37 protein-coding genes (1 of these 37 running past the window's edge) are annotated in these 47,641 nt (G+C 68.8%); 32 read left to right on the forward strand and 5 right to left on the reverse strand.

The features are described from left to right. The 12 genes from dxs to AAF430_20015 all read left to right on the forward strand — a co-directional run. Nucleotides 1-1,180, forward strand: the 3' portion of a protein-coding gene (dxs, locus tag AAF430_19960) for a 1-deoxy-D-xylulose-5-phosphate synthase (GenBank protein MEM7412516.1). It extends 713 nt beyond the left edge of the window; the window shows 1,180 of its 1,893 coding nt (coding positions 714-1,893); its start codon lies beyond the left edge, outside the window; the stop codon is at nucleotides 1,178-1,180. A gap of 35 nt (nucleotides 1,181-1,215) precedes the next feature. After that, entirely contained in the window at nucleotides 1,216-1,986 is a 771-nt protein-coding gene (locus tag AAF430_19965) for a TlyA family RNA methyltransferase (GenBank protein ID MEM7412517.1), read from the forward strand. A gap of 53 nt (nucleotides 1,987-2,039) precedes the next feature. Beyond that, nucleotides 2,040-2,372, forward strand: a complete 333-nt coding sequence (locus tag AAF430_19970) for an iron-sulfur cluster assembly accessory protein (protein ID MEM7412518.1) — start codon at nucleotides 2,040-2,042, stop codon at nucleotides 2,370-2,372. Between the two features lie 63 nt (nucleotides 2,373-2,435). Continuing rightward, the gene (locus AAF430_19975) at nucleotides 2,436-3,617 is read left to right on the forward strand and encodes a cysteine desulfurase family protein (protein ID MEM7412519.1); all 1,182 of its coding nucleotides are present in this window, start codon (nucleotides 2,436-2,438) and stop codon (nucleotides 3,615-3,617) included. Nucleotides 3,618-3,835: 218 nt separating this feature from the next. Then, nucleotides 3,836-4,450 carry an adenylyl-sulfate kinase gene (gene cysC, locus AAF430_19980; GenBank protein ID MEM7412520.1) on the forward strand — a complete coding sequence of 205 codons (615 nt, stop codon included), beginning with the start codon at nucleotides 3,836-3,838 and terminating at the stop codon, nucleotides 4,448-4,450. A gap of 71 nt (nucleotides 4,451-4,521) precedes the next feature. Next, nucleotides 4,522-6,285, forward strand: coding sequence for a tetratricopeptide repeat protein (locus AAF430_19985; protein ID MEM7412521.1), 1,764 nt, complete (start codon nucleotides 4,522-4,524; stop codon nucleotides 6,283-6,285). 44 nt (nucleotides 6,286-6,329) lie between these two features. Next, entirely contained in the window at nucleotides 6,330-7,103 is a 774-nt protein-coding gene (locus tag AAF430_19990) for a hypothetical protein (protein MEM7412522.1), read from the forward strand. Continuing rightward, the gene (locus tag AAF430_19995) at nucleotides 7,100-9,139 is read left to right on the forward strand and encodes an ABC transporter substrate-binding protein (protein ID MEM7412523.1); all 2,040 of its coding nucleotides are present in this window, start codon (nucleotides 7,100-7,102) and stop codon (nucleotides 9,137-9,139) included. The genes AAF430_19990 and AAF430_19995 overlap by 4 nt, the downstream gene beginning before the upstream one ends. Before the next feature lies 1 nt (nucleotide 9,140). Beyond that, a complete protein-coding gene (locus tag AAF430_20000) occupies nucleotides 9,141-10,082 on the forward strand; it encodes an ABC transporter permease (protein ID MEM7412524.1) in 942 nt (313 codons plus the stop codon). Between the two features lie 12 nt (nucleotides 10,083-10,094). Then, nucleotides 10,095-11,117, forward strand: a complete 1,023-nt coding sequence (locus tag AAF430_20005) for an ABC transporter permease (GenBank protein ID MEM7412525.1) — start codon at nucleotides 10,095-10,097, stop codon at nucleotides 11,115-11,117. Further along, a complete protein-coding gene (locus AAF430_20010) occupies nucleotides 11,114-12,094 on the forward strand; it encodes an ABC transporter ATP-binding protein (GenBank protein MEM7412526.1) in 981 nt (326 codons plus the stop codon). Before AAF430_20005 ends, AAF430_20010 begins: the two co-directional genes overlap by 4 nt. Next, the gene (locus AAF430_20015) at nucleotides 12,091-13,068 is read left to right on the forward strand and encodes an ABC transporter ATP-binding protein (protein MEM7412527.1); all 978 of its coding nucleotides are present in this window, start codon (nucleotides 12,091-12,093) and stop codon (nucleotides 13,066-13,068) included. Before AAF430_20010 ends, AAF430_20015 begins: the two co-directional genes overlap by 4 nt. 1 nt (nucleotide 13,069) lies before the next feature. Here AAF430_20015 and AAF430_20020 read toward each other — a convergent pair whose 3' ends face one another. Next, nucleotides 13,070-14,170, reverse strand: a complete 1,101-nt coding sequence (locus AAF430_20020) for a hypothetical protein (protein ID MEM7412528.1) — start codon at nucleotides 14,168-14,170, stop codon at nucleotides 13,070-13,072. Between the two features lie 282 nt (nucleotides 14,171-14,452). Here AAF430_20020 and tssA point away from each other — a divergent pair, with 282 nt between their 5' ends. The 13 genes from tssA to tssH are packed head-to-tail and all read left to right on the forward strand — an operon-like array spanning nucleotide 14,453 to nucleotide 33,714. Beyond that, nucleotides 14,453-16,051 (forward strand): type VI secretion system protein TssA, encoded by a 1,599-nt coding sequence (gene tssA / locus AAF430_20025; GenBank protein ID MEM7412529.1) that lies wholly within the window; start codon nucleotides 14,453-14,455, stop codon nucleotides 16,049-16,051. A 31-nt stretch (nucleotides 16,052-16,082) separates the two neighbouring features. Then, nucleotides 16,083-16,640: a type VI secretion system contractile sheath small subunit gene (gene tssB, locus AAF430_20030; protein MEM7412530.1), complete on the forward strand. Its 558-nt coding sequence runs from the start codon at nucleotides 16,083-16,085 to the stop codon at nucleotides 16,638-16,640. A gap of 45 nt (nucleotides 16,641-16,685) precedes the next feature. Further along, entirely contained in the window at nucleotides 16,686-18,173 is a 1,488-nt protein-coding gene (tssC, locus tag AAF430_20035; protein ID MEM7412531.1) for a type VI secretion system contractile sheath large subunit, read from the forward strand. Between the two features lie 19 nt (nucleotides 18,174-18,192). Further along, nucleotides 18,193-18,606 carry a type VI secretion system baseplate subunit TssE gene (tssE, locus tag AAF430_20040; protein ID MEM7412532.1) on the forward strand — a complete coding sequence of 138 codons (414 nt, stop codon included), beginning with the start codon at nucleotides 18,193-18,195 and terminating at the stop codon, nucleotides 18,604-18,606. A gap of 21 nt (nucleotides 18,607-18,627) precedes the next feature. Beyond that, nucleotides 18,628-20,385: a type VI secretion system baseplate subunit TssF gene (gene tssF, locus AAF430_20045; protein MEM7412533.1), complete on the forward strand. Its 1,758-nt coding sequence runs from the start codon at nucleotides 18,628-18,630 to the stop codon at nucleotides 20,383-20,385. A 13-nt stretch (nucleotides 20,386-20,398) separates the two neighbouring features. Further along, nucleotides 20,399-22,654 (forward strand): type VI secretion system tip protein TssI/VgrG, encoded by a 2,256-nt coding sequence (gene tssI, locus AAF430_20050; GenBank protein MEM7412534.1) that lies wholly within the window; start codon nucleotides 20,399-20,401, stop codon nucleotides 22,652-22,654. After that, a complete protein-coding gene (locus AAF430_20055; protein MEM7412535.1) occupies nucleotides 22,654-24,969 on the forward strand; it encodes a DUF2169 domain-containing protein in 2,316 nt (771 codons plus the stop codon). The genes tssI and AAF430_20055 overlap by 1 nt, the downstream gene beginning before the upstream one ends. Before the next feature lie 3 nt (nucleotides 24,970-24,972). Continuing rightward, nucleotides 24,973-26,886, forward strand: coding sequence for a pentapeptide repeat-containing protein (locus AAF430_20060; protein ID MEM7412536.1), 1,914 nt, complete (start codon nucleotides 24,973-24,975; stop codon nucleotides 26,884-26,886). Nucleotides 26,887-26,897: 11 nt separating this feature from the next. Then, entirely contained in the window at nucleotides 26,898-27,749 is an 852-nt protein-coding gene (locus tag AAF430_20065; protein MEM7412537.1) for a DUF3540 domain-containing protein, read from the forward strand. Nucleotides 27,750-27,769: 20 nt separating this feature from the next. Then, nucleotides 27,770-28,183 carry a PAAR-like domain-containing protein gene (locus AAF430_20070; GenBank protein MEM7412538.1) on the forward strand — a complete coding sequence of 138 codons (414 nt, stop codon included), beginning with the start codon at nucleotides 27,770-27,772 and terminating at the stop codon, nucleotides 28,181-28,183. 13 nt (nucleotides 28,184-28,196) lie between these two features. Further along, nucleotides 28,197-29,972, forward strand: a complete 1,776-nt coding sequence (gene tssF, locus AAF430_20075; GenBank protein ID MEM7412539.1) for a type VI secretion system baseplate subunit TssF — start codon at nucleotides 28,197-28,199, stop codon at nucleotides 29,970-29,972. Beyond that, nucleotides 29,936-30,979, forward strand: coding sequence for a type VI secretion system baseplate subunit TssG (tssG, locus tag AAF430_20080; protein ID MEM7412540.1), 1,044 nt, complete (start codon nucleotides 29,936-29,938; stop codon nucleotides 30,977-30,979). The genes tssF (AAF430_20075) and tssG overlap by 37 nt, the downstream gene beginning before the upstream one ends. Nucleotides 30,980-31,032: 53 nt before the next feature. Next, nucleotides 31,033-33,714, forward strand: coding sequence for a type VI secretion system ATPase TssH (tssH, locus tag AAF430_20085; GenBank protein ID MEM7412541.1), 2,682 nt, complete (start codon nucleotides 31,033-31,035; stop codon nucleotides 33,712-33,714). 35 nt (nucleotides 33,715-33,749) lie between these two features. On the opposite strand, the gene AAF430_20090 is transcribed toward tssH, so the two are convergent. Next, entirely contained in the window at nucleotides 33,750-34,346 is a 597-nt protein-coding gene (locus tag AAF430_20090) for a hypothetical protein (protein MEM7412542.1), read from the reverse strand. A gap of 261 nt (nucleotides 34,347-34,607) precedes the next feature. Here AAF430_20090 and tssD point away from each other — a divergent pair, with 261 nt between their 5' ends. Next, entirely contained in the window at nucleotides 34,608-35,105 is a 498-nt protein-coding gene (gene tssD, locus AAF430_20095) for a type VI secretion system tube protein TssD (GenBank protein MEM7412543.1), read from the forward strand. A gap of 81 nt (nucleotides 35,106-35,186) precedes the next feature. Here the strand turns inward: tssD and AAF430_20100 are convergent, their stop codons facing one another. From AAF430_20100 to AAF430_20110, 3 genes are all read right to left on the reverse strand, one after another. Further along, nucleotides 35,187-36,908, reverse strand: a complete 1,722-nt coding sequence (locus AAF430_20100; GenBank protein MEM7412544.1) for a type VI secretion system contractile sheath large subunit — start codon at nucleotides 36,906-36,908, stop codon at nucleotides 35,187-35,189. 80 nt (nucleotides 36,909-36,988) lie between these two features. After that, nucleotides 36,989-37,684, reverse strand: a complete 696-nt coding sequence (locus AAF430_20105) for a hypothetical protein (protein ID MEM7412545.1) — start codon at nucleotides 37,682-37,684, stop codon at nucleotides 36,989-36,991. After that, the gene (locus AAF430_20110; GenBank protein MEM7412546.1) at nucleotides 37,681-39,060 is read right to left on the reverse strand and encodes a protein kinase; all 1,380 of its coding nucleotides are present in this window, start codon (nucleotides 39,058-39,060) and stop codon (nucleotides 37,681-37,683) included. The genes AAF430_20105 and AAF430_20110 overlap by 4 nt, the downstream gene beginning before the upstream one ends. A gap of 413 nt (nucleotides 39,061-39,473) precedes the next feature. Between AAF430_20110 and AAF430_20115 the strand changes: the two genes are divergently transcribed. The 6 genes from AAF430_20115 to AAF430_20140 are packed head-to-tail and all read left to right on the forward strand — an operon-like array spanning nucleotide 39,474 to nucleotide 47,319. After that, nucleotides 39,474-39,974 (forward strand): type VI secretion lipoprotein TssJ, encoded by a 501-nt coding sequence (locus AAF430_20115; protein ID MEM7412547.1) that lies wholly within the window; start codon nucleotides 39,474-39,476, stop codon nucleotides 39,972-39,974. Between the two features lie 8 nt (nucleotides 39,975-39,982). Then, a complete protein-coding gene (tssK, locus tag AAF430_20120) occupies nucleotides 39,983-41,329 on the forward strand; it encodes a type VI secretion system baseplate subunit TssK (protein ID MEM7412548.1) in 1,347 nt (448 codons plus the stop codon). Nucleotides 41,330-41,332: 3 nt separating this feature from the next. Further along, on the forward strand, nucleotides 41,333-41,995 hold the full coding sequence (locus AAF430_20125; GenBank protein ID MEM7412549.1) for a DotU family type IV/VI secretion system protein: 663 nt from the start codon (nucleotides 41,333-41,335) through the stop codon (nucleotides 41,993-41,995). Nucleotide 41,996: 1 nt separating this feature from the next. Then, nucleotides 41,997-45,200 carry a type VI secretion protein IcmF/TssM N-terminal domain-containing protein gene (locus tag AAF430_20130; protein MEM7412550.1) on the forward strand — a complete coding sequence of 1,068 codons (3,204 nt, stop codon included), beginning with the start codon at nucleotides 41,997-41,999 and terminating at the stop codon, nucleotides 45,198-45,200. 22 nt (nucleotides 45,201-45,222) lie between these two features. Then, on the forward strand, nucleotides 45,223-45,960 hold the full coding sequence (locus AAF430_20135; GenBank protein ID MEM7412551.1) for a hypothetical protein: 738 nt from the start codon (nucleotides 45,223-45,225) through the stop codon (nucleotides 45,958-45,960). A gap of 42 nt (nucleotides 45,961-46,002) precedes the next feature. Then, nucleotides 46,003-47,319 carry a transglycosylase SLT domain-containing protein gene (locus AAF430_20140; protein MEM7412552.1) on the forward strand — a complete coding sequence of 439 codons (1,317 nt, stop codon included), beginning with the start codon at nucleotides 46,003-46,005 and terminating at the stop codon, nucleotides 47,317-47,319. Nucleotides 47,320-47,641: the final 322 nt, after the last annotated feature.

Raw genomic sequence — 47,641 nt, forward strand, 5'->3', positions numbered from 1 at the left:
GCTCTTCGAGGCCCTCGGGTTCCGCTACGTGGGGCCTGTTCAGGGCCATCGGATGGAAGTGCTGATCGAGACCTTCGAGAACGTGAAGCAGATGCTCGCGGCCGGAGATGGTCCGGTGCTGGTCCACGCGGCGACCACGAAGGGGCACGGCTACGAGCCCGCCGAACAGGATCCCTTCCGCTACCACGGCGTGGGGAAGTTCGAGGTTTCGACCGGCGCGTTCCCTCCGGGCAAGCCCGGGCCGCCGAAATACCAGGACGTCTTCGCGGACACCTTGATCCGCCTCGCCGAGGAAGACGAGCGCATCGTCGGCATCACTGCCGCAATGGCCGACGGCACCGGACTCGATCGCTTCCAGAAGGTCTTCCCCGAGCGCTTCTTCGACGTCGGCATCGCCGAGCAGCACGCCGTCACCTTCGCGGCCGGTCTGGCGAGCGAGGGGATGAAGCCGGTCCCGGCGATCTACTCGACGTTCCTGCAGCGGGCCTACGACCAGGTCGTGCACGACGTCTGTCTCCAGAACCTGGACGTCACCTTCGCCCTCGATCGAGCCGGCATCGTCGGAGCCGATGGCGCCACCCATCAGGGGCTCTTCGACTTCGCCTACCTGCGCACGCTGCCCAACATCGTCGTCATGGCACCGAAGGACGAGAACGAGCTGCAGCGCATGGTGCGCACGGCGGTCGAACACCCCGGCCCGGCGGCCGTGCGTTTCCCGCGCGGGTCGGGCCAGGGCGTTCCCCTGGACCCGGATCCGAAGTCGCTGCCGATCGGCGAAGCGGAGTTGCTGCGCGATGGCGATGACGTCGCGCTCCTGGCGATCGGCTCGATGGTGGCGCCGGCCATCGCTGCTGCCGAGTCGCTGGCCGAAGAGGGCATCTCCGCGGCAGTCCTGAACGCACGCTTCGTGAAGCCTCTGGATGCGACGCGGATCCAGGCGCTCGCGCGGCGCTGCGGCGCGCTGGTCGCCGCAGAGGAGCACAGCGGGATGGGCGGTTTCGCGAGCGCCGTGCTGGAGGCCCTTGCCGACGGCGGCGTCCAGGTGCCCTTGCGCCGTGTGGCGGTCCCCGATCAGCTGATCGAGCACGGCGATCCCGGTCGGCTGAAAGGCCAGCTCGGACTCGACGCGAAGGGCATCGCCGACGCGGCCCGCGCGGCCCTCGCGGATCGCGCGTCCTGAGCACCCGCGCGGGAGCGCGCGGACGCCGAGGTGACTTGCGCCTCGACGAGCGGCTCTGCGAAGAGGGCCTCGCGGAATCCCGCAATCAGGCCCAGGCCTTGATTCGCGCCGGCCAGGTGTTGGTCGACGATGTGCCTTCCGACAAGCCGGGGACGCGCGTTCCGGCGGCCGCCGCGGTGCGGCTGCGCAAGGGCGCGCGTCGTATTTTTGTGTCACGCGGCGGGGAGAAGCTGGCGGGCGCCCTCGACGCGCTCGGCGTCGACCCGAGCGGGCGCGCCTGCCTCGACGTCGGCGCCTCGACCGGTGGCTTCACCGATTGCCTGTTGCAACGCGGCGCTCGCTCGGTCGTGGCGGTCGACGTCGGCTATGGCCAGCTGCATCCGCGTCTGCGAGAGGATGCGCGCGTTCACGTGCGCGAGAAGACCAACGCGCGAAGCCTGACGCCCGAGCTGCTTCCCGAACCCGTGTCGCTGGTGGTGGTGGACGTGTCCTTCATCTCGGCCCGGCTGCTGGTCCCCGCGCTCGCTGCCTGTGCACCCGAGGCGGCCTGGCTCCTGATGGTCAAACCCCAGTTCGAGGTAGGGAAGGAGCGGGTCGGTGCGGGCGGGGTGGTCCGTGACGACGCGCTGCGCGCCGAGGCCGCTGATGCCGTGGTGGCAGCCGCGGCCGAGGCCGGGTGGCGGGAGCAGGGCCGCGCCGACAGCGTCCTGGCGGGCCCCAAGGGGAACCGCGAGATCTTCGTCCACTTCGACCCCCCGGGTGTCGATGAGGGGAAGACGGGTAGGGAGGACGGCTCGGCGGCTTGACGGCCGGGGTCTCGACCCTATGTTCTCGTGGAATTCGGACTCAGGAGTACAGTATGCCGTTGATCGAGGTCACCGAGCCCGCCGCCGAGCGGATTCGCGAGCTGCTCGACAAAGAGGGCAAGGCCGAGAGCCACGGCCTGCGCATGAAGGTGGTCGGCGGGGGCTGCTCTGGGCTCCGCTACGAGCTGGCCTTCGACGACGACATCCGCGACATCGATACGACCATCGAAGTCTGCGGCGTCCGCCTGATCCTCGACGAGAAGAGCGCGCTCTACCTGGCCGGGACCACCCTCGACTTCGTCGACACGCTGCAGGAGTCCGGCTTCAAGATGGAGAACCCGAACGCGTCGTCGACCTGCGGCTGCGGGGAATCCTTCAGCGCCTGACGCCGCGCACCTCTAGGGACCCGGTGCCCCGGAAGCGTGGAGCCGCCGCGGACCGAGGACCCGATGAAGCGTCCGATCTATCTCGATCATCACGCGACGACCCCGGTCGACCCGCGCGTGGTCGAGGCCATGGCGCCGTACTGGACCGAGGATTTCGGGAATCCGTCCAGCAGTACCCATGCCTATGGCTGGCGCGCCGAGGCGGCCGTCGAAGTAGCCCGCGAGACCCTGGCCGAGGCCATTGGGGCTGCCGATCCGAGCGAGATCGTCTTCACCAGCGGCACCACGGAGAGCGACAACCTCGCGCTCGCCGGGCGCGTGCGGCGCGTGGCGAACGCACACCTCGTCACCACGGCGATCGAGCATCCCGCCGTCCTCGACACGGCGCGGGCATTGGCGAGCGAGGGAGCCCACCTCGTCGAGTTGCCCGTCGACGGCGCGGGACGGGTCGATCCGTCGCGCGTTGCCGACGCCCTGACCCCCGAGACCCAGCTGGTTTCGGTCGGGGCCGCCAACAGCGAGATCGGGACGATCCAGCCCCTCGCCGAGATCGCGGCCGTCTGTCGCGACGCGGGCGTTCCGTTTCACAGCGACGCGGCCCAGGCGGTCGGCAAGGTGCCCCTCGACGTCGGGGCCGCCGGGATCGACCTGCTGAGCTTCTGCGCGCACAAGGTGTATGGGCCGAAGGGAATCGGTGCTCTCTACCTTCGCGGGGCGGGCCGCAACCCGCGCCTGGCCCCGCAGCTCCATGGGGGAGGCCACGAGCGGGGCCTCCGGTCGGGGACCCTCCCCGTTCCTCTGATCGTGGGCTTCGCCGAGGCGGTCCGGATCGCGGTCGCCGAACTCGCGACCGAGGTCGAGCGCCTCGCTGGGCTGCGCGAGCGTCTCTGGGCGTTGCTGCGCGAGAAGCTCCCTGGAGTCCAGCGGAACGGCAGCGATGCCCACCGGCTGCCCGGCAATCTCCACGTCTCCTTCCCCGGCGTCGATGCGGGGATGCTGCTCGGTGCCCTCCACGACGTCGCGCTCTCGGCCGGGTCGGCCTGCGCGTCGGCGCGAGGGGAGCCCAGCCACGTCCTGCAGGCGATCGGGCTCTCCGCGGAGGCGCTGCGCGGAGCACTTCGCTTCGGGATCGGCCGTGGAAATACGGCCGACGACATCGATCGCGCCGCGGAGCGGGTCATCGAAGAGGCCGAGCGGGCCCGGGTACCGGGTGGCGGCGCGCGCCAGGTCGCCCGAGGCGGCTGAGCGGTCGCTTGGCGCTACTCTCCTCGTCCGGATCGGACGGCGGCGCCGAAGCGCGGCCCCTCATCGGGCACGCCCCTTTCCGACGGGTCCCGCAGCCTTCCAACCCGAGACACCCAGGACCGCGAGACATCCCGGATCGCGAGACACCCCGGACCGATTCTCATCCCAGCTTGGGCCCGTTCCATCCTGATTCACCGCTTCGAGAGGGAGACCCCCGCGTGACTGAGCAGAAAGCCACCAACATCACCTGGCACCAGACCCAAGTGGCGCGATCCGACCGTGAGCAGTCGCTCGGGCAGCGCGGGTGCACCATCTGGCTCACTGGGCTTTCCGGGTCCGGCAAGTCCACCGTGGCCGTGGCGGCCGAGAAGGCGCTCGCCGATCGCGGGCGCCACGCCTACGTCCTGGACGGCGACAACATCCGCCACGGACTGAACAAGAACCTCGGATTCTCTCCCGAGGACCGCACCGAGAACATCCGCCGGATCGGCGAGGTGTCGAAGCTCTTCACCGATGCCGGGATGATCGTGATGTCGTCGTTCATCTCGCCCTACCGCGCCGATCGCGACCAGGTCCGCGGGATCATGGAGCCGGGCGACTTCGTCGAGGTCCACGTCGATGCCACGGTCGAGACCTGCGAGGGCCGCGACGTGAAGGGCCTCTACAAGAAGGCGCGGGCCGGCGAGATCCCCGAGTTCACCGGAATTTCGGCGCCCTACGAGGCTCCCGAGAAGCCCGAGCTGGTGCTCGACACGAACGTCCAGTCCGTCGAGGAGAGCGTCTCCGCGCTGATCTCCTATCTCGAGGAGAAGGGGTACCTGAGCCGTCCCTAGCACGACTCACCACGCAGGCCTCCTCTCGGGGGCCCGGGTGGACGATGGAGACGACGAGGACTTTTCGATTGGTGATCGCGAATCCCCACACCCCGATGCTCCGCGCCGCGCTGGCGGTCGGCGGCCTGCTGGCCGCCCTGGGCACGGGGTGCGCATCATTCGCACCGGCCGTCGAGGGCCCGGGGCGCGAGGTACGCCCCGGTGCACCGCCGGAATACGACGTGCTGGTGTTCCACCACCACCTGTCGGAAGGGCGGATGCCCGAGGCGTTGGCCGCCCTCGAGCGCGCCGTGGCCAAGGACGACGAGTCCGCCTACCTGCACCGCCTGCTCGGCGAGCTCCTCGCCCGCAACAACGAACTCGACCGCGCCGTCGAGCACGCCCAGCAGGCGTACGAGCTCGCGCCCGAGGACCCGGACGTCACCGGCTTCCTCGCCCAGCTCTACCGGATCCAGAAGAACCGTTCCGGTGCCGAGGCCCTGCTCCTCGACGAGGAAGGTGCGCCGATCAACGCGGATGCCGCGTTCTCGCTGTACCAGCTCTACCTCGAACAGGAAGACTTCGAGGCCGCACTGGCGATCGGTCAGTGGATGGCCGACGACGACCCCGGTGAGCTCCGCGGTTGGCTCGCAGTGGCGAACGCGCATCAGCGCATGGGTCGTCCGAAGGAGGCCGAGGCGGCGCTCCGGCGTTCCTTGGACGTCGCGCCGAGCAACCTGCGCGTGTACGGATTGTTGGCCCGCTCGATGCGCGAGCGCGGCGACCCGGAAGGGGCGATCGCCGTCTACCGGGAGATGCTCGCCCAGGAGCCCGACGACCACGGCACGCTCGTGGCACTTGCGGAAGCCCAGATGGGCGACGACGACCTCGAAGGCGCGATCGAGACCTTCGAGCGCATCGAGGCGAGCTACCCCAACGACCTGCAGTCGGTGACCCGACTCGGGTTCCTCTACTACGAGGCACGCCGCACCGAGGACGCGATCGAGCGCTTCGGTCGCGTCCTCGAGCGCTCGCCCCGTCAGCACGAGGTCGCCTTCTTCTACGGGGTTGCCCAGCGGCAGGTCGGCAACGAGAAGGCGGCCGAGCCCGCACTGGCCGGCATTCCGGCACACCACGAGTACTACGCCCAGGCCCGCACCCAGCTCGCGGCGATCCACGAACGTCACGGTCGCTACGGGGAAGCCCTGGTCGAGATCGAGCGGGCGCTCGAGGCCGAGCCGAGCCGCCAACTCGAGCTCTACAGCGCCACGCTGCGCTCGAAGACCGGCGACTTCGAAGGCGCGGTCGCCTATCTCGAGAACCTGCTGCGCGACTCGCCCGACGACGACGAGCTGCTCTACAACCTCGGCGTCGTCTACGAGGAAGGTGACCGCACCGAGGAAGCGATCGAGTTCATGGAGCGCGCGCTCCAGATCAACCCCGAGAACGCAGACGCGCTGAACTTCATCGGCTACGTGTGGGCCGAGCGCGGCGAAAACCTCGAGCAGGCCGAGGAGTACATCGTGCGGGCCCTCGAAGTGAGTCCGGACAACGGGTTCATCGTCGACAGTCTGGGTTGGGTCTACTACATGCGCGCGCGTCCGTTGATCGAGTCGGGCAAAGTCGTGGCGGGACGGAGATGGTTGAAGCGCGCGCTTTCGGAACTCGAGCGCGCGAACGAACTCACTGGCGGTGACCCGGTGATTTCCGAGCATCTAGGCGATGCCTATCTCCTCCTGGACCAGCGCCGCCGCGCCCTCGACAAGTTCGAGGAGGCCGCGCTGATGGGCCCGCGCCCCGACGAGCAACCGCACCTGCACGAGAAGCTGGAAACCCTGCGACGCGAGTTCGAATAGGCGTGCGCGCACGGGCGCTCGGGGGGGCTCTGTTGGTCTTGGCGATGGGATGCGCGTCCCTCACGCCACGTGTCCCCCTGTCGCCGGATGACCCGCGGCCTGCATCGCTTCTCGAGAGCTGGAAGTCGCGGGCCGCCGAGCGCGACGCCCTGCAGGCGCTCGCGCGCTTCGCGGTCGACGCGCCCGGGTCGGGCATCGGCGGCGAAGATCTCGCCCTCCGCATCAAGCAGCGCGTCTGGTTGGCGCGTCCCGCCAGTCTCCGGGTCGAAGTGCTCGGCTTCCTCGGAACGACCCTGGCCGTGTTGACGACCGACGGTGAGGAGTACGCGCTGCTCCAGGCCGAAGATCGGCGCTTCGATTCCGGCCCCGTCTACGACGGACTCCTGTGGGACGCGGCTCGCCTCGACCTCACGCCCGAAGAGGCCGTCGAGGTGATGCTCGGCGCGCCCCAGCCCGACGCCGATCTCGTGCGCGGCCGTGCGTTCGCCGAGGACGATCGGGTTGCGATCGAATTGCTCGACGCGGACGGTGCCGTGCGCCGGGTGGTCGTGTTCGGGGCCGACGGCCTGCTCGTGCGACTAGAAGAGCGCGGTCGCGATGGCGCGCGCCCGTGGCGCGCTCACTTCGACGACTACATCGAGGTCGCGGGCGTGCCGTTCGCACGCGATGTCTCTCTCGAGAGTGCCTCCGACGCTCGGGTCGTGGTGCGTCTCAGCGACGTGCAGCTCAACCCGCGCCTCGAACCCGAACTCTTCCAGCTGGCGCCGCCGTCCGAATCCGACGCGCGCGCCGTCCCACCAGAAGGGAACCGGGGATGAGCCGAGGGCGCTTCGGGGGGAGGGCGCTCGGCTGGGGATGCCTGTTCGGCGTCACGCTGGCGTTCGTGGCGTGCACGAACAACCCGTACCCGGACTCGGACGACGGCGTGAAGGTCCGCTATATCGCGTTGCGCGGGCCGCCCAAGACGCTGGATCCCGCCATCAGCTACAACGCGGCGGATCACCAGATTCTCGCCAACGTCTACGAGTCGCTCCTCGAGTATCACTTTCTGAAGCGGCCCTATGAGCTGATCCCTGGCCTGGCCGAGAACGTGCCGCAGGCCCGGACCCTGGACGACGGTCGGGTCTCGTATCGCTTCCGGTTGCGGCGCGGCATGCGCTTCCAGGACGATGTGTGTTTCGAGCGCAACGGCGCCGGGAAGCGCCATCGTGAGATCCTCGCGTCGGACGTGGCCTTCCAGATCATGCGGATCGCGGATCCCGAAGTGATCAGCCCGGTGAAGGCGACCTTCGCGAAGATCGACGGCTTCGACGAGTTCTCGAAGCGACTCGAGGCGCTGCGCGAATCGGACCCGGAGTTCGCCGGGCGCCGGATCGACGAACAGTACGAGGCGGCGGGCGGGGTGGACGGCCTCGTCCTCCGGGGCCCCTATGTCCTCGACGTCGTCCTGACCAAGCCCTACCCGCAGATGATCTTCTGGTTCGCCATGCACTTCACGGCGCCTGTGCCGTGGGAAGCGGTGGACTACTACGACGGCGAGGAGGGGCGCCCGTTCTTCAAGGAGCATCCGGTCTCCACCGGCCCGTTCCAGCTCACGCGCTACGACAAGCACAACCGCGTGGTGCTCGAGCGAAACCCCAACTGGTACGGAGCGCAACATCCTGAATGGCGCGCGCCCGGGACGATCTACCCCTTCGATGGCGAGCCCGGGGACGAAGAGCGGGGGTTGCTCGCGAAGGCCTACCAGGGGCAGCCGCTGCCCTTCCTGGACCGGATCGAGTTCCGGATGGAGAAGGAGGACATCCCGGCCTTCAACAAGTTTCTGCAGGGCTACTACGATGCGTCGGGCATCATCCAGGAGAGCTTCGACCAGGCCGTGCAGGAAGGCGATCTTTCGCCCGCGATGGAAGCGCGGGGCATGCAGCTCGCGAAGAGCGTCCAGCCCGACATCTTCTACCTCGGCTTCAATATGTCCGACCCGGTGGTGGGCGCCGCGGCGGGGGACGCGGGAAGGAAGCTCCGCCAGGCGATGAGCCTCGTGATCGATACCCGCGAGTTCACGCGCGTGTTCGTGAACGGACGCGGCGTGCCAGCGCAGTCGCCGATCCCGCCGGGGATCTTCGGGTACGACCCGGACTACGTGAACCCGTATCGCCAGGTCGACGTCGAGCGGGCGAAGGAACTCCTCGCCGAGGCGGGCTATCCGGGAGGCATCGACTCCGAGACCGACAGGCCCTTGCGCTTGACCTTCGACGTCGGCGACGCGTCGACGCGCGGACGCCTGCGCTTCCAGTTCTTCGTCGAGGCGTGGCGTCGCCTCGGTATCGACGTCGAACTCGCGGCCACCAACTACAACCGATTCCAGGAAAAGGTGCGCGACGGCGCCTATCAGATCTTCTCCTGGGGTTGGATCGCCGACTATCCCGACTCCGAGAACTTCTTGTTCCTCTTGTGGGGACCGAACTCGAGCACGGCGAACCCGGGTGCGCCGAACTCGGCCAACTTCGCCCACCCGCGCTTCGACCGCCTCTTCGTCGAAATGCGCGACATGCCCAACGGCCCCGAGCGCATGGCGAAGATCCGCGAGATGCGCGCGATCCTCGAGCGGGAGCGGCCTTGGATCGAGCTCTACCATCGCGAGGCCTATGCCCTGTTCCACGGGTGGCTCTCGAACGTGAAGCCGGCGGGGATCAGTCTGCCCGCATCGAAGTACATGGACCTCGACCCGCGCTCGCGCGCCGAGCTGCGGCGCGGCTGGAACGCCCCGATTCGCTGGCCGGCCTGGGCGCTCGGGATCGGTGTCGTTGCGGTCGCCGTCCCGGGAATCATCACCTTCTTCCGGGAGCGGCAGTAGCGTGCTGGCCTACGCGATTCGCCGTCTGACCTACGGCTTTGGCGTCGTGCTCGGCGTCCTCGGCCTGCTCTTCGTGCTCTTCTTCCTCTACGCCGAGCCGATCGACATGGCCCAGCGCGCGCTGGGCGAGAAGGCGCCGCCCGAGGTGCTCCAGCAGTGGATCGCCGACCACGGCTACGATCGTCCGTGGACCGAGCAGTTCCGGGACCACTACGTCCGGATGCTCACCTTCGACTTCGGGCGCAGCGATCTCGACGACGTCTCGATCGCCCGCCGCCTGCGCGAAGGGGCCGGGCCCAGCCTCTCGTTCACGGTGCCCCAGTTCTTCCTGGGCCTGGTGCTCGGCATCGGGCTCTCGCTCTTCGTGGCCTACTTCCGCGAGACCTACATCGATCGCGCCGGCGTCGTCCTGGCCGTCCTCGCGATGAGCGTCTCGATCCTGCTCTACATCATCGGGGGCCAATACCTGATCGGGAAGGTGCTGAACTGGTTCCCGATCTCAGGGTTCGATCCCGACCCCAGCGTGCTGCCCCGCTTCATCGCGATGCCGATCCTGATCGGGGTCCTGTCCGCCGTCGCGAGCGACGTGCGCTTCTACCGCACCGTGTTCGTCGAAGAGACCAGCCGCGACTACGTCCGCACCGCGCGCGCGAAGGGCTGCGGGGACGGACGGATCATGTCTCGCCACGTGCTGCGGAACGCCCTGATTCCGATCCTGACCCGGGTCGTCGTCGCGATTCCGTTCCTGTTCACCGGGTCTCTCTTGCTCGAGTCGTTCTTCGGCATTCCCGGGCTCGGGGCCGTGATGGTCGAAGCGATTCACGGCAACGATTTCTCGACCCTGCGGGTGATGGTCTACATCCTCTCCCTGCTCTTCATCGTCTTCCAGATCGTCACCGACTTCACCTACACGCTCGCGGATCCGCGAGTGCGCCTCGAATAGGGGAGGGCGGGCGTGGAGACCCACATCGTCTCGAACGGCGTCGTCGTGGCGCTCCTGGTCGGCGCGGGCTTTGCCGGCTCCGCGGTGCGGCGCAGCGGCCTCTGGAGTGAAGCCGCGCTCGAGCTGTGGCGGCGTCGCCCGCTGGCGGTGCTCGTCGTGGGCTTCTTCGTCGTCGTCGGTCTCGCCGACGCCGTGTCCTGGCGGGACGCCGACAGTGCGGCGTCCGGCGTGGCGGCCCACACGCCGCGCAGCCTGGTCGACCGCGTGTTCCCGGCGGATTTCGACGAACGCAGCTACTCGGCTCCCCTGGCCGACGCGGAGTTCTACGGCGCTGCGCCACTCACGCACCCGGGCGCGCACCTGCTGGGAACCGACATCCTCGGTCGCGACGTCCTGCATCTCACCCTGAAGGGCGCGCGGGTGGCGCTCCTGATCGGCGGGTTGACCAGCCTGATCGTGATCCCGCTGGCGCTCTTCTTCGGGATGTCGGCGGGCTACTTCGGTGGGCGCATCGATGACGTGGTGTTCTTCATCGTGTCGACGTTGGCGTCGATCCCGAGTCTGCTGCTCTTGATCGCCCTGATCCTCGCTCTGGGGCGCGGGCCGGTGCAGGTGTGCATCGCGATGGGCGTCACCAGCTGGGTCGGATTCTCGCGTGTCGTGCGCGGCGAGACGCTCAAGCTCCGCGAGCTCGACTACATCCAGGCCGCCCGCGCACTCGGCGCATCCGAGTGGCGCATCCTCTGGCGCCACATCCTGCCGAACCTGATGCACCTGGTCGTCATCACCTTCGTGCTGCTCTTCTCGGGCACCGTGCTCTCCGAGGCGATCCTCGCCTGGCTCGGGATCGGAATCGACGGTAGCTGGGGCCAGATGATCGATCAGGCCCGTGACGAGCTGGCCCGGGATCCGATCATCGTGTGGAACCTGGGCGCGGCCTCGGCCGCGCTCTTCAGCCTGATCCTGGCGGTGAACCTCCTCGGAGACGCGGTGCGCGACATCCTCGATCCGCGCACCCTGCGAGAGGACCAATGAGCGCGCTGCTCGAAGTGGAAGGGCTCGTCACCAGCTTCCCGGCGGGTTCGGAGCGTGCCCACGTGGTCGACGGCGTGAGCTTCGAAGTCGGGGCGGGCGAAGTGCTCTCGCTGGTGGGCGAGTCGGGATGTGGGAAATCCATGACGGCGCTCTCGATTCTGCGCCTGGTCCCGCGCCCGGGTCGGGTCGACGCCGGCCGGATCGCCCTCGGCGGACGCGACCTCCGGACCCTCTCGGTGCCCGAGATGCGCGCGGTGCGCGGCGCAGATGCGGCCATGATCTTTCAGGAGCCGATGACCAGCCTGAACCCGGTGCAGGCCGTCGGCTCCCAGGTGGTCGAGGCGATCCAGCTGCACGAGGCCGTCAGTCACGATCAGGCGCGCGCGCGCACCGTCGAACTCTTCGAGCGGGTGGGGATCCCCGATGCCGATGCCCGATTCGACGCCTACCCCCACCAGCTCTCGGGAGGACTGAAGCAGCGGGTGATGATCGCGATGGCGCTCTCCATGCGGCCGAAGCTGTTGATCGCCGACGAGCCGACCACCGCGCTAGACGTCACGATCCAGGCCCAGATCCTCGAGCTGATGCGGGAAGTCCGCGACCGCTTCGGCACGGCCATCCTGCTGATCACCCATGACCTCGGCGTGGTGAACGAGCTCGCCGACCGCATCGCGGTGATGTACGCCGGACGCGTCGTCGAAGAGGGCGAACGCGAGGCGCTGCTGACCACGCCGCGCCATCCCTATACCCAGGGGCTGCTGGCTTCGATCCCCTCGCGGGCCGAACCCGGCGCGCCCCTCGCCGAAATTCCCGGCGTGGTTCCGTCGGCGGGCGAATGGCCGGCGGGCTGCCGCTTCGCGACACGCTGCGACCGGGTCCTCGAGCCGTGCCACACCGAGGTTCCCGGGGCGACCCGGATCTCCGATACCCAGCACGCGTTCTGCCACGTCGTGGCACAGGAGGAGTCGGCTCGGTGAGTCGCGACGCCCTCTTGCGCGTGGAGAACCTGCGCACCTGGTTCCCGATTCGACAGGGGCTCTTCCGGCGCACGGTCGGGCATGTCCGGGCGGTGGATGGCGTCGATCTCGAGATTCGCCGAGGGGAGACGCTCGCGCTGGTCGGCGAGTCAGGCTGCGGGAAGACGACGGTCGGGCGCACCCTGCTGCGCCTCGAAGAGCCGACGGACGGCAGCATCCACTTCGACGGTGTCGATCTCTCGCGGCTGTCGAAGGCCGCGCTGCGACCCTATCGACGCGCCATCCAGATCGTCTTCCAGGACCCGCTCGCGTCCCTCGACCCGCGCATGCGCATCCGCGATGCGATCGCCGAGGGCATGGAGACCTTCGGGATCGGGGCCGACGACGCCGAACGCACCGAACGGGTCGCGGCGCTGCTCGAACGTGTCCAGCTCGACGCACGCCAGATGTCGCGATACCCGCACGAGTTCTCCGGCGGGCAGCGCCAGCGGATCTGCATCGCGCGCGCGCTGGCGGTGGAGCCCCAGTTGATCGTCTGCGACGAGGCGACGTCGGCCCTCGACGTCTCGATCCAGGCCCAGATCCTCAACCTGCTGCGTCGGCTGCAGGAAGAACTCGGCCTCACTTATCTCTTCATCACCCACGATCTCGGGGTGGTGCGCTACCTCGCCGACCGGGTGGCGGTGATGTACCTCGGGCAGATCGTCGAGGAAGGTGAGACCGAGCGGCTCTTCGCCGAGCCCCAGCATCCCTACACCCGCGCGCTGCTGGACGCCGTACCCTCGGTCGACCCGGCCCGCCGCGGTGCCAGTGCGCGGCTCACCGGGGACGTGCCGTCTCCTTCCGCCCCGCCGCCGGGCTGCCGTTTCCACACTCGCTGCCCCGAAGTGTTCGAGCGCTGCCGGAGCGAGATCCCCGCGAGCATCTCGACGGCCGACGGCTCCAGTCGCTGCTTCCTGAGCGAGAGTTCCTGACCTAGTCGGTCCCCGTCGCGAGCGTCTGCGCGAGACGCGCGAGTCGGCCGCTCCAAGCCCGCGACAGCCAGGCCGAGCGTGCCCGCCTGATGCCTTTTTCGAGGCCGGCTCGGGCGGCGGCGTCATCGTCGAGGTGCGCGAACGCACGGGCTCGGTGGTAGTGGATCGCCGCGTGTGGGTCGGCGCGGCGCGCGTTCGAGCCGGTGCGCAAACGCTCGAGGGCGGCATCGCGGTCACCCGCGGCTGCGAACGCGGTCGCGGCGAGCTCGCGAACCGGGAGCCAACCCGACTCGTCGAGCCGCGCGTGTTGGGTGCGTTTCTCGGTCTCGCGCGCCGCTTCGATCGCGAGGCCGAGGTCGTCCAGGTCCAGCGCGCTCGCGCAGACGACGCCCCAAGCCGCGGCCGTCGCGCCGTTCGGATCCGCGTTCGAGCCCGAGCAGGAGGGGGTTGCCAGGGCGCGCTGGGCGATGGCCAGGCTCGTCTCGGCGTCCCCCTCCAACCAGTGGAAGTGGGCCCGATCGACCCCCAGCCGAACGACGTCTTCGGGAGGCCCTTCCGGGGCGGGTGCGTCCGCGAGGAGGTGCGCCGCGTGCATCGGCCCTTCCCGCGCCGCTCGTTGCCAGGCGCGGGTCCGAAGGTGCCAGGCAGACGTGCCGCTGGGCTCGCGCTCGCCCGGGTCGGCGTTCTCCCAGAGGTCGGCGAAGGATCCCAGTCCGCGCGCCGTGGCCTCGAGGTGTTCACGGTCGGCCTTGTGCGCGAGCTCTGCCGCGCGTCTGGCGTGGACGCTCGCCGAGCCGAAGAAGGATCGGACGAGCTGATAGCGCGCGAACTCGAGCTCGAGATCCAGGACCCGGGCCCCCCGTCGCAGCTCCCGGCAGAGAGACGTGCCCTCTTCGTAGACCCGCTCGGCGCGGCCGAGCGGGAGCTCGCCTTGCCCTGCGCAACGGAGCGCCTCGACGTGGGCATCCAGATGGAGCTCGGTGAGTTCGGGGTCGCGGGGGCGCGGGTGGAGGAGGGCACGCAGCGAGGCCCAGGCGGCGAGGGCCTGGTCCGGCTCAGCGGCTTGGCGTGCTGCCGCGGCGAGTTCCCGCGCGCGTCGCACGCGGCTCTCGGGCGTCGGCGGCTTGGCGTCCAAAGGCTTCGTCCCGGACGGTTCCCCCGAGGGGGTGCAACTCCCGAGCAACTGCTCTGCAGCGAGAGGACTCAGGAAAATCGCTTCGATTCAAGGGAGGTAGAGGGTATCATCGAATCCCGGACGGACTGGAGTCGCCTCGGATCCACCCCCAAAGGGCGATCGCCCCGCGAGGTCGGACCCTATCGATGTCGCAAATCGGGTCCCGCTGTCGACTCATCGGGGACGGGCGGATTCGGATTCGCCCTGTCGTTGACGACGAGGGATGACGGATTGGCCGAGGCGACGCCGCCCATCGCAGACCCGAGTGCTCGTGGAGCCCTCGGCCAGACGCCGATTCCCGGGGGGAATCCGGCTGGCGAGGCCCCGAACGCGTGGGATGAGTTCGAGGAGCTGCGCGGCGAGGCCACCAAGGACCCGGTCCAGGGGCCGCCGGCCTGGGACACCGTCGCGCGAATCGGTGAGACGCTCCTCCGCGAGAAGACCAAGGACTTCGTCGTGGCCTCCTACGCGGGCGTCGCGTTCGCGCAGGTCGACGGGGTCGCCGGTGTCCACGATGGCCTCTGCATTCTCGAGGGCCTGCTGAAGAATTTCTGGGACGCGGCCTCGCCGCCGGTCCCGAAGCGGCTTCGCGCGCGCGCCAATGCCATCTCTTGGTATGCCGAGAAGGTCGCCGCCCAGCTCGAGCGCACCGACTTCAAGCCGGAAGACGCCGAGCGAGTCGACGCGAGCCTCGAAGTGGCGATGTCGCTCAGCGATCTGCTGGGCGAGAGGTTCCCGGCCGATTCCGAGGTCGGGATCGGCCCCATCCTTTCGTCGCTGCGCGATGCCAACCAGCGTCTGGCCGCCGACGCGGCGGCCGCTGCGCCTCCGCCCCAAGCTGCGCCCGCGACGTCGTCCGCTCCGGCACCGAAACCGGCGCCCGCCTCCGCGTCGATCGGAGACGGAGAGATCTCCAACCGCAACGATGCGGTGCGGCTGATCCGCAAGGTGGCGGGCTTCTTCCGCGAACAGAACGCGATGAGCGGCGAGGCGATGGCCCTGGTCCGGTTGACCTCCTGGTCCCAGGTGAAGCAGGCCCCGCCGGCGAACGGTGGCAAGACGGTGCTTCCCGCGCCCAACCGCGCCGAGGTGGAGAACGCCGCCGGGTCGGGCCCGGAAACGCTGGTTCGCGCCGCCGAGAGCGCCTTCGCGTCGTCGCCCCTGTGGCTCGACCTTCAGCGGCACGTCGTCACCTCGCTCGATCAGCTCGGCGCGGAGCATCGCGGTGCCCGGGATCTGGTGGTCTCCTTGCTTCGCGATCTGTTGAGCCGCGCGCCGAGCCTGCCGTCCCTGCAGTTCGCCGACGGGTCCGATCTCGCCGACGGCGCGACGCGTCAGTGGCTGGCCGACGAAGTCCTGACGGGCGCGGATGCGGCCGCAGCCGCTCCGGCCCCGGCCGGCGCCACCTCGATCGATCCGGCCGAACTCGCGGCACTGCGCCGCGAGGTGCCGGGCCTGATCAAGAAGGGGCAGATCGCCGAGGCCCAGACCCGGGTCGAGGCTCTCTACGCCGAGGACCGCTCGCCCCAGGGCCGCTTCCGCGAACGGCTGGAGCTGGCGACGCTCTGCTTCGACGCGGGGAAGCCGCGCATCGCGCTCGGCATCCTCGACGGCCTCGAGTCCGAGACCCGCACCCACGAGCTGGATCGCTGGGATCCCGGTCTCGCGGCCCAGGTGTTGGCGGCGCTCTACCGCGCCCACCTGAAGGTGCTCGGGAAGAATGCGACGCCGGAGCAAGCCGAGCGTCGTGAAGACGTGTTCGGGCGGTTGTGTCGGCTGGATCCGGCCCTCGCCGCCAACCTCGATTGAAGCGCGGACCCGCTCCGCAAGGGAGAACGACATGGCCAAGGAATCATCGGTTGCGCCCAAAGAGCGCATCAACATCGTCTACAAGCCCGCCACGAACATGGACGAGGACGTCGAGCTGCCCCTCAAGGTGGTGGTGATGGGCGACTTCACGGGCCGGGAAGAGGACACCGCGCTCGAGGACCGGAAGCGGATCAGCATCGACAAGGACAACTTCAACGACGTCCTCGCCGAGCAGAAGATCAACGTCCAGCTGGGCGTTCCGGATCGCCTCAACCCCACCGCCGAAGAGGGCGACGAGGTCGCGGTGAATCTGAACATCCAGAACATGAAGGACTTCCAGCCCGACGCGATCGTGGAGAACGTCCCTGAGCTGAAGAGCCTGCTGGAGATTCGCGAGGCCCTGGTCGCCCTCAAGGGGCCGCTCGGCAACGTGAAGGCCTTCAGCAAGAAGCTCAAGGAGGCGCTGGCCGACGACACGGCGCGTGAGAAGCTGATGAAGGAGCTCAACCTGGGTGGCGGCGACGGCGGAGCCCCCGCCGAGGCCCCGGCCGCCGAAGCTCCCGCGGGCGACGAGCCCAGCGAGAGCTGACCTCCTAGAGTCCACACCCCATTCCGAGACGAGGGATCACCCATCATGTCCGACGAACAGACCCAGGCCGCAGAGGCCCCCGCCGCCGAGGCGACCGAAACCGCCTCGCTGCTCGATGAGATCACCGCGCAGACGAAGCGCAAGCCCGACGACGCCGACTACGGGCAGGTCAAGCGAGGCGTGGAGGTACTCCTCGGCGAGCTGCTGTCTCCGAAGCGGGAAGGCGAGCGCATCGACAAGGCCCTCGTCGACGCCATGATCGCCGAGCTCGACGAAAAGATGAGCCGACAGCTCGACGAGATCCTCCACCACTCGGATTTCCAGAAGCTCGAGAGCGCCTGGACCGGCCTGAAGCTGCTCGTGGATCGCACGAACTTCCGCGAGAACAACAAGGTCGAGATCTTCCAGGCGACGAAGCAGGAGCTGATCGACGACTTCGAGGACAGCCCGGAGATCCCGAAGTCGGGTCTCTACAAGAAGGTCTACTCGGAGGAATACGGTCAGTTCGGTGGCGAGCCGGTCGGTGCCATCATCGGCAACTACGACTTCGGGCCGGGCGCCCAGGACGTGAAGCTGATGCAGAACATCGCCGCCTGCTCGACGATGTCCCACGCCCCCTTCATCGCCTCGGCCGGCCCCCAGTTCTTCGGGTTGGACGAGTTCTCGGGCCTTCCGAACATGAAGGACCTGAGCTCGGTGTTCGAAGGGCCGCAGTACATGAAGTGGCGCTCGTTCCGCGAGTCCGAAGACTCACGCTACGTCGGGCTCACCTGCCCCCGCTACCTCGGCCGGCTTCCGTACGGCGAGGAGAACGTGCCGGTGAAGTCCTTCAACTACGAAGAGAACGTGCGCGGTAGTCACGACGACTACCTCTGGTGCAACGCCTCGTTCGCCTTCGCGACCCGGCTCACCGACGCCTTCGCGAAGTGGCGCTGGTGCGCCAACATCATCGGCCCCAAGGCCGGCGGCGCGGTCGAGGATCTGCCGATCCACCTGTTCGACGAGATGGGCGAGACGACCACGAAGATTCCGACGGAGATCATGGTCACCGATCGCCGAGAGTTCGAGCTCGCCGAAGAAGGGTTCATCCCGCTCACGTACCGGAAGGGCAGCGACAACGCCTGCTTCTTCTCTGCGAACTCCTGCCAGAAGCCGAAGTACTTCGGCCAGAGCAAGGAAGCGAAGGAGAACGAGACCAACTACAAGCTCGGCACCCAGCTTCCCTACATGTTCATGGTCTCCCGGCTGGCTCACTACCTGAAGGTGCTCCAGCGCGAGAACATCGGGACCTGGCAGACGCGCACGAAGCTCCAGGACGAGCTTCAGACGTGGCTCTCGCAGTACGTCAACGACACCGAGAACCCGCAGCCGGGCGTGGTCGGTCGTCGCCCGCTGAAGAAGGCGAAGATCGACGTCGAGGACATCGAGGGCGATCCGGGCTGGTACAAGGTCGACATGAAGATCGTGCCCCACATCAAGTACCAGGGCGCCAACTTCACCCTCGGCCTGGTCGGCAAGATGGAGAGCGAGTAGCCGGCAGGCGCGCGCTCCGATGAGTTCCGTTCAAGGGCTGTTCGAGCGTCTGCGGGATCCGAACGCTGCGGGGCAGCGTTCGGTCCAGCAGCGCGCCGACCGCGTCTACTCGTCGGTGCTTCACCACCTCGCGCGTCTGCTGAATACGCGCGAGGGCGAGAGCGCTTGCGTGCCGGGCTACGGCCTTCCGGCACTCACGGACATCGATACCTCGGCACGGGCCGATGATCTCCGTCGCGCGATCGAACGAGCAATCGCCGCGTTCGAGCCGCGCCTGAACGGTGCCCGCGTGAAGCTGCTCCCGCCGGATCCGGCCGAGCCGCTGAAGCTCCGCTTCGAGGTGAGCGGACGGATCGTTACCGAGGACGAGCGACTCAGTGTTCGCTTCAGCACCGTGGCCGACTCGGCCCTGGGCTGGAAGATCTCGTCGTGACCCCGCGCGCCCCCCGCCCCCATGTTCCGTGAACGCTTCCAGGAGGAGATCGAGTATCTGAGGGAACTCGGACGGGCGATGGCCCGCGAGTATCCCGTGCTCGAGCCCTTCCTCGACGGCGCCGAAGGTGACGCGGCCATCGAGCGGATCCTGGAGGGAGCCGCCTTCCTCTCGGCCCAGCTGCGCGAGAAGCTCGACGACGACATTCCCGAGCTGACACACCCGATGCTGGAGGCGCTGGCCCCGCAGCTGATGCGCCCCGGGCCGGCGATGTCGCTGCTCGAGTTCCTGCCGCAGGGGCAGCTCGTCTCCGAGCCGCTCCGCGTGCCGGCCGGCACCGAGGTCGACTCCCGTGAGGTCGAAGGGGTTTCCTGTCGGTTCCAGACCGCCTGGGACGTGACCCTGCTCCCGATCGGCCTGGAAGACGCCCGCATCGAAGGGGAGGTGGATGGGCCCTGCGAGCTGGTGCTCGACTTCATGCTCGCCACCGGCGTCAAGCCCGAGGATCTCGATCTCGATCGGATCCGCCTGTTCCTGACGGGAGACCCCGAGGTCCGGAGCACCCTCTACCACTTCCTCGCCGAGGCCGTGGGGGACGTGACGATCCGACCCGAGGGCGAGGGCCCGGCGGCTGCACGCCGGTTGCCGCCGGATGCGGTTCGCCCCGCGGGTTTCCGGGAGGACGAGCGGCTGTGGCCCGAGGCGGGCGGGCTGCCCCCGGCGTTCCGGCTGCTCCACGAGTTCTTCACGTTCTCCGAGAAGTTCTGGTTCGTCGACGTGGAGGGCGTCGGCAACCTGGGCCTGCTGGGCGACGGTCGGAAGTTCGCGTTGCGCATCGCCTTCGATCGCCCTCGGCCCCCCGCGCTCCGCGCGAGTCCGAGCGATTTTCGGCTGAATTGCACCCCCATCGTGAACCTCTTCACACGGAAGTCCGAGGCGATCCCCCTAGTCTCCGGGCGTAGCGAGTTCCGGGTGGTCCCGGTCGATGCGGAGGCAGGTCGCGTGGAGGTGTACGGGGTGAACAAGGTCGAGGGTTGGACCCAGGGCGCCGTGGAGCGCCAGGAGTTCCCCGCCTTCGACACGCTCGCGCTTCCGGGCAGCCGGACGGAAGGGGCGGCCTTCTTCCGGGTGCGGAGCGGAGCCTCGGTGGCCGACCGACGCGTCGACACCTGGATCTCCCTGGTCGACGAGCACCAGCTGCCGGCCAACCTCGAAGTCGACAGCGGCATCGCCGAGCTCCTGTGCACCAACGGCGATCTGCCGGCCCAGCTCGGAGAGGGAGAGATCGACCGCGCCACCGTGACATCGCCGCCGGTGGCGCGCTTCCGGAACATCGGCCGGGTCACGCCCGGTGCGATGCCGCCGATCGACGCCGAGCTCCCCTGGCGGCTCCTCGCCCAGTTCTCGCTGAACCGACACGCCCTGGCGAATGCCTCGGCGCTCCGCTGGGTGATCGCGAGCTTCGACCTGCGCGGTCTTCGCGATCGCCAGGCCAGGCGCGCCACCGAGCGTTGGCTCGACGGGATTCTCGACGTGCGCGCCGTCCCCGAAGACGTCTTCTCCCAGGGCATCGCGTCCCGGGGGGTCTGCATCGAGGTCGAGCTGGACGCGGCGTGTTTCGACGGCCCCGGCGAGATCTCACTCTTCGTTCGGCTGCTCGCCGAACTCGCTCCGATGTTCGCCACCGAGAACGCGGCCACGCGTCTGGTGGCGGTGATCCAGCCTTCGGGAGAACGCTGGGAGTCCCCCACGCGTTTCGGCCGGCAACCGGTCATCTAGTCGAGGAAGCATCATGTCCGAACAAGGCAGCCGCATTCAGTTCCGTTTCGAATCCGACGGGTTCGACCCCGAGATCTTCCAGGTTCTCGACTTCGAGGGTGTGGAGGAGATCTCCTCGATCTACGAGTTCACGATCAACATCGGCTGCACCGACATGGACATCGACATGGCCACCCTCAGTCGCGAGGGGGCCCGCCTGATTCTCACCGACGGTGAGGAAGACCAGGTGATCCATGGCGTGCTCTCCGAATGCCACCAGACCGGTACCGGGGATCACGTGGCGTTCTTCCGCGTCGTGCTCGTGCCCAGGCTCTGGTTGCTCTCGCTCCAGATCCAGAATCAGGTGCACCAGGACCAGAAGGTCGGCGAGACGCTGAAGGAAGAGCTCGAGCAGTCGGGCCTGGTCGAGGACGAGGATTTCGCGATCCGGCTGACTCGCTCCGACTATCCGGTGCGCGAGTACATCGTCCAGTACGAGGAGTCGGATCTCGACTTCCTCTGCCGACAGATGGAGCACTACGGCATCTTCTTCTACTTCGAGCAGGGCGAGGAGAAGGAGAAGCTGATCATCGCCGATGCAAACTCGGCGTTCCCGACCATCGCGGGCGAGTCGAACATTGCCTTCCAGCCCTTGACGGGTATGTCCGAGGACGAAGAGGTCGTTCGTGCCCTGGTGAGCACGCAGAACCGGATGCCCGAGAAGGTGATCCTGAGCGACTACAACTACCGGACGCCGAGCGTGCCGCTCCGCGTCGAGCACCCGGTGTCATCGACGGGTCGCGGCATCGTGTCGAACTACGGCGACCACTTCAAGACGCCCGAAGAGGGCACCATGCTCGCCGAGATCCGCTCCCAGGAGATCCTCGCGACCGAGCTGGTGATCCAGGGAGAGGCGACGGTCTCCCGGTTCCGGGCGGGCCACACCTACGTGCTCGAAGAGCACCCGCGCGCCGACATGAACGGGCAGTCCTTCCTGCTGACGCGGGTCCAGCACGACGGCACCCAGCCTCTCACGGGCGAGACCGACGTCGAGGAGGATGCGGGTCGCTACGCCGGAACGTTCACGATGATCCCGGCCGAGACCGTCTACCGGCCGCCCCGCAAGACCCCGAAGCCGAAGCTCTACGGCGTGCTCAACGCGAAGGTCGACGCGGCCGGCTCCGGGCAGTACGCGGAGATCGACGATGACGGCCGCTACAAGGTGAAGCTGCCCTTCGACCTCACCGACAGCGGCGACGGGCAGGCCTCCCGCTTCATCCGCAAGGCCGAGCCCTACGCCGGCCCGGGCTACGGCCAGCACTTCCCGCTTCACAAGGACTGTGAGGTGCTGCTCACGTGTGTCGAGGGTGATCCCGATCGACCCGTGATCTGCGGCGCGGTGCCGAACCCGGAGCAGGCGAGCCCGGTTTCCCAGTCCAACCAGCAGGTCTCTCAGATCCGCACCGCGAGCGGGATCATGATGGAGATGGACGACTCGTCCGGGTCCGAGCGGATCAAGATGACCTGTCCCCACTCGGAGACCTACTTCCACCTCGGTGCTCCGAACCAGGGTGAGCCGGGCGCCTACCTCCAGTCGGCCGGCTTGCTGAACATGATCTTCGGCAACGACATCAACACGCACACGGACACGAACCGGAGCGACAACACCCAGGGCGACTCCTCGAGCACCGTCCACGGGACGCACAACGGTATCGTCCATGGGGTCGCCGACCTGGTCTACAACAGCTCGTTGACCCGGACCGTCGTCGGCGAGTTCCAGGAGCTCAAGCACGCCGACAGCACCACGAAGACGATCGGTCAGTCGAACTCGGTCAAGGTCGGACAGACCAACAGCTTGTGGGTCGGCAACAAGAACGGCGTCAGCGTCTCGGCGAACCACACCGAGACCGCAGGCACCAACGTCACGCTCAAACAGTCCCTCGATCTCTCCCACACGATGGGAGCGAAGGCGTCGAAGGATGACGCCACCGACGTCATGAAGGACGCGAATCTGATCCAGGAGGTGGACACCACCTGGGACGTCACCGTGGGCTCGGCCGCCTTCCTGAAGGCCGGCGGCCCCTACTACGTCGAGGCGTCCCGGCTGTTCTTCTCCACCGACGGCGACGCGATCGTCAAGGCCGACGGGAAGCTCACCCTTCAGGTCGGCGGGTCGAAGGTCGAGATCACGGGCAGCAAGATCACGCTGAAGGCGGCGGACGTGCTGATCGATGGCCAGCTCACGGTGACCAAGCCGGCGAAGCTCGATCGGAACGCGACCAGCACCTGATGACGGACGAGGTTTCGACGCTTCCGTTGCTGGACGGCCAGGGGCTGCGTTGCGGCTGGATCCCTGGCCGTTTCCACTTCCCCCGGCATTCGCTGACCCTGATCGCGAAGGGCACCTACGACCTCCAGCCCGACGGTCCCGCCACGCCGGTGGAGGAGCCCGACGATCTCGAAGGGGACGTCGTCGACGCCGAGACGGGTTCACCCCGCTACGACTCGGACCTCGCCTACTGGAAGCCCCGAGCAGACCTCCTGCTCGTGGGCGCCTGTCATCCTCCGGGCGGACAGGCGGCACGAAGCGACGTGAGTTTCCGCGTCGGCGCGTTCCAGAAGCGCCTGCGCGTGACGGGCGATCGCCGCTGGTGGATCCCCTTCGGCCCGTTCTCCCCGAAGTCGCGCCCGGAAACCTTCGAGCGCCTGGACCTCGGTTGGGCGAACGCGGCCGGCGGCGGTCGGTCCAAGCGCAATCCGACCGGGAAGGGGCGAGCGCGCACCCGCGACGACGCCGGACGGCTGCGCCGCGATGCGCCGAACCTCCAGGCCGAGCGCGGAGCCTTGCTCTCGCCCTGGTGGCAGGGACGTCCGGCCGGGTTCGGCCCGCTCGGGCGCACCTGGAAGCCACGGAGCCAGCGCCTCGGGACCTATCGGCGCAAGTGGCGAAAGCAGCGCTTCCCGTGGTTCCCCGAGAACTTCGACTACGCCCACTTCAACGCGGCGCCCGTCGATCAGCGGGTGGCCTACCTACGTGGCGACGAGGAGGTCGAGCTTCGGAATCTCCACCCGGACCACGAGGTGTTGCGCACCGCGCTCCCGGGCGTCCGCGTGCGCTGCTTCCTGAATCTCCGCAACGAAGCCGAAGAGACGTTTTTGCAAGAGGTCCCGTTGGTCCTCGACACGCTCTGGATCGACTCGGAACAAGCGAAGCTGGTGTTGGTGTGGCGGGGCCTGGCGGATATCGCAACGCCCGAGCACACCGAGGTCGAGAGCGCGTTCTTCTGCGACGAACGGCTCGAGGCGCCCTCCGAAGACGCCGAGATCGAGGAGCGCTATCGCCTCGCCCGCGCGGCCCAGGTCGGCGACACCGCTCTCGAAGTCGAGGAAGAAGACGCCGACCTCGCCGCGCTCGAAGCGGTGAAGGCGGCCGGGCTCGAGCAGCTCGCGGTGCTGAAGGGGGAGCTGTCCGATGCGCTCGAAGCGGCCGGGCTGCCGCGCGACTACATGGACCAGCCGCCGATCCCGCGCGAAGAGCGCCTCGCCGCTCTGATCGAGCGGGTGAAGCAGCAGGTCGGGCCCGAGCATCTCGAGGACGTCGTCTTCCCGACGGTGCAACAGCTCGAGGCCCAGGAGGCGGCCGCGCTGGCGTACGCGGGCATCGAGTTTCCCGAGATTCGAACTCCCACCGAGTGGACGGCCGAACAGGTGACGGCGAAGGTGGAAGCGGGGGAGACGCTGGAGGGCGAAGCGCTCCAGGAGCTCGATCTCGCCGGGGCGCATCTCGCCGAAGGTCGCTTCGATCAGGCCGATCTGCAGGGCGCGCGCCTCGCAGGAGCCGACCTGCAGCAGGCGTCCTTCGAGGGCGCGAGGCTGGTGGGCGCCGATCTCGCCGGCGCCCGCCTGGCCGGCGCGAACCTGCGCGGTGCAGATCTGACCGGCGCGCGTCTCGGGGAGGCCGACCTCCGAGGGGCCTGCCTCGAAGAGACCATTCTGGACGGGGCCGACCTCCAACAAGCGACGCTGTCCGAAGTGGCGGGGGAGGCCGCGTCCTTCGTCGGAGCCCGGCTCTCCCAGGCCCAACTCGAAGGGGCCGCGTTCCCGGCGAGCGACTTCTCGGACGCCGAGCTCGGTGGAGCGAACTTCGCGGCCTCGAATCTGAGCGAAGCGCTCCTGGAGGGGGCCCAGGGCGAGGCGGCCGTCTTCGACGAAGCCAACCTCACCAAGCTCCACGCGGGAGCGCGCTGCGTGTTTCCAGGGGCCTCCTTCGTGCGTGTCTCCGCCGCGGAGTCGAGCTTCGAAGGCGCCGTGCTCCACGGTGCGCGCTTTCCGGGCGCGACGCTCGAGCACGCCGACTTCTCGGGTGCCGACCTCCTCGAGGCCGAGCTCGTGCGCTGCCAGATGCCCGGCGCCCGCTTCGACCGCGCGCAGCTCGTGCGTGCCCAGCTGAACGAGAGCAATCTGTTCCGGGGAAGCTTCGAGCGCGCGAACCTGCACGCGGCCGATCTGCGCGGAGCCAACCTCTACGAAGTCGAGACCCTCGACGCGGACCTGGAGGACGCGCAGCTACAAGGCGCGAACCTCCGGATGACCAAACTGGCCTGACCCATGTCCGGACCCGATGCCCCCACCCCCGACGAGACGCCGGAGCTGCAGCGGCTCGCGACGCCCGATGCGGTGCGGCAGCGCGCCGATGCGGGGGTCGGGTTTCGCTACTGCACCGTCGACGGTGTCGATCTCTCGGGAATCGATCTCGCGGGTGCGAACCTGGAAGGCGCGGTCTTCGCGGGCGGTAGTCTGGCAGGGGCGCGGCTCTCGGGCGCGCAGCTCCGGGACTCGCGTTGGCTCGGGGTGACCGCGCCCGAGGTGGATGTCTCGGGGGCGGACCTGCGGGGTGCAGTGCTGGCGAGCGAGCGCGTGCCCGTCACCGACGCTTCCGAGGCCGAGGTGTCCCTCGAAGAGGCTTTGCCCGGCTCCGCGGCGATCGAGCTGCTGCGCGAGCAGGGCATCGTCGGGTTCCGCCGGCGGGCGCTCGACCTGGGTCAGGCGAACTTCGCGGGCGCGATCCTGCAGGACGCCATGCTCGATCAGGCCCTGCTGCATCGTGCCTCGTTCCGCGGGGCACGGGCCGAGAGTTCGATCTGGTCGTCTTGCGACGCCTCCCAGGCCGATTTCGCGGAGGCGGCCCTGGACCGGGCGACCTTCGACGCCGGCTCGGTCCGGGGGGCGCGCTTCGACGGTGGCTCGCTTGCCCAGACGCGTTTCCTGAAGACGGCCTTCGGCGCGGCCCAGTTCGGGGAGACCACCTGGGTGGGCACCCTGTTCCAGGAGATCGACTTTCGCGAGCTACCGCCGACGGTGTTGCGCCTGGAGAAGAGCCGGTTCGTCCAGTGCGACTTCGGCGGCGTGGATCTCACCGGCTCGGTGTTCGGGCGCAGCTTCTTCTCGGATTGTCGGTTGGTCGAAGCAACCCTGTGCGATGCCTCGCTCGAGGACGCCGAGCTCGCCGCGTGTGATCTGTCCGGCGCCGATCTGCGTCGCGTCCAGGCCGAGCGGTTGAACCTGGGTCGCGCCACCGTCGAGGGAGCGCGATTCGACGAGGCGAAGCTCGCGGGAGCGGCCTTCACCGAAGCGAAGGCAAGCGGGGTCGCGCTCGCGGGCACCGACCTGCGCGGCAGCGATTGGGATGGCGCTCGGGCCGAGAACGCCGACCTCTCGCGCTCCGACCTCGAAGATGCCTCGCTTCGCGGAGCCCATCTGCGCGGAGCGAGCCTTGCCGGGACCGAGCTCGCCGGAGCGAGCCTCGACGGCGCCGACCTGCGCGATGTGGACGCCCGTGAGGCACGTCTTTCGGGTGGGTCGATTCTCGAGGCCCAGATCGAGGGCATCCGCCTCGAAGGGGCGGTGCTCGAGGACACCGATCTCGACGGGATCGAGCTGCCCGGGGCCGTGCTGCGAGGCCTCCACCTCGTGCGCTGCAGCCTCGTGGGCAGCCGACTCGACGGCGTCGACTTCCGCGACTGCGACCTCACCGACGCCGACTTCAGCGACGCCTCCCTCTCGGAGACACGCTTCGAGGGGGCGGTCCTGCTGCGCACCCGGTTCGCGGGCGCCCAGCTCCAGGCGGCGAACTTCTCGGGCTGCGAGGCCTACTCGGCGGACTTCGCCAAGGCGCAATTGGTGGGCGCCGACCTCCGCTCGTCCCAGGTGCGGGACGCGGACTTCAGCGAGGCCCTGCTCCGCGAGGCCCGGCTCGACGGCGCCCAGCTCGAGAACGGCAACTTCGCGGCAGCGGTCTGCGAAGGAGCCTCGCTGCGCGGTGCCGGGCTGCGCTGGGCCGACTTCTCCCACGCGAATCTCGACGGGGTCGATCTGCGCAAGGCCGACCTGCGCGGCGGGAACCTGCACCGCGCCTCTACCCGCAGGGTACGCTGGCGCGGGTCGCGTCGCAAAAAGCTCCGAAAGACCGACAAACACCTGGCCCGTGCGGAGGATTACCAGCCTCCGCCGACGGAGCCGTAGGGAGGGCGACTGTGTCCGATTCGAATCCGATCCTGCAGGGGGCTCGCGTCTCCTTGGCACACGCCGAGGTGGTGGGCCCCATCGAGAAGCAGTGGTGTCGAGCCCGGTTCGGGGCCGACCTCGAAGACACCGACTGGGTGCGCCTCGCGCTGCCCGCGCCCTACGCGGCTCGGGTCGGCGACGTGCTGTTGGTCGCGCGTTCGCCCGAAGGCAGTTACGCCATCGGTGTCCTGGAAACGGCACCCGCCACCCCGTCGACGGAGTCCGCGGCCTCCACCTACGAGTGCCACGAGAGCGGCCAGACGCGGCTCGGCGTGCGCGACGAGCAGGGCGACGTGCTCTTCGAGTACGACCCCGATCGGCGCAAGGCGACGCTGTCGGTGCCCGAGGGCGACCTCGAGCTGCGGTCCGGCGGAAACCTCGATCTGGTCTCGGGCCAGGAGGTGCGGATGGTCTCGGCCCAGGGGATCGCCATCGAATCGAGCCGGGAGATCGACCTGCGGGTCGGAGACGCCGGCGCGCGCCTGAGGATGGCGAACGAGGCGACGTCCCTTCAGGGCGAGTCGCTCCGCGTCGAGGCGAAGCGCACCGAGCTGCGTTCCGACGCGATCGAGGGACGGGCGTCGAGCGTCGAGCTCGAGTTCGGACGGCTCCGAACGGTGGCCCGGCGCGTCGAACGGGTGGCCGACACGGTCGTCGAGACCGCGCGCTCCTTCCAGCAGCGCGTGGAGGGGCTCCACCAGACGACGGCGGGTCGGCTGCGCCAGCTCGTCGACGGTGTGGCGCAGCTGCGGGCCGAGCGCCTCAACGTACGGGGACGCCGCGGCGTCAAGCTCGACGGCGAGAAGATTCACCTGGGCTGAGCCCGAATGGAGGACCGACGATGATCTTTTCCGTAGCCACGATGGCGGGCGGCCAGTGCATGGGCTTCCCCGACGTCTGCAAGACGCCGTCGCCGGGCGGCCCGATCCCGATCCCCTACCCGAACATCGCGATGTTGAACCAGACCAACGGGGGCACCTGCGCGAGCAAGCTCAAGATCCAGAACCAGAAGGTCCTGATCAAGACGAGCATGATCACGATGTCGAGCGGCGACGAGGCCGGTTCGATCGGTGGGGTGATCTCGAACATGATCAAGGGGCCCGCGAAGCCGAAGACCGCGAGCAGCAAGCTCAAGGCCGACGGCAAGGGAGTGGTGTACCAGACCTGCATGTTCGGCCAGAATGGAAACAACGCGAACGTGCCGGCAGGCATCCTGACGATGTGCACACAGATGAAGGTGAAGGTGATGGGATGAGACCCGGTCCGGCATGAGCCAATCGCCCACCCATCGCTATCTGGAGGCGCTGGACAACCTCCGCCAACTCGGGAGCCAGTTCTCGCGGGAGAATCCCGTGCTCGCGCCCGAACTCGGCGAGGCGAGCGCGGACCCGGACGTCGAGCGGGTCCTCGAGGGCATCGCCTACGCCTCGGGCCAGATTCGCGGTCGCCTGGACGAGGACCTCGGCGAGTTCGTCCAGAGCTACGCCGATGCGCTCTGGCCCCATTTCTTGCGGCCGGTGCCGTCGATGAGCATCGTCGAGTTCGAGGCGGCGCCGGGCGTGGAGTTGCCCGAGCCCCGACCGATCCCGCGAGAGACCACCCGCCTCGCTACGACACCCGTGGATGGCACCACGTGTTCCTTCCGGACGGGTCACGACGTCTTGCTGCGGCCGGTCGCGGTCGAGTCGGCGCACTTCGAAGACCGCGGCCGCCGTGCCGACCTCGAAGTCGAGCTGTGCCTGCTCGGGGATGTGCCCGTGCGGGCGCTCGACCTCGATTCGTTGCGCTTCTATCTCCACGCGGACTACCCCGCCGCCGCGTCGCTCTTCGCCTGGCTCGTGGGAGGGTGCGACGGCATCAGCCTCGTCACCACCGACGAAGGCGGCCGCGACCATCGCCTCGAGGTGCGCGGGCAGGCCGGCCCGCCGGTGCGTGCGGCCGGCGTGAGCCGTGACGAAGCGCTGCTGCCGTATCCCGCGCGGAGCTTCGACGGCTACCGCCTGCTCCAAGAATATTTCGCGATCCCCCAACGCTTCCTCTTCGTCGATGTTCTCGGCCTTCGCGCGCTCGAAGCGTGGAAGACCGTCGATCGATTTCGGATCGTGTTCCACGGCCGCCAGCGCGCACCCCAGGGCGTCCGCGTCGACGCCGGCACCTTTCGCCTCCACTGCACCCCGGTGGTCAACCTCTTCGAGAGCACGACCGACCCGCTGCTCCTCGATCACCGCGACGCGACGATGCTGCTGCGACCGAGTGGCCTCGAGCCATCGCACTATGAGGTCCACAGCATCGAGCGGGTCCAGGGGCTCCCCCGCCAAGGCGGGCCACGGCGCCACTACGCTCCCTTCGGTGGCTTCCGTTCGGATCCCGAGACCGCGGGGCGTCACTACCAGCTCCGCCGCAAGGTCGATCCCGATGGTTCGGGAATGCTCTCGTACCTCACCGTGGTGACCGAGTCGGCGGGATCTGCCCTCCCGGAAGAGGAGTGGCTGTCGATCGACGCGATCTGCACGAACGCGAGGCTCGGAGAAGCCCTGCGCGTGGGAGACATCTCGGTCGCCACCGAGGACTCCCCGGACTTCGCCGTCTTCCAGAACCTCACGCCCGTGTCGCGTTCGGTGCGGCCGCCGCTCGGGGCCGAGCTGCTGGGCATCGCGACGCGACATTCGCTGCTCCAGTACGCGCCGCTCGCGAGCACCGACTCGCTGCGCACGCTTCTCTCCCTCTACGACTTCCACGCCTCGGAAGACCGCCAGTCCGCACGCGCCCTCGAGCTCCTGCTGCGTTCCGTCGTGTCGATCGAGAGTCGGCCCGAGAGCCGCCGCCTGCAGGTCGCTCCCGTGCGTGGGATGCACACGCGCATCGTCCTCGACGAGTCCGGATTCCTCGGAGAGGGCGGCTTGTTCGTCTTCGCGAGCGTGCTCGAAGAGGTCCTGTCCCTGGCTTCCACTCTCAACGTCTATACGCGTCTCACCGCTGTCGGAGCGAACGAGCGCGAGGAGTATTCGTGGCCCGCGAGGATCGCGAACCGAATCATCCCCTGATCGAGCGGCTCGAGCGCGAACCCCGCCAGTTCAACTTCTTCCAGGCGGTTCGCATGCTGGAACGCGTGTCGGAGGGGGCCGTGCCCATCGGCCATCGCGGGCCCCCGGACCGCGAAGCGGTTCGCCTGCGTCCGTCGGGCTCTCTGGCCTTCCAGTCGACCAGCGTCACCCGCGTGACCCGCCGCGAGGCGGACGGCCCGGATCACCTGCTCAGCACCACCTTGCTGGGACTCTACGGCGCGAGCTCGGGGCTACCCGCGTACTACACCGAGGACATCCTCGGCTACGAGACCGCCAACGCCCCGGATCCGGATCCGGTGCGGCTGTTCCTCGACATCCTCAATCACCGGCTCCTGTCGCTGCTCTACCGGTCCTGGGAGAAGTATCGCTGGGCCGAGGCCTTCCGGGCCGATGCCAGCGATGTGCTCTCCTCGCGCGTCCTCACGCTGCTGGGAGTCGGAGAAGAGGGGATCGCGCGGTCGGTCGGGCTCCCGACGCCTCGGCTGCTGCGCTACGCGGGCTTCATCACCCAGCGGCCGCGGGGAGCCGACGCCCTCGCCGGCGTCCTCTCCGACTACTTCGGAGGGCCCCCAGTGCGCGTGAGTCAATGCGTGCGCCGCTGGGTCTGGCTGCCCGAGCGCGACCGCAACCGGCTGGGCGCGAGGAACTCGCGGCTGGGTATGGATCTCGTGCTCGGCGAGTCGGCGGAGGACGAGAGCGGCAAGTTCCGGGTGCATCTGGGCCCCTTTGGTGAGGAACCTCGCTTCGAGGACTTCCTTCCCGACTCGGAGAACGCCCGGGATCTCGACGCGCTGATCGGTTTGTTGGTGCCCGACCCGCTCACCTACGACGTCGAGATTCGTATCGAGGGACAGCAGGTGCCGGCGGTTCGTCTCGGCGGTGGGGACGACGCCTCTCGCCTGGGTTGGACGAGTTGGCTCCTTTCGGGTCCCGCGGACGACACGGCCGAGATCTTTCCCCCGCCGCAGCCCCGCAAGGCGGCGTAGTAGACTGGACTCCCACCGGCGGGCTCCCGCCGACTCAAAGGAGGCGCACCGCGATGGTTGGCGTCGATCTCAAGAGCCTGCTTCGCAAGCTCGACCCCCTGTGCACCCGCGCGCTGGAAGGCGCGGCGGGCATCGCTGTCTCCCGCGGTCACTACGAGGTGACGATCGATCACCTGCTGTTGCGGCTCCTCGAGGAGCCCACCTCGGATCTCGCCCACATCTTCCCGCACTTCGACGTCGAGGCCTCGCGCGTGAAGCGCGCCGCCGAGAAGGCCGTCGAGGCCCAGCGCACCGGCAACCAGAGCAAGCCCGTCTTCTCGCCGCTGCTGGTCTCCTGGTTCGAGGACGCCATCCTGCTCGGGAGCGTCGAGTACTCCCTCCCGCGGATCCGCTCCGGGGTTCTGATGCTGGCTCTCGCGTCGAAGCCCGGACGCTCCGGGACCGAGGACTACACCGACGATCTCACGAACATCCGCGCCGACGAGCTACGGCGCGAGTTCCTCTCCATCGTGGCCGGATCCGAAGAGGACGAGACTGCGCCGGAAGCCGCCGAGGGCGTCCCGGCCAGCCGCCCCGGCGCCGCCGAAGCCGCTGCGGCGGGCGAAGAGGCCCTGGCGCGCTTCACCTACGACGTCACCGCCAAGGCGCGCGCGGGAGAGATCGACCCGATCGTCGGCCGCGACCACGAGATTCGCCAGATGGTCGACGTCTTGAGCCGTCGCCGGAAGAACAACCCGATCATGGTCGGCGAGGCGGGCGTCGGAAAGACGGCGGTGGTCGAGGGCTTCGCGCTGCGCGTGGCCGAGGGCGACGTCCCGGCGTCCCTCAAGGACGTGCGGGTGCTGAACCTCGACATGGGGCTCCTGCAGGCCGGGGCCGGTGTGAAGGGCGAGTTCGAGAACCGGCTGAAGGGCGTCATCTCGGAGGTGAAGGCCGCCACGATCCCGACGATCCTCTTCGTCGACGAGACCCACACCCTGATCGGCGCCGGCGGCGCCCAGGGAACGGGCGATGCGGCGAATCTGCTCAAGCCGCCCCTGGCCCGCGGCGAGCTCCGCACGATCGGTGCGACGACCTACAGCGAGTACAAGAAGTACATCGAGAAGGACCCCGCGCTCGAGCGACGCTTCCAGCCGATCGACGTGCCGGAGCCGAGCGTCGACACCGCTGTCGAGATGTTGCGCGCGGTGAAGGACAAGTTCGAGGTCCACCACGGGGTGCGGCTCCTCGACGAAGCCGTCGAGGCGGCGGCGTCGCTCGGCGATCGCTACATCAGCGGCCGCAACCTGCCCGACAAGGCCGTGGACCTGATCGACACCGCCTGTGCGCGCGTCTCGATCGGTCAGTCGTCGAAGCCCGGCGCCCTCGACGATCTCGAGCGACGGCTCTACGGCCTCGATACCGCGATCCAGGCGCTTGAGCGCGACGCGGAAGAGGCGTTGGTGGATCGCGACGAGGAGCTCGCGAGTCTGCGCAGCGAGCGCGAGGACACCGAGAGTCGCCGCGCAGACCTGCATGGCCGCTGGTCGCGTGAGCTCGAAGAGGTGGAGAAGCTCCGCGCGCTCTTCGACGAGTTGGGGCGCGCTCGGGGGGGCGAGGCCGAGCCGCCCGAAGGCGAGGAGGCTCCCCCGCCGCCGCGTGAGATCGACGCGATCCGCGAGGACATCGAGAAGCGCACGGGCGAGCTCCGCTCCCTCCAAGGAGGCGACCCGCTCGTGCAGGTGCAGGCCGACGCCGAGACGATCGCCCAGGTCGTGAGCGACTGGACGGGGATCCCGGTGGCGCGCATGGGAGGCGACGAGGTCGGCAAGATCATGCGCTTCGGCGACGAGCTCCGCGAGCGCGTCGTCGGTCAGGACCACGCCGTCGAGGTGATCGAGAAGAAGATTCGGGCCGCGAAGGCCGGCATCCAGGATCCGAACCAACCGATCGGCGTCTTCCTCCTGGTCGGGACGAGCGGCGTGGGCAAGACCGAGGCATCCCTCGCCGTGGCCGATCTGCTCTTCGGCGGCGAACGCTTCATGACGACGGTCAACATGAGCGAGTTCATGGAGTCTCACTCGGTCTCGCGCCTGATCGGCTCGCCTCCGGGCTACGTGGGCTATGGCGAAGGCGGCGTGCTCACCGAGGGCGTTCGCCATCGACCCTACTCGGTGGTGCTGCTCGACGAGATCGAGAAGGCCGACCCCGAAGTGATGAACCTGTTCTACCAGGTGTTCGACAAGGGCACGCTCTCCGACGGAGAGGGGCGCGTCGTCAACTTCGCGAACACGGTGATCATGATGACGTCGAACCTGGCGAGTGACGTCCTGATGGAGGCCTGCCAGGGCGACGAGCTTCCGACGCCGGAAGAACTCGATGCTCTGATCCGGCCCGCACTCCAGAAACACCTGAAGCCGGCGCTGCTGGGGCGGATGACGGTCGTGCCGTTCTACCCGCTGTCGCCCGACGTACTTCGCATGATCGCCGAGCTGAAGCTCGGTCGCGTCGGCAAGCGCCTCGCCGAGAGTCACGGCATGGAGTTCGAGATCGACCCGGCGGCGCGCAACGCGCTGGCCGATCGCTGCAACGATCCCGAGAGCGGAGCCCGCGTGATCGACCACATGATCGATCAGGCGATCCTGCCGCGGGTCTCTCAGCGCATCCTCGAGCAGATGGCCGAGGGCGATCTGCCGAAGAAGCTCACGCTCGGAGTCGACGACGCGGGCGAGTTCGCGTTCTCGTTCAGCGACTAGCCGCCTGGGCCTCGGCCGGGGGGTCGAAACCGCCTCTACAGCGGCGCGCCCCCGAGCTCCGGCTCGATTGCGTCGGCGAGGGCGACCAGATCCGCGATCAGAGGCTCGAGTCGATCGGCCGGGATGTAGTGGAAGAAGGCGTACACCTTGCCCGTGATCGTCACGTACTCGGCGTCGACGGCGAAGGAGCGCAAGCTGTGGGACTTCGAGAAGTCGACCAGTCGCTGGCGCAAGCGCTCGTTGGTGCGCAGAAGCTCGGCGACCTCTGCGGACGCGAGGCGATGACGGAACAGGCGATCGAAGGCCGCGTCGCCCGTCTCGAAGGGGGCCACGTCCTCGATGACGGCGACCGCTGCCGGATCGGTCGAGAGGCTGAGGGCCGGACGGCTCTCGAAGCCCACCCGGATCATCCCGAAGGTATCCGGGCGCACGATCACGCGTCTGCCGCCGATCTGGCCCTTGTAGCGGCCCTGCTGGCGGGCGCCCTGGGGCCCGTCTCGCTCGAGACCGAGCGCGGCCGCGGCGTCCGGGAGCTGGCGCTCTGCGCGCCTCTTGCCGAGGGCCCCGAGGATCAGTGGCAGCAGTACGGCCAGGGTTCCCAGGACGGCGATCCAGGTCGGTGCCGAGCGCATGGCTTCTCCCCCGCGCCGAAAAAGCGCGTCCGGGGGGCCACTTATGGTCCCACCTGCGCTCGGGGCGGTCAAGCGCAGGAATTCTCGAAAAAGTGCGCGGGCGAGTGAAGCACTTCACTCGGCCGTGGCTCGACGGGGTGTAGCCTGCACTTGGTCGCAGGGAAGAGCACGAAGAACGAAGAAGGGAGCTACCTCGACCGCGCCGAATGCTGGATGGACCAGCCAGGCGCCCGCAGTGACTCCCAAGGAGAACCGAAACCGATGGCACTGGAAATCTTTGCGAGCATCAAGGCAGCCGGTACCGACCTCGTGGGCGACGCTACCGAGACCCTCGGAGGCGTGGACGTCTCGAACCACTTCCGCATCTACGAGTTCGAGAACGAGGTGTCGCTGGGAGGCGAGGGCGCCTCGGGGCGCGCAACCAACCGGCGTCAGTACAAGCCGATCACGGTCCGGATGCCCGTCCAGGCTTCGGCTCCCGAGATCTTCAAGGCCTGCGCCGAGAACCAGCCGATCGAGGCCGTGTTCAAGTGGTTCCGCCCGAACGTGGACAGCGGGCAGACCGAGCACTTCTACACGATCACCCTCGAGCAGGGTCGGGTCTGCCTGGCGAAGCAGTACCTGCCCGACACCTCGGATCCGCAGGAACAGACGCTGCCCCCGATGATGGAGGTGGGCTTCACGTTCCAGACGATCCGCTGGGCACATGAGGTGTCTTCGAAGGAAGCCGAGGACAACTGGCAGAGCGGCCAGTCCTAGTCCGCTCCGACGAGCCCCCATGACGAGCGTGGCCTTCTGGCCGCGCTCGTTTCTTTTTGGGGAGCCGCAACGCGGCCCGACTCAGAGCCGGGTCAGGAATTGCAGCAGCAGGTTCACCGGGCGTCCGCCCACCTGGATCTCGGGCTGCACGCGCACGCCCACGGCGGTGAGCGTCGGGTCGTCCGCGTCCTCGCGCAGCTCGACCCCGACGTGGTCGGGCCCCAGCGGCTTCCCGGGTCGCGAGAAGTGCTGCACGACGGCTTCGCGCAGGAGGCCCGCGGCTGCTTCGTGCGTCTGGCCCGCCAGCGCTCCGAGGGTGCGACCGAGAAGCTTCACCAGGCGCGACGCGACGATCTGGTAGGCGAGGGTGACCTGCTGGGCGGCGTCTGCGGTCGCCTCTGTGTCGGGGTAGCGCTCGGGGCTCCGAAAAGTGCGGACGGCTCCGACGAAGGCGACATCGCGTCGATAGACCTGCACCGAGGTGATCCCGATCGCTTCCAGGTCTTCGCGGCGATCGTCCCGCAGGCGACCCGCGAGCGGAGAGGCGTCTTCCCCGGCGCCGATCAGCGCCAGGTCCGGGATCAGTCCGTGCCGAGTCCCCGAGATCTGGACGCAGGCCCGGGTGCGCTCCCAGCTGCGCAGCACCACCGACGCCACGCCCCACGCCGCCGAGACATGCAGTCCGCCGGGGGTCGCCTCCTCATAGGGGACGCCGCGCGTCGAGGCGCCGTCCGCTCCGTAGCGCGCGCGCACCGCGATGCGATCGGCGACGGGGACCCACCAGCGCGCGACGTCTTGTCCTCGCAGCGAACGCCACGCGTCGTACTCGGGACGCTCGAAGCGCGCGCGCGGGGTCTCGCCTTTGGCGAGTCCTTCCCAACTCGGGTCTCCGAAGAACTCGGGGGCCAACCCAGTGAGCACCACGGCCTGGATCTCTTCGCCGGCACCCGCGAGCTCCTGGGCGAGCTTGTGGTCGCGGGCGCTGGCATCGAGCTCGTAGGCGGCGAGGACGAGGTCGACATCGTCTCCGTCGGCCAGCGACGAGATCGCGGCGGCCGCTTCGTCGAGCGGGGCCGCGACCACTTCGATCTCGAGATCCTCGCGGAAGTTGGCGCGCTGGATCAGCCAGTGGAGGCCCGCCCAGCCGCGCTCGAGCGCGCGGAAGGCGGGGTCCGCGAGGAGCGCATCGAGCTGGGCGCTGAGCCGCGCCTCCAGTTCGCTCGTGTCAGCGCCGGCTTCACTGGGCCTGCGGTCTCTTGTCGTGATCGCCGCGACCAGGTCGCGGGCCCGTTCGGCCGGAGCGTTCTCCGAGCGCCGCTGCGAAGCCGCGCCGTCGGTGTCGACGAGGTCGAGGATCGAATCCAGGTCTCCGTTCGACTCCGCGGGCGCCGTCGCGGGGGCATCGGCGGGCGCGCTCGGGGGGGACGGCTGCGAAGCCGGTTCCCCTCCGCCGAGCGCCGCGATCCAGGCCGGCGGAGCGATGCCGTCGGCAGCGCGCGCGGCAGCCTCCGCGTCGAGGGTCTTGTCCGCGAGGCCGCGAGCGAGGTCGAGGACGCGCGACAACGCGGGGACGCGGGCCACCAGCCCACTCGGCGTGAAGTCGCGCCAGCTCTCGAACTGCAGCGAGAGGACGCGATCCGGGCCATCCGCTAGGCGATCCGGCAACTCGACACTGAGTTCGGGCGCCAGCGCGGCCACCGCTTCGTCGAAGCTCTCGCGGTCGATGCGGCGGCGCGGCAGCACGCGACCCGCCGCGAGGTCGGCGACGACGGCGAGCCGGAATCGGGGGGGTGCGGCGCTCATCGGTTCCCGTAGAAAAGGAGCGCCAGTCTATCGGCTTTGGGGAGCCAGCGGCGCTTCGATTCGCACCGCGCGTCGCGTCGTCACCCCTCGTACCCGCACCACTCCCAGCTGGCATTCGGGCCGCAGAGGTCCTGACAGTCCTGGCGCCAGGGCTCGATGGGACAATCGTCGAGCTGCTCGTCGTTCGGAAGCGGAATCGACGGAGGGTCGGCCGGTTCCTCGATTACCGGGGGCTCGACGATCTCCGGCGGATCCGGCTCGCGCGGCGGCGCCTCCCGCGGCGGAGCCGGGCGCGACTCGTGGGAGGGGCGCGACGGCGGCTTCGGCCTCGACGGTCGCGAGGGTGCCTGGGCACTGCTCGGAAGCCGGCCTTGCGGGTTGATGGGCCGAGCCGTGTAGAAGCCATACGGTCCGGGCTCGATCTCGACGGTGCCGGTCTGAAGGACGCCCCGCCGCCGGTACTCCAGCACGATCTTCGGCGCGCCCGGATGCTGAACCACCTCGAGCCGATCGGGCTCGCCCTGACAGGCGAGGAAGGCCATCAGACTGTCCTGCTGACGCAGCTCTTTGTAGATCGCCTGGCCCGGCGAGTAGACGTTCGCGCCGTACACCTTCACGGGACCGTCGCCGACCTGCTCCTGGACCGCGGGCGGGGTCTGGGTGGGCTGAGACGAGGAGCCTCCGCTCCTGCCGCCGCCGGGCGTGCGACACCCCAGAGCGAGCACGACGAGAAGCAGGAGAAACGGGAGGCAGGCGACGCGCAGACGGCGGTTCATCCGCCGGAGCTTACTGCGTCTTCCTGGATTCGCTCGATGGCGCGCTGGATCTGGCGCACGACGGCGTCGCGGTCTTCTTCGCCGAGGCGTGCTTCGAGGGGCGCGAGGGCGTCGGCCCAGCGCGCTTCGCCGAGCCCGCGCGCGGCCCAGGCCCGCACGGTGAACTCGGGCGACTCGAGCAGCTCGATCAGGTGTGCAGCGACCTTCGGGTCGACGCGCGCATTGAGCTGCTTGACGGCATCGACGGCGACGCGCGCGGAGTCGTCGCGGCTCGCGGTGAAGAGCAGCGCCGTGGCGCCCGGGCTGGGGTCTTCCGCCATGCCGGCGATGAGGTCGCGCTTCTCCTTGACCGGGATCTCCGGGTTCTGGATGCGTTCGATCGCCGCCTGATAGAACGGAGCGATGTCCGATCGCGGTTGGGGAGCATCTCCGGACAGGGCCCAGATGATCCCGCCGATCACCGCCAGGCCAGCGACGCCCGCCCCGGCGAGCCAGGGCAGCTGCTCGCGACTCACCGTCGGCGGGTCGTTCTGCGAACGGAATGCATTGAGCAGGGCGGAGCGCATCTCGCCGGCATTGTGGTAGCGCTCGTTCGGGTCGAAGCGACACGACTTCTCGATGACCTTCTGGTAGGACTTCGGGACGCCGCGCGGGAAGTCGAACTTGAGCTCGCCACCCGAGTGGATCAGCGCGCCCAGGTACATCAAGACCTGCTCGCCGCTGGTGGCGTCGACTTCGTCGACGGCGTCGTAGATGGTCTGGCCGGTCAGGATCTGGAACAGCGCCAGCCCCATCGAGAACACGTCGCTGGCAGGGCTGACCATCTCGCCGCGTGCCTGTTCGGGCGACATGTACTGCACCGAGCCGATCGCCATGCCGGTGCGGGTGAGCGAGATCATCTGGTCCTGCTGGCGGGCGATGCCGAGGTCGCTCAGCAGCACCCGGCCATCGGCCATGATCAGGATGTTCCCCGGCTTGATGTCCCGATGGATGATGCCCTGGAGATGCAGGCGCTCGAGCGCGGAGAGCACGTCCAGGAAGATCGGGGTGGCTTCGTCGTGGGCGAGGGGCTCGGTCTCGGAGAGCGGAGCACCGTCCACGTAGGTCATCGTGTAGAAGTGACACTCGGTCGCTTCATCGATCCCGAAGTCGTAGATCGTGATCAGGTTCGGGTGGTCGATGCGCGCGAGGAGCTTGGCCTCGCTCTCGAAGCGGCGGAACTCCTCGCCCTGGGCCGCCTGAGGCTTCAGCATTTTCAGGGCGCGGTTCACCCGAAACTTGGGATCTTCGACCTTGAAGACCCAAGCCATCCCACCCTCGGCGATGAACTCGACTACGGGGTAGGGCCCTATTTGTGTCAACTCACGGGGGTTCATGAAGCCGGACGCTGAGTTGTCGTTCTCGTACTAAGGTCGCCCATTCTATCGACTTCGTTACGTCGGCAAACAGCCACGAAGCGCTGCGCCACGGCGGCAAGCAGGCCCGCCAAGTGGTCGGGCCGACGTCGCTTTCGACGGGCCCAGGAAATTTCGAGGAATCGGGTGTTTTTCACAACGATTGCAGCGAGTTGGAGCCTCTCGTTCCCGCGGGATCCCCATTGACTTTCGGGAGGTTCTCGCGGAAGGTGACTCGCTGCGGACGCCTCGGAAGCCTCGCCCGCGCGGACTTCGACTCCCCGAGGGGAGTCGGGGCCAGGCGTCTGGCGAACCGGGGTCGAGCCTTCGTCACGCGCCGGTCCCGTGGGTTCGGGCGACGCGTTCCGAGCAAGGCAAGGGGAGGGATGCGGGCGGTGAAGCGCGGGGCAGCGGGGTCGGAGCGCCGAGCGGCGCGGGACGCGAAGCGCCTTCTGGCAGGAGCGCTGGCGCTCTCCACGGCCTGGTGGGCGACTGCTTGCGGCGGTCCGCCGAAGCCCGTCGAGTCGTGCCTGACGATCACCTCCGGCACGAACCTGCACACCTACGAGGGGCAGCCGCACAGCTTGCCGCTCTACATCTATGCGCTGAGCTCCTCGATCGAGTTCGAGCAGACCGACATCTCGACGCTGCTGGCCGGCGATGACACGCCCGAGGGCGTCGTCGGCGGTCCGCTCGAGCTGATCGTCTTCCCGGACCAGGTGGTCGAGTTCCGGGAAGCGCTGGATCCGCGCACCATCCAACTCGGGATCGTGGCGGACTACTATCGGTCGGCGAACGACCCGCCCGGGCAGCGCCGGGCGGTGGTGCCCGCGAAGTGCGGCACGTTCGGTTCTCCCGCGATTCGGTTGACGCCGACCGACCTTCTGGTGGAGTAGCCAGACCCATGTCCCAGGGACGGCTGAACGCGATCGCCTGGTCCGAGGGCATGTTCCTCCGACCGCATCACCTGCAGCACCACGACCTCTTTTCCGAAGCACGGCTGAATCACCACCTCCGTGCGATCGACCCCTTCCACTGGGGCGTCCGGTCCTTCGAGATCGACGAGGACGCCCTGTCGGATGGCCGGGTGGTGGTCCTGCAGCTCGACGCGGTGCTGCCGGGCGGGCAGGTCGTCCGCTACCCGAACGGAAATGCCACGGTGCAGGCCCGCGAGTTCGATGCGGGCATCCAGGACCTCGGTCTCCACGTAGGCATTCGCAACCTGCGTCCCACCGAGCCGAACAGCGCCCGCTCCGACGAAGACGCAACCGAGGTGCGCATGCTCGTGCGCACCGAGGAGCTGCCGGACCTCAATCGCGGCGGCTTCACCGCCCCCGTGGAGGTGGGCGACTGGAACGTGCGTCTGTTCTTCGACGGCGAGGAAGAGGAGATCGAGCTGCACGAGACCGTGAGGCTCGGGAAGGTGGTGGCGACGGGCGAGCTGTCGACCCCCTTCGGGCTGTCTCCGTCCTCCGCGCCGCCGCTGCTGGCCCTGCAGGCGTTTCCCCCGCTCTACGACGAGGTGGCGAAGATCGTCAGCCAGATCGCGGCGAAGGTCCGGGTCGTGGCCGGACGTACCGAGACCGTCTCGACGCTCGACCTACCTCGCATGTGGATGCGGTACACGCTCGCGCGCATGACACCGGTGCTACGCCACCTGCTCTCGACCGGCGAGACCCGCCCCTTCGACCTGTATTCCGCTCTGGTGGAGACCGCCGGGGCGCTGTCGGCGTTCCGCCAGGCCGAGGCCGCCGAGCTGCCTCTCTACCGGCACGACGATCTGTCGGGGTGCTTCCACGAGCTGATCGCCTTCCTGGATACCCAGCTCGAGGAGACGCTCCCGGTGCGCTTCCGCGAGCTCGAACTCGGGTTCGACAAGGAGCGGAAGCACTACGCGACCCAGGAACTCAACACCGAGACGGCGGACGCGCGGAACTCCTACTTCCTGGGGGTGAAGCCACCGCCGAACATCGAGGTCGAGGAGCTCGTCGGGTTGCTACAGGACCAGGCGAAGGCCAGCTCGATCACCGGGGTGAAGACATTGGAGATGCTCAACCGAGCGGGGCTGAAGCTCGAGCGGCTGCCCGGGGCCCCGACCGAGATCGCGGCCCGCGCGGGCTACGAGTACTTCAAGATCGACACGGGGGGGCCTCAGTGGAAGCGCGTGAAGGAAGACTTCAGCTTCGCGCTGAGCGTCGGGAAGCTCGAGAACGCGGAGATGCGTCTCTACGTGGTTCTGCCGGAGTCCTGAGACATGGCTGGCTGGAGCCTGGGTCGCGCCGCCGGTGACCTCCTCGCATTCGTCCAGTTGTTCACGCAAGCGCCGGACGATCAGCGTCCCGATGCGGCGGGCGTGCGCGCGCGTCTGCGCGGCTTGCTGGAAGACTTCATGCGCCACCCCGCCGTCCAGGGGGTGTCGCCGGTCGACGTCGAAGAGGCGCGTTTCGCGCTGGTCGCCTTCGCGGATGAGATGATCCTCCGCACGGAGTGGCCCGGACGCGCCGAATGGCTCTCCGAGCCCCTCCAGCTCCAGCTCTTTCACACCAACCGCGGTGGAGACGAGTTCTTCGAGCGGCTCTCGCGGCTTCGCGCTGAACAGACCGACGCGCGCGAAGTCTTCTTCCTGTGTCTCGCCTTCGGCTTCGAGGGGCAGTACGCCGACCGCGAGGCGGAGCGTCGCAGCCTCCTCGGGCAGCAGTTCGAGATGCTGCGGGTCGCGGGACGCGCCGCCGACGTGTCGACCCTGTCTCCGCTGACGCCTTCGGCCTACGAGGTCGAGATCCAACTTCCGGGCCAGCGCAGCGGCTCCATCGCGCGCCCGTTGCTCGCCATGTTGGGGATCACGCTCGGCTTCTTTGCGCTGCTCTTCTTGGGGCTCTATTTCGCGGGCGGGCGCGTGCCCGGCCCTGGAGCCTGACGTGGGATTCCTTCCCGAGAACCGCCAGGCGCGGGTGGGCGTGTGGCTCGGACTCGCGCTGCTCATCGGCATCCTGATCGCGGGCTTCGGCTTCGGCTACTGGCTGGTGCCGATCATCGTCTCGCTGCTGGTGATGCTCGGGCTGTTGGTCTTTTTCCTGCTGCGCAATCTGATCTCGGAAGAGAGCGAGGAGCGGCTCGATCGCGGCTACGCCGACGGTCAACGGGCGCCGTCGGCGCCGGGGCCGGCCAGCGATCTCGCCACGCGCTTCCGGCGCGCCGTCGCCGAGTTGAAGGCGTCGCGCCTGGGACGCGACGGCCTCCATGCGCTGCCCTGGCTGCTCGTGGTGGGCGCACCGGGATCCGGGAAGAGCCAGATGATCGGCGCGTCGAGCCTCGAGCTGCCCGCCGAGTTCGCCCACGTGGCGCGCGGCACGGCCACCCCGGATTGCGACTGGTGGTTCACCAACGAGGCCATCCTGCTCGATACGGCGGGCCGCTACCTCGACTCGGATGCGAGCCCGGATCGCTCCGAGTGGCGCGACCTGCTCAAGCTGATGCGCAAGGCCCGGCCCGGTCGCCCGATCAATGGGCTCGTCGTCACGATCTCTGCGGTGCGGCTGCTCACTGCGAGTGCCGCCGAGCTCGAGCAGGACGCGCGCAATCTGCGCCGTCGGATGAACGAAATCACCGACCTGCTCCGCGTCGACGCACCGATCTACGTCGTCGTCACCCAGCTGGACCGGGTCGAGGGGTTCAACGAGGTGGTGTCGGGTCTGCCGCCGAACCGACTCGTGGAGTGTCTGGGCTTCACCAACCCCGAGCGTCGCTTTGCCGATGCGGGCGATCTCGCCGAGCGTGCCTTCGAGGGCATCCGCGATCGCATCGAGTCGTTGGTCGGTGAACTCCTGATGCGCGAGACCGACTCGCACCGGCGGCGACGCGTGCTCGGTCTGCCGCACGAGCTCGAGGCGGCCTGCGATGCGCTGACGGGGCTCTTGCGCGCGGCCTTCGCGCCCTCCGTCTACGAGGAGACGCCGTTCCTGCGCGGTGTCTACTTCACCAGTGCGCAGCAGGGGGGCGGTACCTCGTCCGCGGTCTTGAGCCGTCTGGAAGGCGAATGGGCGCGTGCCCAGCACGCCGCCGCGCAGAACCAGGGCTGGTTCCTGCGGGACCTCTTTCGCGACGTGGTAATCGGCGATCAGACCCTGGCGATTCCCCACAGCAGCCTGGGGCCGCGGGGCCGCCGCGCGTTGCTGGCCACGGGAGCGGCCCTGTGTGCGGCCGCCGTCGCCGTCTGGTCGGTCTCGGCGTACCGGATCTTCGACCGCCAGAGCGAACTCGTGGATCGCGCGCGGCGCGTGAACGACGCCCCCTCCAGCCTCGAGGCGATCGATCGGCTGCGCCGCTCGATCGGCGGCAGTGACGAAGTGACCGTGCTCGGCAGGGCAGGGCTCGGCCCGACCCTCGACCGCTCGGTCGAAGACGCGCGCAAGGTGTTCCTCTGGGCCTTCGGCACCTACTTCGAAGAGGACGCGAAGAGCCGACTGCGCTCGGAGGTGAAGAAGCTCGATCCCTCGGCCTTCGAGGCCCTGGCCGAGCTCGCTCTCGATCTCAACTGGATGATGACGCGCACCGAGGCGGGCACCGAGCAGCGACCCGGGTTGGTCCGCTACGCGCGCCGCATCGGCCGCAACGAGACCGACAAGCTCGCGTTCACCGAGAGCTACGACGACTTCGTGCGCTGGCTGCCGGAGTCCGAGATCGAGGATCGTCTCGAGAACGAGCGGCGCACGCTGTCGACGGCCTCTTCCACGGTGCTCTCGATCCAGTACCTCGAGCGCTGGAGCAGCGAGAACGCAGAGACGCGTCCGCCGGTGCGCTACGCCGACCTCGGCCTGCCCCGGCCGCGCGAGAGCGTTCGGGACGCCGTGTCCAGCGCCTATACGAAGGCGAGCTGGGAAGGGGTCGTGCGCGGCCTGGTCTCGGGCGTCGAAGAGACGAAGGGCGCTTCCGAGGCGAGCGTCCGCAAGTTCCTGCGTTCCTACGTCGTGGCCTACGACGCGGCCTGGGAGCGATTCCTCCTCAATGCTCCGGTCGAACCCAAGCGCAGCAAGCAGATCAAGGACTCGCCCTATCACGCGCTGCTCGCACGGGTCCGAGACGAGATGAGCGCGGATCTGCCCCGCGCCGGGGACCCGCCTGCGTTCGTGGCGATGCTCCAGGAAGTGCTGCGCACCGAACCGCTCGCGCCGCCCGACGACGAGGAGGAGGCTGCCGAAGAGGAGGCGCCGCCCTGGAGTCGCTACCAGCTCGCCCTCGAGGAGGTGGCGAAAGACGTCGAGATCGCGGAGTCGAGCGGCGAGGACGCGCTGAAGACCGCTCTCGAAGTGGCGGGCGGGGACGACTCGTCCTTTCACCGCGCGCTCGATGTCGTCCGGGAGATCGTCCCGACCGGCGATGCGAAGGTGCGTCGCAAGCTGCGTGAGATCCTGGAGATGCCGATCCTGAACGGCCTGAAGACCGTCCTGGTCGCCGCGACCGCCGAACTCGACCGCGAATGGCGCGTCGCCGTCGCCGGACCCTTCGGCGGTCGTCTCTCCGAGTCCCAGCTCGCCGAGCTCTACGACGAATCCAGCGGCGCGCTGCGGACCTTCCAGGACACCTGGCTCGCTCCGTTCTTCCGTTCCGGGGTCTCGAAGCCGGTGCTCCGCGACCTGAAGATGCCCTTCGGTCCCGCATTCTTGAGCTGGCTCGAAGCGGCTGGCAAGGTGCAGCAGACCCTGCGCGGCGAGGACCGTGAGATTCGCGTGCGGTTGGTCGGAGTTCCTTCGCGGGTGGTCGCCGGTGGCGTGATCGAGAGCAAACGCCTCTTGCAGGTCGACTGCTCGGATCGGCTGCTCAGCCTCGAGTTCCGACCGAGCCGCTCCCACACGATCCCGTGGACTTCGAGCTGCACGGAAGTGAAGCTGCGGGTGTCGGTGCTCGAGTCGGGGCAGGAGCGCGAGTTGCCCGTCCGCACCTGGCGCGGCCCGATGGCGCTCCCGAACTTCTTCCGCTCGGCGGAGCGCAATGGGCCGAACTTCGTCTGGAAGGTCGAGGATGCGGACCGCGGCATCGAGATCGCCGTGCCCTATCGCCTGCGCTCGGGCAGCGCCATCCTCGACATCTCGCACCGCGCGCCGCCGGACTCGATCCGCAGCTGAGCGCACCGGAGGAACTCGTCGGATGCAGCAGAGCCGTTCGCACGCCGCACGTGTGCTCTTTGCGGTCGTCAGCCTCGCCGGAATCTTCGGCGCGTCGGGTTGCGCGAAGCCGCCCGACCCCGATGCCCAGCCGGCCGGGTCGCGTCCCCTCTCGCTGAACCAGTGGCAGCGCGATGGCCTGCACTGCGGACGCGGCGGAGACTGCGTCGACTGGTATCGCTTCGACACGCCGACCGCCGGCAAGCTGCGCGTCGACGTCGCGAAGCTCCAGGACGACGGGGAGACTCCGGTCTTCTCCGTGGTGGTGGGAGACGCGAGTGGCGCGGTCCTCTTCGAAGAAGAGAATCAGGGCCGCACGCGGTTGCTCTTGCGCCATCCCGAACGCGGCTATGCAGCGAAGGGCCGCTACACCCTCGCGGTGAAGACACCGGAGACCGGCTCGGCGCGCTTCGACTACGAGATTCGCGTCCAGCTCGAGCCGAAGCCCGTCGTGCGCAAGCAGGCGCCGCGTTTCCGCAAGGTGCGCGCCTCGCTCCTCGAGATCGAGACCCTGCCCGACGGGCGCGAGGCCGTGTTGCTCGACAAGGGGAAGGCCGCCGGACTCGCGCGCGGGCAACGCGGTCGGCTGCTGCAGGGGGGACGCAAGATCGCCGACATCGAAGTGATCGACGTGTATCGGGACGGGAGTCGCGCGGCGATTCGCGGATCCTCGAGCGGCGTCAACGCATCGACGGTCGCCGAGGTGGACGTTCCTCGCTAGTGGGCAGCCGCGTGGACGGCCTCGGCGACGCGAGGAGCTAGCGTGAAAGCGCGTCTCGTACAGCTCGCAGGCGATCGGAAGGTGCGCAGTGTGCGCGTCGAGGATCGACCGATCACTCTCGGTCGCGATCCGGCCTGCGACGTGCCGATCGCGAGCGAGCGCGTCTCGCGACAGCACGCGCGCATCGAGCTCCTCGGCGGCGTGCACTATCTGGTCGACGAAGGCAGCGCGAACGGGACCCAGCACCGCGGTCGCCCCGTCGAGGGACGCGTGGTCCTCGAGCCGGGCGATCGCTTCCAGCTCGCCGACGAGGTGGCGTTCCGCTACGAGACCGAGCGCGAGATGCCCTGGTGGGCGATCGCCGTCGCCGTGGTCGTCGTTGCCGGCGCCGTCGCCGGTGCGCTGCTGCTCAGCGGTGGCGATCCCGCCTGGGACGAGGCGTTGTTGCTCGCCGAAGAGGCCGTCGCCGCGGACGAGGCCCGCGACTACGGCCGCGCTCACGACAAACTGCGCGCCGCGGTCGGGCACCTGCTGCGCGAAGGGCGGCTCGACGACGTTCCACGCAGCCAGGCCGTCGAGGTCGCGCTCGCGCGCATCGAAGAGCGACTCCAGAGCGGCAAGAACCTCGAGGCGCTCCTCGAACGCTCGGAGCGCCGCAGCGAGCCGGTCGAGATGGTCGTCGAGGGCGAATGCCGGCTCGACGAGGTCTCGGTGGACGGCTTCGATCGCTGCCTCCACGAGCGTGTGGAGCAGATCATGATCGGGCTGCGTCAGGACCCGGGTGGCGTGCCCGACCGCTTCTATGGCGAAGTGGCACGGCGCATGAAGCGCGAGCGGCGCTTCTTGAACAACGCCCTGGGGCGGGGCCTTCGTTACCGCGAGATGATGACCGAGGAGCTGAAGCGCGCCTACATGCCGCCCCTGCTCCACTACCTCTCCTGCATCGAGAGCGGCTACAAGACCGAAGCGAAGAGTCACGCCGGGGCGCTCGGACTGTGGCAGTTCATGCCCGGAACCGCGCGCGACTACGGACTCCGGGTGGGGGGGGCCGGGGACGAGCGCAAGGACCCCCAGCGGTCGACGATGGCCGCCGCGCGCTACCTGCGCTCGCTGGCCTTCGAGTTCGGGGGCGAATCGCTGATGCTCGTGCTCGCCAGCTACAACCGCGGCGAGAACGGGGTGCGGCGGGCGCTGAAGCGCCTCGAGGATCCCTACAGCGACCGTTCCTACTGGGCGCTAGTGGACGCGGGGCTTCTCCCCCAGGAGACGGCCGACTACGTCACCCGCTACTTCGCGGCGGCGGTGGCCGGCGAGGCGGGCCTCCCCAGCGTCGCCTTGTTGACCGCCGCGGGCTACTGAAGCCCCGCCGGTCGGGTATCCTGCCGGGATTCGTACAGAAACCGAGCGCGGGGGCCACTCACTCCCGCAGCGAGTGCGCTCCAGCGAGAGGACGGCTTGGCGTTTCGAGATCTTCTGCGAAAGCTCGGACTCGGCTCCGGCTCCGACGATGTGCAGCACGGCGTGCGGCGGGCCCGCTTGCCCCAGCGTCCCACAGACGCGCCGACGGTCCGGGTCCCGGTCGTGCCGGCGGGGGGGACCGCGCCGGAGACGCCGCCACCGCCCGCCGAAGCGCCGCCGGCGTCTGCGGCCGCGCCCCCGCCGCTCCCCGCGGCTCCGGCAG

This window comes from Myxococcota bacterium, from assembly GCA_039030075.1.
GTDB lineage: Bacteria > Myxococcota_A > UBA9160 > UBA9160 > SMWR01 > JAHEJV01.

Excerpts from the sequence above, each read along its gene's own strand:
- tssH (MEM7412541.1), top strand. The coding sequence starts at position 31,033 with ATGGTTGGCGTCGATCTCAAGAGCCTGCTTCGCAAGCTCGACCCCCTG.
- tssB (MEM7412530.1), top strand. The coding sequence starts at position 16,083 with ATGGCCAAGGAATCATCGGTTGCGCCCAAAGAGCGCATCAACATCGTC.
- tssI (MEM7412534.1), top strand. The coding sequence starts at position 20,399 with ATGTCCGAACAAGGCAGCCGCATTCAGTTCCGTTTCGAATCCGACGGG.
- tssD (MEM7412543.1), top strand. The coding sequence starts at position 34,608 with ATGGCACTGGAAATCTTTGCGAGCATCAAGGCAGCCGGTACCGACCTC.
- AAF430_19990 (MEM7412522.1), top strand. The coding sequence starts at position 6,330 with ATGGGATGCGCGTCCCTCACGCCACGTGTCCCCCTGTCGCCGGATGAC.
- AAF430_19975 (MEM7412519.1), top strand. The coding sequence starts at position 2,436 with ATGAAGCGTCCGATCTATCTCGATCATCACGCGACGACCCCGGTCGAC.
- AAF430_20010 (MEM7412526.1), top strand. The coding sequence starts at position 11,114 with ATGAGCGCGCTGCTCGAAGTGGAAGGGCTCGTCACCAGCTTCCCGGCG.
- AAF430_20110 (MEM7412546.1), bottom strand. The coding sequence starts at position 39,060 with ATGAACCCCCGTGAGTTGACACAAATAGGGCCCTACCCCGTAGTCGAG.
- tssC (MEM7412531.1), top strand. The coding sequence starts at position 16,686 with ATGTCCGACGAACAGACCCAGGCCGCAGAGGCCCCCGCCGCCGAGGCG.
- AAF430_20090 (MEM7412542.1), bottom strand. The coding sequence starts at position 34,346 with ATGCGCTCGGCACCGACCTGGATCGCCGTCCTGGGAACCCTGGCCGTA.
- AAF430_20055 (MEM7412535.1), top strand. The coding sequence starts at position 22,654 with ATGACGGACGAGGTTTCGACGCTTCCGTTGCTGGACGGCCAGGGGCTG.
- AAF430_20125 (MEM7412549.1), top strand. The coding sequence starts at position 41,333 with ATGGCTGGCTGGAGCCTGGGTCGCGCCGCCGGTGACCTCCTCGCATTC.
- tssF (MEM7412533.1), top strand. The coding sequence starts at position 18,628 with ATGTTCCGTGAACGCTTCCAGGAGGAGATCGAGTATCTGAGGGAACTC.
- tssK (MEM7412548.1), top strand. The coding sequence starts at position 39,983 with ATGTCCCAGGGACGGCTGAACGCGATCGCCTGGTCCGAGGGCATGTTC.
- AAF430_19970 (MEM7412518.1), top strand. The coding sequence starts at position 2,040 with ATGCCGTTGATCGAGGTCACCGAGCCCGCCGCCGAGCGGATTCGCGAG.
- AAF430_20060 (MEM7412536.1), top strand. The coding sequence starts at position 24,973 with ATGTCCGGACCCGATGCCCCCACCCCCGACGAGACGCCGGAGCTGCAG.
- AAF430_20105 (MEM7412545.1), bottom strand. The coding sequence starts at position 37,684 with ATGAACCGCCGTCTGCGCGTCGCCTGCCTCCCGTTTCTCCTGCTTCTC.
- AAF430_20135 (MEM7412551.1), top strand. The coding sequence starts at position 45,223 with ATGCAGCAGAGCCGTTCGCACGCCGCACGTGTGCTCTTTGCGGTCGTC.
- AAF430_20070 (MEM7412538.1), top strand. The coding sequence starts at position 27,770 with ATGATCTTTTCCGTAGCCACGATGGCGGGCGGCCAGTGCATGGGCTTC.
- tssE (MEM7412532.1), top strand. The coding sequence starts at position 18,193 with ATGAGTTCCGTTCAAGGGCTGTTCGAGCGTCTGCGGGATCCGAACGCT.
- AAF430_19995 (MEM7412523.1), top strand. The coding sequence starts at position 7,100 with ATGAGCCGAGGGCGCTTCGGGGGGAGGGCGCTCGGCTGGGGATGCCTG.
- AAF430_20100 (MEM7412544.1), bottom strand. The coding sequence starts at position 36,908 with ATGAGCGCCGCACCCCCCCGATTCCGGCTCGCCGTCGTCGCCGACCTC.
- tssF (MEM7412539.1), top strand. The coding sequence starts at position 28,197 with ATGAGCCAATCGCCCACCCATCGCTATCTGGAGGCGCTGGACAACCTC.